46 protein-coding genes (1 of these 46 running past the window's edge) are annotated in these 57,671 nt (G+C 69.1%); 28 read left to right on the plus strand and 18 right to left on the minus strand.

Going from position 1 to position 57,671, the window contains the following annotated elements; genetic code table 11:
• Together ACX93N_RS08965 and ACX93N_RS08970 are read left to right on the plus strand one after the other, a co-directional pair.
• Positions 1 to 128 (plus strand): transposase (locus ACX93N_RS08965; RefSeq protein ID WP_459428133.1); only part of this gene is annotated, 128 nt, incomplete at its 5' end.
• Between the two features lie 36 nt (positions 129 to 164).
• Positions 165 to 1,838, plus strand: coding sequence for an alkaline phosphatase D family protein (locus ACX93N_RS08970; RefSeq protein WP_459428072.1), 1,674 nt, complete (start codon positions 165 to 167; stop codon positions 1,836 to 1,838).
• Here ACX93N_RS08970 and ACX93N_RS08975 read toward each other — a convergent pair.
• On the minus strand, positions 1,835 to 3,316 hold the full coding sequence (locus ACX93N_RS08975; protein WP_459428073.1) for a GumC family protein: 1,482 nt from the start codon (positions 3,314 to 3,316) through the stop codon (positions 1,835 to 1,837). The genes ACX93N_RS08970 and ACX93N_RS08975 overlap by 4 nt on opposite strands.
• An 87-nt stretch (positions 3,317 to 3,403) precedes the next feature.
• Here ACX93N_RS08975 and ACX93N_RS08980 point away from each other — a divergent pair, with 87 nt between their 5' ends.
• The 4 genes from ACX93N_RS08980 to ACX93N_RS08995 all read left to right on the plus strand — a co-directional run bounded on the left by ACX93N_RS08980 (position 3,404) and on the right by ACX93N_RS08995 (position 8,818).
• Positions 3,404 to 4,465, plus strand: coding sequence for a 3-deoxy-7-phosphoheptulonate synthase (locus ACX93N_RS08980; RefSeq protein ID WP_459428074.1), 1,062 nt, complete (start codon positions 3,404 to 3,406; stop codon positions 4,463 to 4,465).
• A 65-nt stretch (positions 4,466 to 4,530) separates the two neighbouring features.
• Positions 4,531 to 4,914, plus strand: coding sequence for a type VII toxin-antitoxin system MntA family adenylyltransferase antitoxin (mntA, locus tag ACX93N_RS08985; RefSeq protein ID WP_459428075.1), 384 nt, complete (start codon positions 4,531 to 4,533; stop codon positions 4,912 to 4,914).
• On the plus strand, positions 4,889 to 5,329 hold the full coding sequence (hepT, locus tag ACX93N_RS08990) for a type VII toxin-antitoxin system HepT family RNase toxin (RefSeq protein WP_459428076.1): 441 nt from the start codon (positions 4,889 to 4,891) through the stop codon (positions 5,327 to 5,329). The genes mntA and hepT overlap by 26 nt, the downstream gene beginning before the upstream one ends.
• Positions 5,330 to 5,332: 3 nt before the next feature.
• On the plus strand, positions 5,333 to 8,818 hold the full coding sequence (locus tag ACX93N_RS08995; RefSeq protein WP_459428077.1) for a hybrid sensor histidine kinase/response regulator: 3,486 nt from the start codon (positions 5,333 to 5,335) through the stop codon (positions 8,816 to 8,818).
• Here ACX93N_RS08995 and ACX93N_RS09000 read toward each other — a convergent pair.
• Complete coding sequence (locus tag ACX93N_RS09000) at positions 8,810 to 9,478, minus strand: response regulator transcription factor (protein WP_459428078.1); 669 nt, start codon at positions 9,476 to 9,478, stop codon at positions 8,810 to 8,812. The two genes, ACX93N_RS08995 and ACX93N_RS09000, sit on opposite strands and share 9 nt — an antisense overlap.
• A gap of 59 nt (positions 9,479 to 9,537) precedes the next feature.
• Here ACX93N_RS09000 and ACX93N_RS09005 point away from each other — a divergent pair, with 59 nt between their 5' ends.
• The 8 genes from ACX93N_RS09005 (at position 9,538) to ACX93N_RS09040 (ending at position 18,161) form a co-directional block, all read left to right on the plus strand.
• Complete coding sequence (locus ACX93N_RS09005) at positions 9,538 to 10,641, plus strand: cis-3-hydroxy-L-proline dehydratase (protein WP_459428079.1); 1,104 nt, start codon at positions 9,538 to 9,540, stop codon at positions 10,639 to 10,641.
• 112 nt (positions 10,642 to 10,753) lie between these two features.
• Entirely contained in the window at positions 10,754 to 12,133 is a 1,380-nt protein-coding gene (locus tag ACX93N_RS09010) for a DcaP family trimeric outer membrane transporter (protein WP_459428080.1), read from the plus strand.
• 87 nt (positions 12,134 to 12,220) lie between these two features.
• Positions 12,221 to 12,490 carry a DUF4212 domain-containing protein gene (locus ACX93N_RS09015; protein ID WP_459428081.1) on the plus strand — a complete coding sequence of 90 codons (270 nt, stop codon included), beginning with the start codon at positions 12,221 to 12,223 and terminating at the stop codon, positions 12,488 to 12,490.
• A gap of 3 nt (positions 12,491 to 12,493) precedes the next feature.
• Positions 12,494 to 14,224 carry a sodium:solute symporter family protein gene (locus ACX93N_RS09020; RefSeq protein WP_459428082.1) on the plus strand — a complete coding sequence of 577 codons (1,731 nt, stop codon included), beginning with the start codon at positions 12,494 to 12,496 and terminating at the stop codon, positions 14,222 to 14,224.
• On the plus strand, positions 14,225 to 14,683 hold the full coding sequence (locus ACX93N_RS09025) for a hypothetical protein (protein WP_459428083.1): 459 nt from the start codon (positions 14,225 to 14,227) through the stop codon (positions 14,681 to 14,683).
• 13 nt (positions 14,684 to 14,696) lie between these two features.
• Positions 14,697 to 16,553 (plus strand): putative nucleotidyltransferase substrate binding domain-containing protein, encoded by a 1,857-nt coding sequence (locus tag ACX93N_RS09030; protein ID WP_459428084.1) that lies wholly within the window; start codon positions 14,697 to 14,699, stop codon positions 16,551 to 16,553.
• Positions 16,553 to 17,218, plus strand: coding sequence for an exonuclease domain-containing protein (locus ACX93N_RS09035; protein WP_459428085.1), 666 nt, complete (start codon positions 16,553 to 16,555; stop codon positions 17,216 to 17,218). Before ACX93N_RS09030 ends, ACX93N_RS09035 begins: the two co-directional genes overlap by 1 nt.
• 55 nt (positions 17,219 to 17,273) lie before the next feature.
• On the plus strand, positions 17,274 to 18,161 hold the full coding sequence (locus ACX93N_RS09040) for an alpha/beta hydrolase family protein (RefSeq protein ID WP_459428086.1): 888 nt from the start codon (positions 17,274 to 17,276) through the stop codon (positions 18,159 to 18,161).
• A gap of 1 nt (position 18,162) precedes the next feature.
• On the opposite strand, the gene ACX93N_RS09045 is transcribed toward ACX93N_RS09040, so the two are convergent.
• Positions 18,163 to 20,037 (minus strand): S8 family serine peptidase, encoded by a 1,875-nt coding sequence (locus ACX93N_RS09045; RefSeq protein WP_459428087.1) that lies wholly within the window; start codon positions 20,035 to 20,037, stop codon positions 18,163 to 18,165.
• 203 nt (positions 20,038 to 20,240) lie between these two features.
• On the opposite strand from ACX93N_RS09045, the gene ACX93N_RS09050 reads away from it, so the two are divergent.
• Positions 20,241 to 22,025 carry a flavin monoamine oxidase family protein gene (locus ACX93N_RS09050; RefSeq protein ID WP_459428088.1) on the plus strand — a complete coding sequence of 595 codons (1,785 nt, stop codon included), beginning with the start codon at positions 20,241 to 20,243 and terminating at the stop codon, positions 22,023 to 22,025.
• A gap of 58 nt (positions 22,026 to 22,083) precedes the next feature.
• Positions 22,084 to 23,652 (plus strand): sodium:solute symporter family protein, encoded by a 1,569-nt coding sequence (locus tag ACX93N_RS09055; RefSeq protein ID WP_459428089.1) that lies wholly within the window; start codon positions 22,084 to 22,086, stop codon positions 23,650 to 23,652.
• A 36-nt stretch (positions 23,653 to 23,688) separates the two neighbouring features.
• On the opposite strand, the gene ACX93N_RS09060 is transcribed toward ACX93N_RS09055, so the two are convergent.
• The gene (locus ACX93N_RS09060; RefSeq protein ID WP_459428090.1) at positions 23,689 to 24,648 is read right to left on the minus strand and encodes an NAD(P)H-dependent flavin oxidoreductase; all 960 of its coding nucleotides are present in this window, start codon (positions 24,646 to 24,648) and stop codon (positions 23,689 to 23,691) included.
• A gap of 143 nt (positions 24,649 to 24,791) precedes the next feature.
• Between ACX93N_RS09060 and ACX93N_RS09065 the strand changes: the two genes are divergently transcribed.
• Entirely contained in the window at positions 24,792 to 25,349 is a 558-nt protein-coding gene (locus tag ACX93N_RS09065) for a PadR family transcriptional regulator (RefSeq protein WP_459428091.1), read from the plus strand.
• 3 nt (positions 25,350 to 25,352) lie between these two features.
• Here ACX93N_RS09065 and ACX93N_RS09070 read toward each other — a convergent pair whose 3' ends face one another.
• Positions 25,353 to 26,132 carry a hypothetical protein gene (locus ACX93N_RS09070; RefSeq protein ID WP_459428092.1) on the minus strand — a complete coding sequence of 260 codons (780 nt, stop codon included), beginning with the start codon at positions 26,130 to 26,132 and terminating at the stop codon, positions 25,353 to 25,355.
• Between the two features lie 51 nt (positions 26,133 to 26,183).
• Between ACX93N_RS09070 and ACX93N_RS09075 the strand changes: the two genes are divergently transcribed.
• From ACX93N_RS09075 to ACX93N_RS09085, 3 genes are read left to right on the plus strand one after another with little or no spacing between them, the layout of a single operon-like run.
• On the plus strand, positions 26,184 to 27,884 hold the full coding sequence (locus ACX93N_RS09075) for an ExeA family protein (RefSeq protein WP_459428093.1): 1,701 nt from the start codon (positions 26,184 to 26,186) through the stop codon (positions 27,882 to 27,884).
• Between the two features lie 16 nt (positions 27,885 to 27,900).
• Entirely contained in the window at positions 27,901 to 28,764 is an 864-nt protein-coding gene (locus tag ACX93N_RS09080; RefSeq protein WP_459428094.1) for a general secretion pathway protein GspB, read from the plus strand.
• Positions 28,765 to 28,796: 32 nt separating this feature from the next.
• On the plus strand, positions 28,797 to 30,095 hold the full coding sequence (locus ACX93N_RS09085) for a metal-dependent hydrolase family protein (RefSeq protein ID WP_459428095.1): 1,299 nt from the start codon (positions 28,797 to 28,799) through the stop codon (positions 30,093 to 30,095).
• Between the two features lie 11 nt (positions 30,096 to 30,106).
• Here ACX93N_RS09085 and ACX93N_RS09090 read toward each other — a convergent pair whose 3' ends face one another.
• The 8 genes from ACX93N_RS09090 to ACX93N_RS09125 form a co-directional block, all read right to left on the minus strand.
• On the minus strand, positions 30,107 to 31,615 hold the full coding sequence (locus tag ACX93N_RS09090) for a Ppx/GppA phosphatase family protein (protein ID WP_459428096.1): 1,509 nt from the start codon (positions 31,613 to 31,615) through the stop codon (positions 30,107 to 30,109).
• 63 nt (positions 31,616 to 31,678) lie between these two features.
• Entirely contained in the window at positions 31,679 to 32,755 is a 1,077-nt protein-coding gene (alr, locus tag ACX93N_RS09095) for an alanine racemase (RefSeq protein WP_459428097.1), read from the minus strand.
• Positions 32,755 to 33,612 (minus strand): aminotransferase class IV, encoded by an 858-nt coding sequence (locus ACX93N_RS09100; RefSeq protein ID WP_459428098.1) that lies wholly within the window; start codon positions 33,610 to 33,612, stop codon positions 32,755 to 32,757. Before ACX93N_RS09100 ends, alr begins: the two co-directional genes overlap by 1 nt.
• Complete coding sequence (locus tag ACX93N_RS09105; protein WP_459428099.1) at positions 33,609 to 34,463, minus strand: glutamate cyclase domain-containing protein; 855 nt, start codon at positions 34,461 to 34,463, stop codon at positions 33,609 to 33,611. The genes ACX93N_RS09100 and ACX93N_RS09105 overlap by 4 nt, the downstream gene beginning before the upstream one ends.
• Positions 34,460 to 35,401, minus strand: a complete 942-nt coding sequence (locus ACX93N_RS09110; protein WP_459428100.1) for a 5-oxoprolinase subunit C family protein — start codon at positions 35,399 to 35,401, stop codon at positions 34,460 to 34,462. Before ACX93N_RS09110 ends, ACX93N_RS09105 begins: the two co-directional genes overlap by 4 nt.
• On the minus strand, positions 35,398 to 36,075 hold the full coding sequence (gene pxpB, locus ACX93N_RS09115) for a 5-oxoprolinase subunit PxpB (RefSeq protein ID WP_459428101.1): 678 nt from the start codon (positions 36,073 to 36,075) through the stop codon (positions 35,398 to 35,400). The genes ACX93N_RS09110 and pxpB overlap by 4 nt, the downstream gene beginning before the upstream one ends.
• 1 nt (position 36,076) lies before the next feature.
• Positions 36,077 to 36,826, minus strand: a complete 750-nt coding sequence (locus ACX93N_RS09120) for a 5-oxoprolinase subunit PxpA (RefSeq protein WP_459428102.1) — start codon at positions 36,824 to 36,826, stop codon at positions 36,077 to 36,079.
• 11 nt (positions 36,827 to 36,837) lie between these two features.
• Entirely contained in the window at positions 36,838 to 37,623 is a 786-nt protein-coding gene (locus tag ACX93N_RS09125; RefSeq protein WP_459428103.1) for a putative hydro-lyase, read from the minus strand.
• 134 nt (positions 37,624 to 37,757) lie between these two features.
• Here ACX93N_RS09125 and ACX93N_RS09130 point away from each other — a divergent pair, with 134 nt between their 5' ends.
• Positions 37,758 to 39,338, plus strand: coding sequence for an acyl-CoA synthetase (locus ACX93N_RS09130; protein WP_459428104.1), 1,581 nt, complete (start codon positions 37,758 to 37,760; stop codon positions 39,336 to 39,338).
• A gap of 3 nt (positions 39,339 to 39,341) precedes the next feature.
• Here the strand turns inward: ACX93N_RS09130 and ACX93N_RS09135 are convergent, their stop codons facing one another.
• Together ACX93N_RS09135 and ACX93N_RS09140 are read right to left on the minus strand one after the other, a co-directional pair.
• Complete coding sequence (locus ACX93N_RS09135; RefSeq protein ID WP_459428105.1) at positions 39,342 to 42,395, minus strand: efflux RND transporter permease subunit; 3,054 nt, start codon at positions 42,393 to 42,395, stop codon at positions 39,342 to 39,344.
• A complete protein-coding gene (locus tag ACX93N_RS09140; protein WP_459428106.1) occupies positions 42,395 to 43,459 on the minus strand; it encodes an efflux RND transporter periplasmic adaptor subunit in 1,065 nt (354 codons plus the stop codon). The genes ACX93N_RS09135 and ACX93N_RS09140 overlap by 1 nt, the downstream gene beginning before the upstream one ends.
• 195 nt (positions 43,460 to 43,654) lie before the next feature.
• On the opposite strand from ACX93N_RS09140, the gene ACX93N_RS09145 reads away from it, so the two are divergent.
• Positions 43,655 to 45,295: a DUF3336 domain-containing protein gene (locus ACX93N_RS09145; protein ID WP_459428107.1), complete on the plus strand. Its 1,641-nt coding sequence runs from the start codon at positions 43,655 to 43,657 to the stop codon at positions 45,293 to 45,295.
• A 7-nt stretch (positions 45,296 to 45,302) separates the two neighbouring features.
• Here ACX93N_RS09145 and ACX93N_RS09150 read toward each other — a convergent pair whose 3' ends face one another.
• Complete coding sequence (locus ACX93N_RS09150) at positions 45,303 to 46,325, minus strand: phosphotransferase (protein WP_459428108.1); 1,023 nt, start codon at positions 46,323 to 46,325, stop codon at positions 45,303 to 45,305.
• A gap of 166 nt (positions 46,326 to 46,491) precedes the next feature.
• Between ACX93N_RS09150 and ACX93N_RS09155 the strand changes: the two genes are divergently transcribed.
• Complete coding sequence (locus ACX93N_RS09155; protein WP_459428109.1) at positions 46,492 to 48,189, plus strand: class I adenylate-forming enzyme family protein; 1,698 nt, start codon at positions 46,492 to 46,494, stop codon at positions 48,187 to 48,189.
• Positions 48,190 to 48,202: 13 nt separating this feature from the next.
• Here the strand turns inward: ACX93N_RS09155 and ACX93N_RS09160 are convergent, their stop codons facing one another.
• Complete coding sequence (locus ACX93N_RS09160) at positions 48,203 to 51,079, minus strand: DUF748 domain-containing protein (protein WP_459428110.1); 2,877 nt, start codon at positions 51,077 to 51,079, stop codon at positions 48,203 to 48,205.
• Positions 51,080 to 51,135: 56 nt separating this feature from the next.
• Positions 51,136 to 52,134: an AraC family transcriptional regulator gene (locus tag ACX93N_RS09165; RefSeq protein WP_459428111.1), complete on the minus strand. Its 999-nt coding sequence runs from the start codon at positions 52,132 to 52,134 to the stop codon at positions 51,136 to 51,138.
• 112 nt (positions 52,135 to 52,246) lie between these two features.
• Here ACX93N_RS09165 and ACX93N_RS09170 point away from each other — a divergent pair, with 112 nt between their 5' ends.
• The 5 genes in view from ACX93N_RS09170 to ACX93N_RS09190 are tightly spaced (at most 39 nt apart) and all read left to right on the plus strand, a layout consistent with a single transcriptional unit that may run on beyond the window.
• The gene (locus ACX93N_RS09170; RefSeq protein WP_459428112.1) at positions 52,247 to 53,422 is read left to right on the plus strand and encodes an acyl-CoA dehydrogenase family protein; all 1,176 of its coding nucleotides are present in this window, start codon (positions 52,247 to 52,249) and stop codon (positions 53,420 to 53,422) included.
• A gap of 29 nt (positions 53,423 to 53,451) precedes the next feature.
• Positions 53,452 to 54,225, plus strand: coding sequence for a 3-hydroxyacyl-CoA dehydrogenase (locus ACX93N_RS09175; RefSeq protein WP_459428113.1), 774 nt, complete (start codon positions 53,452 to 53,454; stop codon positions 54,223 to 54,225).
• Between the two features lie 39 nt (positions 54,226 to 54,264).
• Complete coding sequence (locus tag ACX93N_RS09180) at positions 54,265 to 55,398, plus strand: CaiB/BaiF CoA transferase family protein (protein ID WP_459428114.1); 1,134 nt, start codon at positions 54,265 to 54,267, stop codon at positions 55,396 to 55,398.
• 18 nt (positions 55,399 to 55,416) lie between these two features.
• Positions 55,417 to 56,211, plus strand: a complete 795-nt coding sequence (locus tag ACX93N_RS09185; RefSeq protein WP_459428115.1) for an enoyl-CoA hydratase/isomerase family protein — start codon at positions 55,417 to 55,419, stop codon at positions 56,209 to 56,211.
• Between the two features lie 13 nt (positions 56,212 to 56,224).
• Positions 56,225 to 57,671, plus strand: partial view of an acyl-CoA carboxylase subunit beta gene (locus tag ACX93N_RS09190; RefSeq protein WP_459428116.1) — the 5' portion only. Its footprint extends 113 nt past the window's final position; 1,447 of the gene's 1,560 nt are visible here — the first part of the coding sequence; the start codon lies at positions 56,225 to 56,227; its stop codon lies beyond the right edge, outside the window.

Here is a 57,671-nt window from a genome sequence, read left to right on the forward strand (position 1 = left end):
TACATACCAGCGTTTTGGAGGGGATCAACAACCGAATAAAGGTCATCAAGCGGATGGCCTATGGCTACCGGGACGAGGCGTATTTCTTCCTGAAGATCCGCGCGGCGTTCCCCGGTAATCTACGATGAACCTTTTTTTTGGGTGCCTGCCAGGGAGGTATCACCATGACCATCGATAAGGACCGCCGCCGCACGGTCGCTGGCCTGGCAGCCGGCACGGCCCTCGTTCTCACCGGCTGCGCCGGGAGCCGCGAAAGACCGGCGTCCCTCCGCTTCGCCCATGGCGTTGCGAGTGGTGACCCCACGGAGACCTCTGCCGTGTTGTGGACGCGTCTCTCCGGGGTGACGTCGGATACGCCCGTGAGCTGGGAGCTCGCCCATGACCGCACATTCCGGCGCCTGGCGGGCCGCGGTGTGGCAGCCGCGCTCGCGGACCGGGACTTCACGGTGAAGGTGGACGCGAGGGGGCTGGAGGCGGGCACCCGCTACTTCTACCGCTTTCGTGCCGCCGGCAAGACATCACCGGTAGGACGCACCCGCACCCTGCCGACCGGGACCGTGGCGGCGCTCGGCTTCGCGGTCGCCTCCTGTTCCAACTACCCCTTCGGCTATTTCAACGCCTACGAGGCCATGGCGCTTGACCCGGAGGTCGATTTTGTCCTGCACCTCGGAGACTATCTTTACGAGTACGCCGCCGATGGCTGGGGTGCGGAGCAGGGTGCGAGCCTCGGCCGCCTGCACCGGCCGGCCAACGAGACCGTGACCCTGGCGGACTACCGTCTGCGCCACGCGCAATACAAGGGCGATCCGCAGTCGCAGGCGCTGCACGCGGCACACCCGCTGATTCCCCTCTGGGACGACCACGAGTCCGCGAACAACCCGTGGACCGGCGGCGCGGAGAACCACCAGCCGGCAACGGAGGGTGCGTGGAACGCCCGGCGCGCTGCGGCCACCCGCGCCTGGTTCGAGTGGATGCCGGTGCGCGACCCGTCTCCGGGGCAGGCACCGTGGGACTACTGGCGCAGCTTCCGCTTCGGTGACCTCGCAACCCTGGTGACGCTGGAGACCCGCCACGGCGCCCGCGCGCAGCAGGTGGAATATGCTGACCATCCGGAAGCGCTGGCGGGGCCGGAAGCGGCAGGGCGGTTCCTGGCCGAAGTCGTCGGTGACCCGGCCCGGCGTCTGCTCTCGCCGGAACAGGAGCGCTTCGTGGCTGACGCGCTGGCCGGGTCGGTGCGCGAGGAGCAGCCCTGGCGCCTGGTGGGGAACCAGGTGCCGATGGCGCGCACGGCGGCTCCACGGCTCAGCGAGGCGGACCTGGCCAGCCTGGCGCCGGCAGCACCCGCTGACGAGCTCGAGCGAGTGCGCGGCCTGGCGGAACGGGCTGCCCTCGGCCTGCCGCTCTACCTCGATCCGTGGGATGGCTACCCGGCCGCCCGGGAACGGTTCTACGCGGCGGCCCGCGCTGTTGGCGCCGGTGACCTGCTGGTGCTCACCGGGGACAGCCACAGTTTCTGGGCCAATGCGCTGCACGATGCGGCGGGAAGTCCCATGGGCCTGGAACTCGGTACAGCGGGCATCACCTCACCCGGTGATTTCGCGCGCCTCGGCCGGGACGGTGCCCGGTTACTTGACCGGCGGCTCGTCGAGGCTAACCCGGAGGTTCTCTGGACCGACGGTCTGCACAACGGCTACCTGCGCCTGCGGCTGACCCCGGCGCGGGCCCACGCGGACTATATCGCCGTCAGTTCCGTGGTGGAGCGGGACTACCGGCTGTCGCGCCTGCGGCGCTTGCGCGTGGGCCGGGGGGAGAGCGGGCTGGCCTGGGACTGGGGCTAGTGACTGCCCGGGTCGACCTGCCCTTCGCCCCCTTCGCCCCCTTCGCCCCCTTCGTCGCGCCGTCCCAGGCGCCCTGCCTGCGGCCGCGCCAGGCGCGGGTCGGCCTCGCCGCGGTAGGGGAGCTCACCGTCTCGCTCCGGCGGGTAGAAGTGCACGCCGGACAGGGTCACCCAGGCCGCTTGCGACTGCCGGGGTGACAGGAAACTGCGCAGCCAGACCCCGCCGATTGCCGCCAGCAGCGCCGCTCCGAGGCTGAGCCCCGCGAGGAGCCAGTAGTCGGGGCCGATGCGTGTGCTCACCGGGGACGGCTCGGCGATGACCGCGACCTCCGGGTACTTGTCGACCCGGCGCACGTCCAGCTGCACCAGCCGTGCCCGCGTCTCGCGCTTCAGCTCCTCGAGGCGCTCGATATCGGCCTGCAGCGCGGCGTGGGTGGCGTAGGTTTCGTTGAACGATGCCACCGCCGCCCGGTGCTCGGCAAAGCGCGCCTCGAGCTCCCGCACCGTGGCGCGCGCCGTGTCGTAGGCGCGCTGAGCGCCAGCCAGCTCGAGCTGCCGGCCCCGGTCCATCAGTTCGGCGATCTCCCCCTGGACCTGCTCGAGGCGGCGCGGCACCTGGCGCAGGGTGGCGTCGCGCTCGATGTATTCCGGTGTGTAGCGCTTGCGCAGCACCAGCAGTTCCGTGCTCAGTTCGTCGCGCTCCTCCTCGAGGCTCTCGAGTTCGGCGCGCAGGGCCTCGGGCATGACCAGGCGGTCCGCCGCGATGGCTTCGCGCACCGTGGCGAGGTAGGCCTTGCTGCGCACCTCCTCGGCTTCGGCTTCGCGGAGCGCCTCATTGAGACCGTCGAGGCGGCTCATTACCGCGTTTTCCTCGCGCTCCACCGACACGATGTCATGCTTGGCGCGGAAAGCGGCGAGGGCGGTCCGGGCCTCGGCGATGCGCTGGTCCAGCGCATCGACTTCTTCCTCGACGCGCGCCATGCTGCTCGCCTTGCTGTTGTCGACGTCGCGGGCGCGGGCGGCGCTGTAGACGTCGATCCAGCTGTCGACGACCTGCGGCAGCAGCCCCGGCTCGGTGCCGGTGGCCGCGAGTTCGACCAGGTTGGTATCGGGCACCGCCTCGACGCTGAGCATCGCGCGCAGCGCCTCCGTGCTCACCGCGCTGCCCCGCGCCTCGAGCTCCATGGCCAGCGCCGCCATGATCTCGTCGCCGCTGAGCACCCGGCGCTGGATGGCGACGTTCTGCGCGTCTTCCACGGCCGCCGGCGCGTCGAGAGCGCGCGGCGCGCTCATGAGCACGCTGGCGCTGCTGCGGTAGCGTGATGGCTGCAGGAAGGTATAGGCGAGCGCGGCCAGAAGTACCACCAGGAAAATGATCATGAAGAGCCGCGGGCGTCCCCGGTCGACGCTCTCCATGCCGCCGGCGGAGAAACCGCCCGGCCGCTCCAGCCGCTCGACCTGCGCACGCGTTGCTGCCATCGCCTGCCCCATCCTGCAAGGGAAACGTGGCCGCAGCATAACATGCTATATTGCGCCGCCTGTTGTTTTATCCGATCGAGTCCAGCCATGAAAGCCGCCACCGACGACCTGCGCATCCAGGGCACGACCGAGCTGGTCGCGCCGGAGACCCTCGTCAATGAAATACCCCTCACCGATGCCGCCGCCGAGACGGTGGCTCGGGCCCGCCGCGAGATCCACGAGGTGCTCGCCGGCGAGGACGACCGGCTGGTCGTGGTGGTGGGCCCTTGCTCCATCCACGACCCGTCGGCGGCCCGGGAGTACGCCGCGGGGCTGAAAGCGCTCGCGGACGAGCTGCGCGAGGACCTGTGTATCGTCATGCGCGTGTACTTCGAGAAGCCGCGCACCACCGTCGGCTGGAAGGGCCTCATCAACGACCCGGATCTCAACAACACCTTCCAGATCAACAAGGGCCTGCGCCTGGCGCGGCAGCTGCTGGCAGACCTCGCCGGGATGGGCCTGCCCGCGGGGACGGAATACCTGGACCTCATCAGCCCGCAGTACGTCGCCGACCTGGTCGCCTGGGGGGCGATCGGCGCGCGTACGACGGAGAGCCAGACGCACCGGGAACTGGCTTCCGGCCTGTCCTGCCCCGTGGGCTTCAAGAACGCCACCGACGGCGATGTGCAGGTGGCGGTGGATGCGATCCGCTCGGCTTCCCAGCCGCACCACTTCCTCTCGGTGACCAAGCAGGGGCACTCGGCGATCTTCCAGACCGCCGGCAACGCCGACTGCCACGTGATCCTCCGCGGCGGCAAGCACCCCAACTACGACATGTTCTCCGTGGATGATGCGTCCGCGCTGCTGGCCAAGGCGGGCCTGCCCGCGCGGATCATGATCGACGCCAGCCACGCCAACAGCCGCAAGATCCCGTCGCGGCAGGTGGATGTGGCCTGCGACATCGCCACGCAGGTGGCCCGGGGCTCCACCGCCATCTGCGGTGTGATGCTTGAGAGCAATCTCGTCGAGGGCCGGCAGGACGTACAGCCCGGGCAGCCGCTCACCTACGGCCAGAGCATCACGGACCCGTGCATGGCCTGGGAAGACACCGGGAGCGTGCTGCGGGAGCTGGCGCAGGCGGTGCAGCTGCGCCGGGGCGGGCTGGCGTAGGGTGCTTGTCCGCACGATGACTCCAGCGTTGGCCGCACCGGCAGAAATCGGTGACAATCAAGGTCATGAATGCACTGAGGGAGCTTGCCCGCCTGGCGTCCGGCGTTGAGGCCATTGAGGTGCTCTGGCTCTACGGTTCGCGCGCCCGGGGCGACGCAGAACCTGCCAGCGACTATGATCTCGCTGCCGCACTGACCGGTCAGCCGCCCGACGCAGCGCGCTGGCTTGCCCTGGAGATGTTTGAGCGTGAGGCAGAGCAGGCACTTGGAGCCTCTGTCTCCTGCATCGACATCAACCGGGCACCGGTGCCGCTCGCAGCGAATGTCATCCACGAGGGCTGGGTGCTGTTCTGCCGCTCCGACCTGCGGCTGCGTGCGGAGGAGCAGCGTGTATGGTCGCTTTGGGAGGCGTACAAGGGCGAGCATGAGCGGAACCGACAGGCCCTATGAGGCTTATGTGTACGCGCTGCGCGAACAGGTAGCGCAGCACCTGGCGGGCCTCGATGAGCTGTCCGAAACGCTGGCCGCCCGGCCTCTTACCTTCAATGAGCGCAATGCCTCGGAGCGCGGCCTGCAGGTGATGGTCGAGAGGGCGGTCGGCTGCTCGAAGCATCTTCTCAAGGCGCGGCAGCTCCCGGTGCCCGCCGAGGCGCGAGCAGCCCTCGAGCGCGTTTATGAGCAGCTGGCCCTGAACGAGCCGCCGCTTGCCATCCTGCGGGGCGCCGTCGGGATGCGCAACGCGATCATCCACGATTACCTGAACCTCGACTGGCGGCGGCTCGAGGCTGTGCTCGCTGACAGGAAGTACTACGAGGTCGCCCGTTACGTCGAGGTGCTTTGTGCCAGGCTGCTGAACGACGCGTAAACCGTGACGGCACCGTCCAACCTTCTCAGCCTCGCGCTCCTCTACATCGTCCTCCTGTTTGGCGTCGCCTGGTGGTCCGACCGGCTGGGCGCACGGTCACCGGCGGCATCTTCGCCGCGGCTCAGGGCGCTGGTCTACGCGCTTACTCTCGGCGTGTTCTGCTCATCCTGGACCTTCTACGGCGCCGTGGGCAGCGCGGCGGAAACGCCCTGGAGCCATGCGCCGATCTACCTCGGGCCGATGCTGCTCTTCCTCCTCGGCTGGCCCGTGCTGCGCCGGCTGGTACAGGTGGGTGTCGAGCACCGGGTGACCTCCATCGCCGACTACCTCGGCGCGCGCTACGGCAAGCGCCAGGCCCTGTCCATGCTGGTGACGGCGGTGGCGGCCGCGGCGGTACTGCCCTACATCGCCCTGCAGTTCCGCGCCCTGGCGCAGGCCTGGGCCACGGTGGTCGGCGGGCAGACCGGTGCCATGGGCGATACGACGCTGTTCGTTGCGATCATCCTCGCGGTGTTCACGATTCTCTTCGGTACCCGGCGCATGGACGGGCGGGAGCGGCACCTGGGCGTGATGAACGCGGTCGCGGTGGAATCGGTGGTCAAGCTGCTGGCCTTCGTCGCGGTCGCGGCCGTGGCCCTGCTCTACCTGAGCGAAACCGGCGTGGACGACGCGCTGGCGGTCGCTGCGCTGTCGCCCGCCCGGGCCGTCGAGAGCGCGGATTTCTATGCGCGCACGCTGCTCAGCGCGCTGGCGATCCTCTGCCTGCCGCGGCAGTTCCATGTGTCCGTGGTAGAGGCGCAGAGCCTCGACGATGCCCGCTATGCGCGCTGGCTGCTGCCGGCCTATCTCGGCGCGTTCCTGCTCCTGGCCATGCCCATCAGCCTTGCCGGCCCCCGGCTCGCCGGTGCGCTGGGCACCGGCGTCGCACCGGATACCTACACGCAGTGGCTGCCGCTGGCGCTCGGCAACGACTGGGTCGCTATCGCCGCCTTCATCGGCGGCATCTCCGCCGCTACCGGCATGGTGATCGTCGCCACCGTGAGCCTCGCGATCATGGTCACCAACGAGGTGGCGGTGCCTGTCGCCATGCGCCTGCAGGCCGGCTCGCCGCGGCTGATCCTGGGTCTCGGCGACCGCCTGCGCCGGGTGCGCCAGGTGACCATTGTCGCGATTCTCCTCGCCGCCTGGGGGGTATCGCGTGCGCTCACCGGCATTCCGTGGCTGGCGGAGATCGGTTTCATGTCTTTCCTCGCCGCGGCGCAGCTTGCCCCGGCGCTGCTCGCCGGCCTCTACTGGCGCCGGGCCCACGGCCTGGCGGTGACCGTGGGCCTGCTCGCCGGGCTGAGCCTGTGGTTCTACTGTGCGGTCCTGCCGGCGCAGCTGCCGGCGGGTTCGGTGCTCCTCGCCGAGGGGCCTTTCGGCATCCCCTGGCTGTCACCGGTCAGCCTTTTCGGCAGTGCCGACGGCGCGCGCCTCGCCCACGCCACGGCCTGGAGCCTGGGTGTGAACGCGGCACTACTCGTGCTCTTCAGCCTGGTCCTGTCGCCCTCGGCGGCGGACCGGCGCCAGGCGCGGCTGTTCCTCTCCGGCGAGGGCGAGGCGACCGACGATGATTTCGAGCTCAGCCCGATCCGGGTCAGCCAGCTGCAGGCGCTGCTGCCACCGCTCCTCGGCGAGGAGGTCAGCAGCCGGCTCTGGCGCGCCATCGAGGCCACCTATGAGCAGCGCCTCCTCCCCGGAGACCGGGCGCCGGCCTTCGCGCTCAACCGGGTGGAGTCGGCGCTGGCCGGCGTCATCGGCGCTGCCTCCGCGAGCCGGGTGCTGGCGCAGCTGGAGGAGAGCCGGCAGCTGGACTTTGTCGATATCGCCGGCCTCGTCGGCGACCTCAACCGGCAGTACAGCGTGAATCGCAGCCTGCTCGAATCCACGCTGGAATCCATGCTCCAGGGCGTCTCCGTGGTCGACGAGGAGCTGCGCCTGGTGGCCTGGAATACGCGCTATGAGAAAATGTTCGCCTATCCGGAGCGTTTCCTCTACGTGGGCTGCCCCATCGAGCGCGTGTACCGCTTCAACTGGGAGCGGGGCATTCTCGGCCGTGGCCGGGAGGACATCGATGCCGAGGTGGAGAAGCGCCTCGCCTGGCTCCGCCGGGGCAGTGCCTACCGGCTGCAGCGGCGCATGCCTAACGGCCGGGTGATCGACATCCGCGGCAACCCCATGCCCCAGGGCGGCTTCGTGACCACCTACATCGACATCACGGACTACCGCGAGGTGGTCGAAGAGCTCGAGGACGCGAAGAAGGAACTCGAGGCGCGAGTGGCATCGGGCTCTGCGAGCCTGTCCGACACCAATGCACAGCTGCGCCGGGAAAACCGCCTGCGTGCTGCCGCGGAGGCCGGCCTGCGCGAGGCCAACCGGCGCCGCGGGCGCTTCATGTCCGCCACCAGCCACGACCTGCTGCAGCCGATCAACGCCGCCCGGCTGTTCCTGGCGGCGCTGCGCAACAGGGTGCCGGCGGAGGGCGACGTGGGCGAGACAGTCGGGCAGATCGATGACGCGCTCAAGCGCGCCGAGCAGCTTATCGCCGAGCTGCGCGAGATGGCACGCCTCGACTCGGGGCGGCAGAAGGTCACGGCGGCGCCTTTCCCGGCAGCCGAACTGCTGCGCCAGCTGCGGGAGGAGTTCGAGCCCCAGGCGCGTCGGGCCGCTGTGGAATTGTGCTGGGTGTCTTCGAGCCTCTGGCTGCACAGCGACCGGGCGCTGGTCTACCGTGTGCTGCAGAACCTCGTCGCCAATGCCATCAAGTACGCGGCGCCGGGACGGGTACTGATCGGCTTGCGTCGCCGGCCCGGACGGGGCGAGATCCAGGTACTGGACCAGGGCCCGGGGATCGCGCCCGAGGACCGGGCGCGGATCTTCGATGAGTTTGAACGGGCCCGCGGCGGCGCTGACGACGAGGGACTCGGGCTGGGGCTTGCGATCGTACGCCGTTACACGGACCTGCTCGGCCTGCCGCTGCGGCTGGAATCGGAGCAGGGCCGGGGTACGCTGTTTTCGGTGCAGCTGTCCCGCGGCAGCGCCCGGCTGGCCGCGGAGCCGGAAGCTGCGCCGCCGCCGGCGCTGGAGCTCGCGGGCTGCCGGGTGGTCTGCCTCGATAATGATGCGCGTGTGCGCGAGGGTATGCGCGCGCTGCTGGCGTCCATGGGCTGCGATGTACGCGTCTGCGCCGATCGCGAAGCCCTCAGCGCCGCGCTGGCCGCAGGTCGCCCCGACGCGATTATTGCCGACTACCACCTGGACGGCGACGACAACGGCGTCGCCGCCGTGACTGCCGTCACCGATGGCGGCGGCCCGCCACCACCCTGCATCGTGATCAGTGCCGACGACGGCGAGACGGTGCGTGCCGCGGCTCGGGAGGCGGGGTACCGGTTCCTGCCCAAGCCGGTGAACCCGGCGCGGCTGCGGGCGCTGCTGCTGGCCCTACGCTGAATCGGGGGGCTGGGCGATGGCGGCGGGCTCCGGCACGTTCAGGTTGCTCAGGGCGAGCACGGCCTGGGTGCGCGATTGCACACCGAGCTTGCGGAAGATCTCCGTCATGTGCGCCTTCACCGTGGCCTCTTTCACGCCGAGTTCCCAGGCGATCTGCTTGTTCAGCAGCCCTTCGGCGAGCATGGCGACCACGCGAAACTGCTGCGGCGTGAGGGTGCCGAGGGCCTCGGCGATGTCGAGGGTCCTGAGGCCGGTGCCCTCGCTGCCGATGGCCAGTTCCGGGTGCAGGCCGCGCTCGCCGGCGAGTACGCGGCGCAGGCAGTCGCCGATGGTCCCCGTTCCGGCCGACTTGGAGAGGAAGGCCGCGGCCCCGAGATCGATGGCGCGGCGCACCGTGTCCGGGTGCGTATTGGCGGAGATCATGACCACGGGGCTCCCAGGGAAGGCGCCCGTGTACCAGCCGAGGGCGGAGAAGCCGCTCGCCCCGGGCATGTGCAGGTCCAGGAGCAGCAGCTCCGGCGCGCCCTCGGTGTCGATCTGTGCCTGCAGCGCGGCCACGTCGGCGACGCCCTCGACGCGCTCCGCCAGACCGCTGTCAGAGAGTAGCGAGGCCAGGGCGTTACGGAAGAGGGGATGGTCGTCGGCGATCACGCAGCGCACAGGACGGGGCTCCGATGGGTTATTGTTTGTCTGCCACTATAACGGAGAGCCGGTCACCCATGAAGATTTCCGCGCTGCGTGCCTACCAGGTCGACCTGCCGCTGAAGGAGGGCCGCTACGCCTGGTCCGGCGGCAAGAGTGTGGACGTGTTCGACAGCACCGTGGTCGCTGTGGAGACGGACGCCGGAATCACCGGCTACGGCGAGGTGTGCCCCCTCGGCCCCTTCTATCTGCCCGCCTACGCCGCGGGTGTTCGCGCGGGGCTCGCCGAGCTGGGTCCGCAGCTCCTGGGTGAGGACCCACGGGAGCTCGGCCGCCTGAACCTCGCCATGGATCGCGCCCTGCGCGGGCACCCCTACGTGAAGTCGGGTGTCGACATGGCCTGCTGGGACATCCTTGGCAAGGTCTCGGGCCTGCCCGTCTGCCAGCTCCTGGGCGGCCGCTACGGGGAGGACTTTCATCTTTACCGGGCCATCTCGCAGCGCCCGCCCGCGGAGATGGCGGAGAACGTGCGCCAGTACCGGGAGGAGGGCTATCGCCGCTTTCAGCTCAAGGTGGGCGGAGATCCGGATGAGGACATCGAGCGCATCCGCTCCGTGGCCGCAGTGCTCGCGCCGGGCGACAAGCTGATAGCCGACGCGAATACGGGCTGGACGCAGCACGAGGCCCTGCGCGTGGTGCACGCGGTGCGCGATCTCGACGTGTATATCGAGCAGCCCTGCGAGACCTACGAGGAATGCCTGTCCGTGCGCCAGCGCACGCCCCATCCCTTCGTCCTCGACGAGAACATCGACGGGCTACAGTCGCTGCTGCGCGGGCACGCGGACCGGGCCATGGACGTGGTGAACATCAAGATCAGCAAGTTTGGCGGCCTCACCCGGGCGCGGCAGGCGCGCGACCTCTGTGCGTCGCTCGGCATCGCCATGACCATCGAGGACAGCTGGGGCGGCGATATCGTGACCGCCGCTATCGCACACCTGGCGCACAGCACGCCGACGCCGCTCCTGTTCACCTCCACCGACTTCAACAGTTACGTGACCGTGGCCAACGCCGAGGGCGCGCCGCAGCGCCGGGCAGGGCGCCTGGCGGCGTCGACGGCGCCCGGGCTCGGCATCACCTCCACGGGGGCGGTGCTCGGCAACGAGGTGCTTGCTGTGACCTAGACCTTGGTCGAGGAAAGTCCCGCTTCTTGACCAAGGTCTAATGGTGACCGGGAGGTCCGGCCTCTAAAACGATACCCCGTGGAACGCAAGGAAACTCCTCGGGGGACAGAACATGAACAGGAGGACTAGCAAGGGCCTGTCGGTCGCGGTGCTGCTGGCCGGCAGCTCGCTGGCCGGCGCGGCGGACCTGGAGACGCGGATCGCCGCCCTCGAGGCCCAGCTGGCGGAGCTCAAGGCGGCCGTGGCCGAAGAGCAGGGCACGACCGGCCCGCCGCCGCGGCAGGGCAGCGCTGCGCCTGCGGTCGAGCCGGCGCTCGAGACGCTCACCATCGGCCAGGACGCCATCGAGGAGACGCTGGCGCTCTCCCACATCATGAAGCGCGACGACACCTGGTTCCGTTACGGTGGCTACATGCAGCTCGATACGCTGGTCAGCAGCTACAGCGACGGCAAGCCGGCCGCGCTCATGGAGGACTTCCTGGTGCCCTCGCTCATACCGGTCGAGCCGGTATCCGGCGGGAGCGACAGCTACCAGAGCACGAACATGCACGCGAAGAGCTCGCGCTTCTGGTTCGGCACCGAGACGGACACCGACGCCGGCCGCATCCGCTCGCACATCGAGCTCGATTTCATCCTCAGTGCGCAGGGCGACGAGCGCGTCTCCAACAGCTTCAGCGCCCGGATCCGCCACGCCTACGTCGACTGGCAGTACGCCCCGGGCCAATCGCTCATGGCGGGGCAGAACTGGTCGACTTTCTTCGATGTGGGCGCGCTGCCGGATCTCCTCGACTTCGTCGGCCCGGTGGGCACGATCTTCGAGCGCCAGCCGCAACTGCGCTGGACCAGCGGCAACCTCCAGTTCGCCCTCGAGAATGCGACCACGCGCCTGAGCCTGCCCGGCGGTGGCAGCCGCATCGATGACGGCGAGACCCTGCCGGACATCGTCGCCCGCTACAACGGCAAGAGCGGTGACCTGCGCTGGTCCGTGGCCGGCATTGCCCGGCAGCTCGATTACGAGGCCCGCGACGGCGCTGTGGAACAGGGCTCCGACAGCACCCTCGGCTACGGCGCCAGCCTCTCCGGCAAGTGGCAGCTCGGCAGCGACGACCTGCGCTTCATGGCGAGCTACGGCAATGCCCTCGGGCGCTACCTGGGCCTGAATTCCTTCAACGACGGCTACATCGCCGCCGACGGCGACATCGAGACCATCGACCAGTACGGCCTGGTGCTGGCCTACCGGCACTTCTGGGCGCCCGAGTGGCGCAGTTCCTTCTCGCTGTCGATGTCCGGGGCGAGCAATCCTTCGGAGAGTGAGCTCGCCGGGGCCGGCCTGCTCGCCAGGGCGTACCGCTCGGCGCATGCCAACCTGTGGTACACACCGGCGCCGGGCCTGCAGCTCGGCGGCGAGCTCATCTACGGCACCAAGGAGCTCGAGGACGGCCGCGACGGCAGCCTCAGCCGGCTGCAGCTGGCGGTCAAGTACGCCTTCTGAATCCGGTAGACCAAAGTCCAACAGTGCCCTGCCGCAGCCTGGGCTACAGTGGCGGCAGGGTATAACGATAAGCAGGGGAGACCTGGCATGGCGAAGAAGATGACCGAGGAACAGGCCCGCGCCTACTGGCGCCGCAATCTGTCCCTCATGGTGAAACTGCTGGTGGTGTGGTTCATCGTCAGCTACGGCTGCGGCATCCTGCTCGTGGATGTCCTCAATCAGTTCCGTATCGGCGGCTACAAGCTCGGGTTCTGGTTTGCCCAGCAGGGCTCTATCTACACCTTCGTGGTGCTGATCTTCATCTACCGCTGGCGCATGGCGGCCCTCGACCGCGAATTCGACGTGGAGGAGGACTGACCCATGGATTTGCAGACCCTCACCTACATCGTCGTCGGCGCGACCTTCACGCTGTACATCGGCATCGCCATCTGGTCCCGCGCGGGCTCCACCAGGGACTTCTACGTCGCCGGCGGCGGCGTGCACCCGGTGGCGAACGGCATGGCCACGGCAGCGGACTGGATGTCAGCCGCCTCCTTCATCGGTATGGCCGGCCTCATCGCCTACATGGGCTACGGCGGTTCCGTGTTCCTCATGGGCTGGACCGGCGGTTTCGTGATCCTGGCCATGCTTCTCGCGCCGTACCTGCGCAAGTACGGAAAGTTCACCGTGCCCGAGTTCATCGGAGACCGTTTCTACTCACGCGCCGCGCGTGCCGTCGCGGTGGTGTGCCTGATCATCTGCTCCACCACCTACGTCATCGGCCAGATGAAGGGGATCGGTGTCGCCTTCTCGCGCTTCCTCGAGGTGGACTATAACGTCGGCCTGCTCGTGGGCATGTGCATCGTTTTCTTCTATGCCGTGCTCGGCGGCATGAAGGGCATTACCTATACCCAGATCGCGCAGTACTGCGTGCTGATCCTGGCCTACACGATCCCCGCGATCTTCATCAGCCTGCAGCTCACGGGCAACCCGCTGCCACAGCTCGGCCTCGGCAGCACCCTGGTGGGCACCGATACCTTCCTGCTCGACAAGCTCGACCAGATGGTCATGGAACTGGGCTTCAAGGAGTACACGACGGACGTGCGCCTCTCGGGGCTCAACATGTTTGCCTACACGGCCTCGCTGATGATCGGCACCGCGGGTCTGCCGCACGTGATCATCCGCTTCTTCACCGTACCGAAGGTGCGCGATGCCCGCTCCTCCGCCGGCTGGGCGCTGGTCTTCATCGCCATCCTCTATACCACCGCCCCGGCCGTTGCCGGCATGGCGCGGCTGAATCTCATGCAGACCATCGAGCCGGAGCCCGGCCAGTACCTCCAGTACGATGAGCGCCCGCAGTGGTTCAGGAACTGGGAGACCACGGGCCTGCTCGAGTTCGAGGACAAGAACGGCGATGGCGCCATGCTGTACACGGCGAACCCGGAGACCAACGAACTGGTCAAGGTCGACCGCGATATCATCGTGCTCGCCAACCCGGAGATCGCGCAGCTGCCGAACTGGGTCATTGCCCTGGTGGCGGCCGGCGGCCTTGCCGCGGCCCTGTCCACGGCGGCGGGCCTGCTGCTCGCGATCGCTTCGGCCATCTCTCACGACCTGCTCAAGGGCATGATCACCCCGAATATCAGCGAGAAGCAGGAACTCCTGGCCAGCCGCGTCGCCATGGCAGCGGCGATTGCCGGCGCCGGCTACCTGGGCTTCAATCCGCCGGACTTTGCGGCGGGCACCGTCGCGCTGGCCTTCGGCCTCGCGGCATCGTCGATCTTCCCGGTGCTGATGATGGGGATCTTCTCCAGCCGGGTGAACAAGGAGGGCGCCATCGCCGGCATGATTGCGGGGATCGGGGTCACCCTGTTCTACGTGTTCCAGCACAAGGGCATCATGTTCGTGGCTTCTACCGCCTTCCTCGGCGACATGCCGGAGAACTGGTTCCTCGGCATCGAACCCAATGCCTTCGGCGCCATCGGCGCGATCGTGAACTTCGCGGTTGCCCTCGGTGTATCGGCAGTTACCCAGGCGCCGCCGGCAGACGTGCGGGAGCTCGTCGAGCACATCCGCGTGCCGGCGGGCGCCGAGGCGGCGGTGGAGCACTAGGTGCTGCGCAACCGGCACGTCCTCATCGCGCTGCTGGTCACCCCGGTCCTCGCTTTGCTGGCATGGTTCGGGGTCGGCCAGCTCGCCGGCGAGAAGCCCGCCCCGGCCGAGCCGGGGCGGGCTTACCCGCTGGTGGAGCAGCCCAACTGCCGCTATGCCAGCGGGGCCTGCGACCTGCGTAACGCCGATCTCGAGCTGCACATTAGGCTCGGCGACGGCCGCGAGCCGAAGGTCACGGTCACCAGCTCCCATCCGCTCGAGCGGGTGCAGCTGGCCCACGCAAGGGAAGCGGGCAATGACCTGCCCGGCGACCTGGCCCGGGTGGCGGAAGGCCGCTGGGAGGGGCAGCTTCGCGCCCGCCCCGTGGAGGGCGACCGGCTGCGGCTGGTAGCACAGGGCGCCGGTGCCTTCTACTATGGCGAAGTGGCCACGGCGTTCGCCCGGCCCGGGGATTTCTGAAGCGGAGGGCGCCATGACCCCCCTGTCACCACCGGTGGAGCTGGCTAGCGTCGGCGAGTTCCTGGCGCAGTCGCTGCCCTTCGACCTGCTCGAGCCGGCGGAGCTTGACCGGGCGGTGAGCGCACTGCTTGTGTCCTATCATCCTCACGGGGACCGCTTCGACGCCGCCAGCGAACCTGCCGGTCTGCGCATCGTCCGCAGCGGCGCGGTGGATTTGCGTGACAGCAGCAACAAGCTCCTCGACCGGCTTGGCGAGGGTGAGAACTTCCACATCGGCAACCTGAATGCCGGCGACGATACGGTCATCGCCACGGTGATCGAGGATTCGCTGCTCTACCTGCTGCCGGACGAAGCCTACCGGGAGCTGCGTGCCGGTAACCGCGCGTTCGACCGTTACTTCAGTCGCCAGCGCAGCCGGCGCCTGCGCCGCGCCGCCCGCTACATGCCCGAGGCCAACCCGCTGCTGTCGCCGCTGCGCGAAAGCATGAGCACAGACCTGCTCTGCATGCCGCCGGATGCGCCGGTGCAGGCGGTGGCCGCCGCGATGGCGGAGCGGCGGGTGTCCTCCGCGTTCATCAGCGAGGGGGATCAACTGCTCGGTATCGTCACGGACCGGGACCTGCGCACCCGCTGCCTGGCGGCCGGGCTGCCGGCGTCGACCGCGGTGCGCGGGATCATGACCCCGGACCCGGAAGGTATCGGGCCGGAGGACACGATCTTCAACGCGACGCTGCTCATGACGCAGCGCGGCTTCCATCATCTGCCGGTGCTGGACGCCGGGCGCCTCGTCGGTGTCATCACGACCTCGGACCTTATCCTGGCCCGGCGCAATGACCCGGTGTACCTCGTGCAGCACCTGTCCCGCCAGGACAGCGTCGAGGGCATGGTGGAACTGCTCAGCGCCCTGTCGGACCAGCTGCAGCAGTGGGTAAGCGCGGGGATGCGGGCCGAGCAGGTGTCCCGGCTGCTCACCGCGATTTCCGACGCGGTCACAGTCCGTCTTATCCAGCTGGCGGAGCGGGCGCACGGTCCGGCGCCGGGCCCCTGGGCCTGGCTGGGCTTCGGCTCGCAGGCGCGGGGGGAGCAGCTCCTCGGTGCCGATCAGGACAACGGTATCGTCATCGACGACAGGGTGCCGGCGGCAGAGCGCGGCTGGTACGCCGCCGTGGCAAGGTCCGTCTGCGATGGGCTGGCCGCCTGCGGCTACAAGTACTGCCCCGGCGGCATCATGGCGACCACCGACGAATGGCGGCAGCCGCTGGCCACCTGGCAGGACACGGTCGCCGGCTGGACGCGCACGCCGACGCCGGCGGCGGTGATGCGGGTGAGCATTTTCTTCGATCTGCGCACCGTCTACGGCGAAGAGAGCCTGTGCGCGCGGCTGCAGCAGGTGATGCTCGAGCGCGCTTCGAGCAACACGATTTTCCTCGCGGCGCTGGCCGCCAATGCGCTGGCGAATGCGCCGCCGCTGGGCATCTTCCGCCGCTTCGTCGTCGACCGCGATGGCGAGCATCGTGACAGCCTGGACCTGAAGAAGCGCGGTGTGCTGCCGATCACCGAGATCGTCCGCCTGCATGCGCTGGCGCACAAGCTCACCGCCGTGAATACGAACGAGCGCCTCGAGGCCCTCGCCGCGCAGCGTCATCTCACCATCGGCGACAGCCGCAACCTCGCCGATGCGCTGCACTGTATCCAGCAGCAGCGCATCCGCCACCAGTGCCAAGAGATGGCTGCGGGCGAGCCCGTGGACAATTTCCTGAATCCGCGCAAGCTGCCGCGGCTCGCCCGGGAGCAGCTGCGCGACGCCTTTACAATCATCGACGAGGCCCAGGGCGCGGTACGCCAGACCTACCGCGCCGGCATGGGCTGATGGGCCCCGGCCTGCGCCTCAAGCGTCTGCGCTACCGGGGCCAGGTCGTCCGCGGCGCCCTGGCGGCTTGCTGGGAGGCCCCGCTGCCGAAGCCGGGTACGGACTGGCGCCGGGTACCGTTCCTTGCCTGTGATGGCGAGATGTCGTCGCTGGAGGCGACCGAGGGCGAGCTGCTGAGCCTGGGTTGGCTGCCGATTGTGGATGGCGCGGCGCAGCTGGCAGGCGCCCGGCACCGGGTGGTCCGTCCGAGCGGTGGCGTCGGGCAGAGTGCCGTGGTGCACCAGCTTCGGGACGTGGACCTCGCCGGCGGGGAGGAGGCCGACGCGGTGCTGGACGCGTTCCTCACCGCCGCCCGCGGCCGCGTGCTCGTCTTCCACAATGCCCGTCTCGACCTCGCCTTCCTCGATCGTCTTTGCGAGGCGCGCTACGGCGCGCCGCTGCTGCTGCCGGTGATCGATACGCTCCGCCTGGAGCAGCGCCTGCTTGCCCGGCGCGAGCAGGCGGTTAAGGCGGGCGAGCTCACCCTAGGCAGCTGCCGCGCCCGCTACGGTCTGCCGGAACACGCCGCGCACAATGCACTCACCGACGCGCTGGCGACGGCGGAGCTGCTGCTCGCCCACGCGGCGGTCCGCGGGAAGGGATTGCGGCTCAAGGACCTGCTGTAGCGCGCCGCGGTGCCGGCTGCGTTATGCTGGTGCACGGCTTCACAGGAGATTGTCTATGCGTGTTTTCTGCGCTACCGCGCTGCTGCTGTTACTCCCGGCCGCTCACGCCATGGCCGCGGAAGACCCCGTCGCTACGGACCCGGCGCCCGCGCTGAGGCCGCCGCCGGCGATCGTGGAGCTCACTATCGACAGCCAAGGTGAGCGCCTGCCGGGCCACGCCTACCTGGCCGCCGGGCCCGGGCCGCATCCCACGGTCCTGCTCCTGCACGGCTTTCCCGGGAACGAGCGCAACTTCGATCTCGCGCAGCGCTTCCGCCGGGCGGGTTTCAACAGTGTGTTCTTCCATTACCGCGGTGCCTGGGGAGCCGAGGGCAATTACTCGATCGGCGGCCAGCAGGAGGACGTGGCTGCCGTATTGCGGCACTTGCGGACCAGGGCTGCGGAGCTGCGGGTGGATCCGGAACGGCTCACCCTGCTCGGCCACTCCCTTGGCGGCTTTACCGCGCTGGCGGCCGGGCGCCGGGAGGCTGTCGTCTGTGTCGGCGCCATGGCGCCCGCCAACCCGGCGCTCTACCGGTCACTCGACGCGGACGGGCGCATGGCCCTCGAACCGCGTGTCGCCGCCTACGCCGACAGCCTGTTCATGCTCGCGGGTTTCGATGCCGGCGTGATGCGGGCGGAGCTGGCCGCCGCGCCCGCCGCGGCGGTCGACCCGCGGGTCTTCGGCCCCGCGCTGGTCGGCAGGTCGATCATGCTCGTGGGCGCTGAACGCGACCAGGCGACGCCCCTGGACAGCGTCTTCCGGCCCATCGCCGAGCGCTATGCCGCCGTGCCGGGGCTGGCCCTGCGCTCGGTGGTCCTCGACGACGACCACAGTTTTTCCGGCAGCCGGGGCCGGCTGGGACGGTTGCTGCTTGCTTGGCTCAGGGAAGACTGTTCCTAGGTCAGCTGCCGAAACGCTCCTCGGCCAATGCCAGGCTTGCCTTCGGGTTGAGCAGGCGGATCGTGCGGCTCTCCAGTGCCTTCTCATCGGCAGCGTCGAGGATCAATGCCTTGAGCTCCGCCATGGTCAGCTGCGGGTAGAGCGCGAGCAGCTTGCCCGCGAGGTTCATGACCTGCGGTGAGGACATGGAGGTACCGTTGTAGGCGATGCGGTTCCCGCCTGGCACGTAGCTCTCGACCTCGAAGCCGTTGCCGTAGATGTCCACCTTGCCCAGGCTGGTAAAACTGGTTTCGTCGCCGGCCTTGTCCACGGCGCCTACGGTAAGCAGGTTCGGGTAGTCATAGCTGCTCGGGTAGAACTCGTCGAAGCGCACGTCGTTGTCCGAGTTGCCGGCGCTGGTGACGAAGAGGATCTGTGGTGCCTCGGCGATGGCGCGGCGCAGCGCGTCATTGGTGATGTCGTAGAGCTCGCGGGCGAAGGCCTTGCGCGCCTCGGGGCTGTCGCCGGCACCGTTCGCCTCGAGCGCATCCTCGATGGCGCGCAGGGAGCCGCCCCAGCTCATGTTGACCACGCGCACGCCGTTGTCGCGGAAATAGTCTACCGTCTCGAGCATCATGGCGGCTTCCCGGTGTGCCTGGGGCAGCGTGGGTTCTTCGGGGATCAGCTCATGGCCGTAGGTCATGCGGGCGGCGAGGAGGCGGGCGAAGGGGTTGCCCGCGGCAGCGATGCCGCCCACGTGCGTGCCGTGGGAGTAGTTGCCGTAGGCGCCGAGAGACTCGAGGAAGTCCTTGACCTCGGCCTGGTCGAGGGCCGCCATGCGCCGGCGCACAATGCTGGCTTCCTCGCTGTCGACGTTGAACTGGATGTCGCCGATGCCCTTCACCAGCCGTTGTAGGGCCGCCTCGTCCTCGGCGATCTCGCCGATGGGGTAGAGCAGCTCGGTCACCCGGTTGGCATCCAGGTCGTAGGCAATGCCGTGGCGGTCGTCGATGTGGCCGTTACCGTCGTCGTCCCGGCCGTTCCCGGGGACCTCGTCCGCGTTCTCCCAGAGCTGGCCGGTCTCCGCGAAGATGGCCGTGTCCAGGCCGCTGTCCCAGATGGCGAGGGTCACCGGCTCGCCGTCCGCATCCTCGCCCAGGGCGGCCTGGCGCTCGGCCCAGATGTCCGCCTTCTCGATGCGGTTGGCGGCGATGGTGGCGGCGAGGACGCCGTTCATGGCCTCGGCGCTCGGAATGAAATAGTCGAGGGAGAACACCGCGCCGACCAGGCTGGTGGCGATGTCCAGGCTGATTTCGCCGCCGGTGCGGTCGAGGACCGGCTGGTAGTTCGACTCGAGGCTGCCGAGGACGAGGGCGCGGCTGAGGATCTCCGTGCGGCCCTTCAGGCTCTCGAGGTTGGCCTCGACGGTGGCGTAGGGCAGGGGCTCCAACAGGGTGGCGAGCTCTGCGGCCACGGCCTCCGGCGTCACTTCGCCGGCGAGGGCCGCGCGGGCGACGGCCCGGCCGGCGAGGCCCAGGGTCAGCCGGTTGGCGGCCTTGCTCTCCAGCGCCTGGCGCTTCTCCACGGTCTTCAGGTAGCGCTGCCAGTCCCCCTCGGCGATGGCCACCGAGCCGAGCATGCCGTAGTAGTCCTGCACCGTGCTGTCGTCACGGATGTCGAAGCGCTCGAGGTCGCCGGTCACGTCTTCGCGGATGGCGGCGGCGAGGGCCAGGAGCGCATCCCGGTGCTCCGGCGCGTAGAGATCGGTGACCGGCAGGTCGACCCGGTAGCTGTGCCGGGGCAGGTCGTCCTTCTTCTCGATCACGATGCGCTCGGCGGCGGCGCTCAGGGGGAGGAGGGCGGCGAGGGCACCCAGGGCGAGGCGGCGCAGGGACATGAGGGATCTCCGATTGCTCAAAAACGGCATTATAGTCAGAGCCCGCTCGGGTTTCCGGGCCGTTCGTCGCTGGAACCCTTCGGCTCGTCGCGCGGCGCAGCGGTCCGGGGTATCGGCGGGGTATCGTCCCCTTGCCGGATTGCCCAGGGGAACTACCTTTGGGATAAGACCGCTGGTATTACCGTTGGAGGCGTACGTTGCTCATGGTTCTGTCCAGGCTCTCCGCCGCCGTCCTTGCGCTGCTGCTGTCGGCCTGTCGCATCGAGGTTATCGTGCCCGAGGGCGCGAGGGTCCTCACCGAGTCGGGGGCCTTCCGCTGTGCCGGCCCCGGCACCTGCGAGCTGGAAGTCAGTGACCTGTTCTTTGACGAGACCTTCTTCGTCGAGACCGACCCGGATAGCGTTTTCCGCGGCTGGAAGAAACGGCATCGCGGTCTGTGCGGCGGTCGCAGCGACCGTTGCCGCCTGTTCACATCCGGCTTCGAGGGAAACGAGGCCCTTATGGCCATCCTCGATTCTGATGAGGTCTTCTTCCTCGAGGCAGAGGTCGCCCCGCCCGCTACTGCGCATGACGTGATTGTCGTGGGCGCGGGCAGCGCGGGCCTCTACGCGACGAAGTTCCTGCAGGAACACGGCTATGACGTTCTGCTCATCGAGGCCACTGACCGTATCGGCGGCCGGGTGAAGAGTGCATCCCTCGGCGATACGCGCGTCGACCTCGGCGCGGAAGAGCACTACCTCGGCACCGGCGGCAACCCGGTATGGCCGGCTGTCCGTGCCCGCTACGGTGAGGCGATCTACGTCAGACCCTATCGGGGAATCGACGCAAATTCGATGGACGGCGGCAGCAATACCTGCTGGACCACGCCCTCCGCCGCCCGGCCCTGTTCCGTCGACGCGGATGTGACCGCGGTCCGCGCGTTCTGGGACTGGTACTGGCGGCCGAACCTGCACCAGGACCCCTCGGCAACCCTCGCGGACGCCGTGCTGGCCGAGTTCGGCGTCGGACCCGGGCACCGCGCCTATCACCTCTACGATGCGGGCATCGCGGGCGGCGTCTTCGCCACCAGCCTGCACCGGCTGGGCGCCCGGAGCCTCGCGCTGCAGAGCGTTGGCTGGGACCTGTCCAGCAGCGTCCGGGTGCTGCGTGACAAGGACCTCGGTTACGCGGATGCACTGGAAACGCTCTGGTGGGACGAGGTCGTCGCCAACAGCGACCTGTTGCTGGAACATCCCGTCGTGCGCATTGACACCAGCGGTGAGGATGTCCTGGTCACGGACGAGCGGGGTGGCCGCCACTGGGCGCGGCAGGTCATCGTGACCGTCTCTGTCGGCGTGCTGCAGGCCGAAACAATAGACTTCGTCCCCGACCTGCCGTCGGCAACGGTGGCAGCCTACAACGGCATCGGTATGGGACCCGGCCTGAAAGTCGCCCTGCGTTTCCGTTCCGCCTGGTGGGAGACCGAAGGAGAGGCCCTGGGCTGGCTGGTGACCGAGGGGCTGGCCGGCGCCTGCTGGGCGCCCGGTGACTACAAGGTCGGCAGCGAAGCGCCCATCCTCATGTGCTATCCCATGGGGGACAACGGCGCGGCTCTCAGCGAACTCGCCGAGGACGCCGGCGGAGGCGCCGCCGGGGACCGGGCCATCGTCGACGCGATACTGGCAGACCTCGACAGAACCTTTCCCGGGGCCCCGGGCCGTGCCTCGGCAACCTACCGGGACGCACTGGTGCAGAACTGGGGCGCCGACCCCTACATCCGCGGCGTTTACTCGTTCCCGCTGGTTGGCACTTATGCATCGGCGGACGACAACCGGCGCCTGGACCTGCAGCAACCCGCCGCCGCCAACCGGTTGTTTTTTGCGGGCGAGGCTTCTCACCCAACCCACCCCGGCACGGTGGTGGGCGCGCTCCACGAGGGGGAGCGCGCGGCGCGCGCGGTGCACGCTGTGAACGGCAACCCGGGCAGGCCGCCGGCGCTCCCCGACTGACGTCGAACGGGCGCGCCCAGCTGTACCGGTGGGGCCCCCGCATGCGTAAACTGGCGCCATGGTCGATCTTGATCCCCTCGCCGCCTGGAGCTGGTTCTTTCTCTGCCTGTACGTGGGCTTGATGGTGCTGTTCGGCTTCGTCGGCCTGTCGCGGGTGCGCGGCAGCGACGATTTCGCCACCGCCCGCGGCAGCTACGGCCCGGTGTTCCTCGCCTTCGCCATGACCGCCACGGCGGCCAGCGGTGCCACCTTTCTCGGCCTGCCGGGGCTCGCCTACCGGGCCGGCCTGTCGGCGCTCTGGTACGCGGTCATCTATCCGCTCGGTGTCTACACCGGGGTTCTCCTCTGTCTGCACGCGGTGCGCCAGGCCGGTGAGCGCTTCGGCAGCCGCTCCATCCCCGAGTACCTCGGCGACCGTTACGATTCGGAGGCGCTGCGCATCCTCGCGGCGCTGTTCTCCCTTGCGCTGCTGTTCTACCTGGCCGGGCAGCTGCTTTCCGGGGCCGTGATGTTCACGCAGCTCCTGGGCCTCGATACCTTTACCGCGCTCTGCGTCACGGCCGTCGTCCTCATGGTCTACGTGGCCCTCGGCGGCGCGCATGCCGACATCCTCACGGACGGCGTGCAGGGTGCGCTGATGCTGCTGCTGGCGCTTCTGCTCCTGTGGATGTTTCTCACCGGCTTTGGTGTGGAAGGCGGGTTCGGCGGCATGCTCGAGGCCCTCGAGGCGCGGGACCCGGCGCTGGTCGCGCCGCTGAACCCGGGCTTCACGCTGTTCAACTCGCGCTGGGATCTGTTCGCGGTGTTCATCGCCCACCTGCCCCTGGGCCTGCTGCCGCACGTCGGTAACAAGCTGTGGGCGCTGAAGAGCAACCGGGACCAGCGGCGCTTCATCGTGCTGTCATTCCTCTTCGGGCTCATCCTCCCCGCGATCACCTGCGGCGGGATCCTCGCCCGGGTATTGCTCGGGGATGCGCTGCTGGAGCCGGGGAATCACCCGAACAACGCGATCCCCGCCCTGTTCATCGCCACGCTGCCGACCTGGGTGGCGGCGCTCATCGGCGCCGGGGTGCTGGCAGCGGTCATGTCGACCGCGGACGGCCTGGTGGTCTCCACGGGGCAGATCTTCGCCAACGACATCTTCCGCCTGAGTATCGCGCCGCGCTTCCCGGGGCGCTTCAGCGAGGCCGCCGTGGACCGCATCGGGCTCGCCATCGGGCGGGTGGCGACGGTGCTCGTGCTGCTCGCGGCCATCGCCCTGGCCTGGACCACCCGGGACATGAACATCGCCCTGCTGGTCTGGGTGGGCATCGGCGGCATGATGGCGGCGACGGCGGCGCCGATGTTCCTCGGCGTCCTCTGGCGGCGGGCTACCCGGGCCGGCGCTATCAGCGGCTTTGCTGCCGGCGGAGTGACCTTTGCGGTGCTCCACCTGGCGCTGATCGACGCGGCCTGGTTCGCGGGCACGGCGCTGGCGCCGGTGGCAGACTGGCTTGCGGTGCAGGCGGTGAATCCCTACGCCTGCGCCACCCTGGGGACGGGCGTTTCACTCATCGCGATGGTGGGCGTGTCGCTGGTGACGCGGCCCCCGCAGGCCGCGTATCTCGAGAAAGTCTTCGGGGAGTGAGCGCCGGGCCCCCCGCGGGCCCGGGCACCCTGCGGCTCAGGCCACGCGGGCCTTTGCGGCCTCGTACTCGCGCGCCAGGCGCGCGATGAGGTCGCCGGCGGGGCCTACGGACTTCACGGCGCCAATGCCCTGGCCGCAGCCCCAGATGTCTTTCCAGGCTTTGGCGTCGGTGTTGCCGCCGGAGCCGAAGTCCATCTTGCTGGGATCGCCTTCGGGGAGGTTGTCCGGGTCCAGGCCCGCATCGCGGATCGAGGGCTTCAGGTAGTTGCCGTTGACGCCCGTGAACAGGCTCGAGTAGACAATCTCCGAGGAGTCGTAATCGACGATGGCCTGCTTGTAGGCCTCGTTGGCGTTGGCTTCGTCCGTGGCGATGAACGCGGAGCCCACGTAGGCGAGGTCCGCGCCCATGGCCCGGGCCGCGAGCACGGCGTCACCGGTAGCGATGGAGCCGGAGAGAAGCAGTGGACCGTCGAACCACTCGCGGATCTCCTGGACGAGAGCGAAGGGCGAGGTGGTGCCAGCGTGCCCGCCGGCGCCGGCAGCGACGGCGATCAGCCCGTCCGCGCCTTTTTCGACGGCCTTCCTGGCGAAGCGGTTGTTGATCACGTCATGCAGCACGATGCCGCCGTAGCTGTGGATGGCCTCGTTGACGAACTCCTTGGCGCCGAGGGAGGTGATCACGACCGGTGCCTTGTACTTCACGCACAGCTCGAGGTCTTCCTGGAGGCGGTTGTTGGAGCCGTGGACGATGAGGTTCACCGCGAACGGTGCCGACGGCTGGTCCGGGTGCGCCTCGTCCCAGGCGGCGAGCTCGCTGGTGATGCGCTCGAGCCAGCGCTCCAGTTCCTCTACCGGACGGGCATTCAGGGACGGGAAGGAGCCGACCACCCCGGCCTTGCACTGGGCGATGACCAGGTCCGGGTTGGAGATAATGAACAGGGGCGCGCCGACCACGGGCAGGCGCAGCCGGTCGGCAAGGATCGGGGGCAGTGCCATGGAGAGTCCTCGTGCTGGTTGCTGGTAGCTGGTTGCTGGTAGCTGCGGCGGGAGCATAGTGCCTCCCGGAGCGATATGCAATATTTTGCATAAAAAGGGCTTTCGGTGCATCATGGCCTATCGAGCGTTCACGGAGAGGTCCCATGGCCCTGTCCCACGCCATCATGACGGCGCTGATCGAGGACGACATGTCCGGCTACGAGCTGGCCAAGGCCTTCGACGCGTCTCTCGGCCTGTTCTGGAACGCCTCCCATCAGCAGATCTACCAGGAATTGCGCAAGCTGGCCGGGAAGGGCTGGCTCAACCGGCGCGAGGTGGCCCAGCGCGGCAAGCCCGACAAGATTCTCTACGGTCTCACCCAGGCCGGGCGCGAGGCCCTCGGTGAGTGGGTCTACCGGGAAAGCCGTGTGCAGGAAAGCAAGGACGACCTCCTGGTCAAGCTGTACAACCTGTCAGCGGAGAACATCGGCCACCTGAGGGTGGAGATCGATGAACGGCGGGAGGCGATGATGCAGCGTCTCTACCTCTACGAGCGCATCCGCCGGGGCCACTACGCCAACCCCGGGGCGCTGCCGCTGCGCCGCCAGGGCGTGTTTCTCGCCCTGCGCCTCGGCATCCTTGCCGGGGAGCAGTACCTCGCCTGGTGCGACGAGGCCCTGGACCTGCTCGCCCGGGAGCAGGAGAAGCTCGGTATTTCCTGACTTTCAATCTCCCTTGAACAGCGACTTGAGGGCCCCCTCGGCGCTGTCCATGTCCTCGTCCGAGAGGTTGAGCTTGTCCTTCAGCTTTGCCTTCGCCGCATCCTTCGCGGCCTCCTTCGCCCGCTCCGCCAGCGCGTCGCCCACGGCATCCTGCGCCTCCTTCAGTACGGCCTCCAGCAGCTGGCGGGCCAGCTCCGCGGGTGTCAGCCCGCTAGCGGGGTCGCCGATGCCGGTCCGCACCACGTCGGGCACGCGCAGGGAGGCCTCGCCGTACTGCTCGGTGGTGAGGGTGGCCTGCGTGTCCGTGAACGAGAAGTGCTGCAAGGCCAGGCGAACGTCCGTGGGGTCCTCCGGGTCGGCCGGCGGGGCTGCCTCGCCCGAGGCGGCGCGGACGTTCCTGAGGATCGTCGACAGGTTCGTCGCCGTGCCTTTCTGCTCGGCGTTGAGGCGGCCGCCGGCGATGGTGACGTCCTCAAGGCGCAGGACGCTGCCGGTGACGCTGGCCGGGTCCAGGTCGACCCGCACCGTGTCGAGCGCAAAGGCGTAATCCGTGCCGTAGCCGGGCGGATTGTCGATGACCAGGCCCTTGAGGGTGGCGCTGCCGGCGGCGAGGTCGAGATCGACGCTGTCCAGCGTTACCGCGGTGCCGGTAAGCCGGCTGCCCGTGTCCTCGATGGTGCCGAGCACGAGGTCGTCGAGGTTCCTGAGCACCCAGACGACGCCCAGCCCGAGGACGACCAGGAGCAGAACGAGGATAAGGAGCGTGGTCTTCAGGGCTTTCACGGTTGACCTCCAGGGGATTCTATCGATCTCGCTAGCGTATACTCGGCAACCATGTACTACCAGTATTTCGGCCTGCGCGAGGCGCCGTTCTCCATAGCGGTCAACCCGCGCTACCTGTTCATGAGCCACCGGCACCGGGACGCGCTGGCGCACCTGCTCTACGGGGTCGGCGCGGGCGGCGCCTTCATCGTGCTCACCGGCGAGGTCGGTACCGGCAAGACCACCATCAACCGCGCCCTGCTCGAGCAGCTGCCGGAGGACGCGGATATCGCCATCGTCCTCAACCCGGCCCTCGATGCCGCCGAGCTCCTCGCCACGGTCTGTGACGAGCTGGGCATCGCCTATGACCGCGATGACGCGGCCAGCCTCAAGGCGCTGACTGACCGGTTGCACCGCTTCCTCCTCGACAATCACGCCCGCGGCCGCAGGACCGTCCTGCTCATCGACGAGGCACAGCACCTGTCGTTCCCGGTGCTGGAGCAGATACGGCTGCTCACCAACCTGGAGACGGACAGCGAGAAGCTTCTGCACATCATTCTCATCGGTCAGCCGGAGCTGGCCGCGATGCTGCAGCGGCCGGAGCTGCGGCAGCTGAACCAGCGGGTGACGGCGCGCTACAACCTCGAGCCGCTGTCCCTCGCCGAGACCGGCGCCTACATCCGCCACCGGCTGCAGGTGGCGGGGCTCGGCCCGGGCACGGAACTGTTCCCGCCCCGGGTCGTGCGCGCGATCCACCGGCACAGCCGCGGTATCCCGCGGCTGATCAACCTGCTCTGTGACCGCACGCTCCTCGGTGCCTACGGGCAGGAGGCGCCGCGGGTCGACCGGCGCATGCTGCGCAAGGCCGTGCGCGAGGTAACCGGCGAGATGCCGTCGCCCTATGACCGGCGCACGTTGCGCTACGCAGCTATCGCGCTGGCCGGGCTCGCACTCGTCGGCCTCGCGTGGTGGGCGCTGCTCCGGGGCCCGGCCGAGGAGACCGCGGTCGCGGCCCAGGCGGCTGCCGACGCCGCGGCGGGGCCCGCAGTGCCGCAGGCGCCGGGACAGGCTGATGCTGCGCCGACGATGGAGGCGGGGCGGGCTACGGAGACGGCAGAGGGTCCGGCTACGGCGCCGATGGCAACGCTCGCGCCCGAGCCACCCGGCTGGCTCCTGCCGCCCGAAAGCGCGCTGCGCGGTCTCTACGCGCTCCAGGGCGGAACACCGGTACCGGCCGCCCCCTGCGGGGGCGCCCTGCGCTGTGAGGATGGCCGCGCCGAGACCTGGCAGGACCTCGCCCCTCTCGCGCGGCCGCTGCTGCTGGAACTGGTCACGCCGGATCGTTTCGCGGCGGCTGCACTGCTGCTCGAAGTGGGCGAACGCACGGCGACCGTGGCCACCCGCGACGGCGTCGCCGCTGTGCCCCTGGCCGATCTCGCCGACTACTGGCGGGGCGGCTATCGCTACCTTTGGGATGCGCCCGCCGGTTTTGGCGCCGGCCTCGCCGAGGGCGACGAGGGGCCCGCCGTCGCCGCTGTCGCCGCGCGTTTCGCGCGCCTCGACGGGCAAACGCAGCCCCTTGCCGGTGAACGTTTCACGCCGCGCCTCGCTGAGCGCGTGCGGCTGTTCCAGCGCGCCGAGGGTCTCGCCGAGGACGGCATCGTCGGCACGCAGACGCTGCGCCGGCTGAATGTCGCCGCCGGGCTGGTCCCGCCGTCCGCCGGGCGAGCCCCGGCCTGGGAAGGGCTGCTCGCCGGAGGCTTCCGGCCATGAGCGGGGAGGGTGCGGCGTGTCGCTGATTCTCGATGCCCTCAACCGGGCGCGAAAGGAGCGCGGCGAGACCGGAGCCACGGCGCTGCCGGCCACGATCGAGGCAGCGCCGGCCCCGGGACCGCTGGCGGCCGTACTGGCGGTAGCCCTGGGCCTGGCCGTGCTGGTCATTGGCTGGCTGGCGTGGGAGCGATGGGGTACCGGGGACGGCCAGCCGGTGGCCACGGCGGGGGGGCACGCCGGTTCACCGCCCGCAGCGACGGTCGCATCGGCGCGGCAAGGGTCCACCGCCCCGGCCGGCGCCGCATCCGCACCGCGCCCGGCCATCGCCCCGGGCAAGGTCAGCCGGGATCGGGTCGTCACTTCCGCAAGGGAGCGCTCCGGCACGGACGCGATCGCACCGGACCCCGCTGTTGCGGCCCTCTACGCCACGCCGCCGGGGGGGAAGGCAGGGGCGATGCCCGACGCCGGACCGACGGATGCCGGGCGGCTGGCAGCCGTGCGGGAGGCCTCGCCGCCGGAGGCTGCGCCGCCAAAAGCCGCGCCGCCAAAAGCCGCGCCGCGGGACGAGACCATTGACATCGAGGCCGTGGTGGCCCGCGCCCGGGAGGAACTGGGCGAGCCGGCGCTGGCGCCGCACCCGGCGCCGCTGCTCGCCGACCTGTCGCAGCAGCAAAAGGATGCGATCCCGACGCTCATGTACCTGCGCCACGACTACGTGGAGAACGGCGCGAGCAGCGTCCTGATCAATGGCGAAACCCGCCGTGTCGGCGACCGCATCGGAACGGTGCAGGTCGAGGAGATCCTGCGCGACTCCGTGGTGCTCCGGCACCGTGATACCCTGTTCCGCCTCCGGGCCCTGAACAGCTGGGTCAATCTCTGACAACAACCGGAAAACCATCGAGGGGGGAAGTTGTGCTTCGACACTGTTTAGCGACCGTCTACCTGTTCATCCTTGCCGCCGCCGGGGTCCACGCCGCGCCGGACACGGTGATCCACGCCGGCCGGCTCGTCGACGTGGACGCGGAGCGGGTCCGCCCCGAGGTCTCCGTGCTGATCGAGGGCGACCGCATCGCCGCGGTCGAGGAGGGCTTCGTCACGCCCGAGGGCGTCGACGTCATCGATCTCTCCGGGCACACGGTGCTACCCGGCTTCATGGACATGCATGTGCACCTGGATCACGAGCTGGACCCGCCGCAGAGCTACTCGGAAGGGTTCTACATGAACTCCGCGGACTACGCCCTGCGCGCCACGCTCTACGCCCGCCGCACGCTGGAAGCGGGTTTCACGACGGTCCGTGACCTCGGCGCGCGCGACAAGGCGGCGTTACTGGGCCTGCGCGATGCCATCGACAGGGGCTATGTCGCCGGTCCGCGCATCTACGCGGCGGGCAAGTCGATTGCCACCACCGGCGGCCATGCGGATCCCACCAACGGCATCCGCTTCGACCTGCGCGGGGACCCGGGTCCGAAAGAGGGCGTGGTGAACAGCGCCGAGGACGCGCGCAAGGCCGTGCGCCAGCGCTACAAGGACGGCTCCGATGTTATCAAGCTCACGGTCACCGGCGGCGTGCTGTCGCTGGCCAGGAGCGGCGACAACCCGCAGTTCATGGAAGACGAGGTCGAGGCCATCGTCGCCACGGCGAAGGACTACGACTTCGTGGTTGCGGTTCATGCCCACGGCGCCGAGGGCATGAAGCGCGCCATCCGCGCGGGTGTCGACTCCGTTGAGCATGGTACCTACATGGATGACGAGGCGCGCAAGCTCATGAAGCGCAATGGCACCTGGTACGTGCCGACGATCTCCGCTGGCAAGTGGGTCGCCGGGCTGGCCGAGCAGGACGGCAAGCTGCCGGCGGTGGTCCGGCCCAAGGCCGCGGCCATCGGGCCGCAGATCCAGGACACCTTTGCCAGGGCCTGGGATGCCGGCGTGAAGATCGCTTTCGGCACCGACGCCGGTGTGTCACCGCACGGCACCAACGCCCGTGAGTTCCGCTACATGGTGGAGGCGGGCATGCCGCCCATGGAGGCGATCAAGGCCGCCACGGTCAATGCCGCCGAGCTGTTGCGGGTGAGCGATGAACTGGGCAGCATTGCCCCGGGGCGCTACGCGGACATCGTGGCCGTGGCGGGCGACCCGCTCACCGACATCACCGTCCTGGAAAACATGGCCTTTGTGATGAAGGGCGGCGAGGTATTCCGCGCCGCCGACTAGGGGGCGACAGCCTAGCTGAAGCTGAGCGCCAGCCCGAGGCGCTCGAAGGCCCGCTGTTCCTGGTGCAGTTCCTGCCAGGTCAGCGGGTGCTGTGCCAGCCAGCCAGCCGGGAACTCCAGCGCCAGGGCCTCGCGCCGCGCGCCGAGGCGGAAGTCCGGCAGGTCCTCCAGCAGTTCCACGTACTTGAACAGGGCCGCCAGGCGCAGGATGCCGATCATCCGCGCCAGGCGCTCGCCCTCGTCCCCGTCCAGCTCGCCGAGGAGCTCGCGCTTGAGCTTGCCGCGGTGGCCCGCCACCAGCAGCGCGAGGTCTTCCTGCTCCCCCTGGGAGAAACCCGGCATGTCGGAATTGCGCAGCAGGTAGGCGCCGTGGCGGTGGAAGTGCTTGTGGGAGATGGCCATGCCGATCTCGTGGGTGAGGGCGGCACGCTCGAGCAGCTCGCCGTCCTCGGTCCCGAGGCGCCAGGCCTCCCGGGTGGCCTCGAAGAGCATGCGTGCCCGTCGCGCAACCAGGGCCGCGGTTTCCGTGTCGGCGCTGTAGCGCTGCTGCATGGCGTTGATGGAGCGCTCGCGCACGTCCTCGTGCCGGAGGCGGCCGAGGAGGTCGTAGAGCACCCCCTCGCGCAGCGCCCCCTTCGAGGTGCGCATGTGCTCGATCTCCAGCACCTCGAAGAGCGCCTCGGTGATGGCGAGACCGGCAGTGATGACCGGTCGCCGGGCCTCGGACAGGCCGCTGAAGGACAGCTCGTCGACGCGCTTGTGGCTGAGCACCTGCTTGCGCAGCCGCGTGAGGCTCCTGCGGGTGATGCCGCCGTCGCTCCAGCCTTCGCCGGTGACCATGGCCTCGATGGCCTGCAGCGTGCCGGAGGAGCCGACGCACTCCTGCCAGTGCTTGCTGCGGAAGGCCTTGCGGATGTGCGAGACCTCGACGCAGGCGCGCTCGTAGGCCTTCTCGTACCCTCGCCGGTCGAGTCGTCCGTCGGCGAAGTGGCGCGCAGTATAGGAGACACAGCCCATCTGCAGGCTCTCCAGGCGTCGCGGCTCGAAGCGCTCGCCCACGATGAACTCGGTGCTGCCTCCTCCGATGTCCACGACCAGGCGGGCGGCGGTATCGTCAGCCAGCGTGTGCGCCACGCCCAGGTAGACCAGCCGCGCCTCTTCCCGGCCGTAGATCACCTCCACGGGGGCGCCGAGGATCGCCCGCGCCGGTTCGGTGAAGTCGCGCCGGTTCTTGGCCTGGCGCAGGGCATTGGTGCCAACGACGCGCAGGCGCCGCGGCTCCACGCTCTGCAGCATCTGCGAGAAACGCGACAGGCAGTCGAGGCCGCGCTCGATGGCGTCCGGCTCGAGATGTCCGTTCTTCAGGCCGGCGCCGAGCTGGACCTTCTCGCCGAGCACCTGGCTGGGGCGCAGTTCCCCATGCTCGTAACGGGCGACGATGAGGTGGAAGGAGTTGGAGCCGATGTCCAGGGCGGCGAGCTGGCTGCCCTCGGGGAGTTCGTCTGCGTCGGTGGCGGGCACGGCGGCGTCGTTCAGCAAAGCTTGAGGGCGCCATGGTAACGGATGGCGCCGGGGCTGTCGCCGTTACGGGGCGTACTCCCTCGGCGTTCTTGCCGGCATGCCGGCGAGGAGCTCGTAGCCGGTGGTCCCGGAGCCCTCGGCAACCTCGCCGACGGGGAGGCCGTCACCCCAGAGCCGGACCGGGTCGCCGACGCGGACCGGTGGCAGGTCGGTGACGTCCACGGTGAGCATGTCCATGGAGACCCGCCCGGCGAGCGGCGCCCGCCGACCGTTGACCAGCACGGCGGTGCCGCTCGCTGTCGTGCGCGGGTAGCCGTCCGCGTAGCCCGCGGCCACGGTGGCGATGCGCGAGGGCCGTCCGGCAACCCAGCTGCCGCCATAGCCCACCGCGTCCCCGGCGGGAATCTCGCGCACGGCGATCACCGCGGACTCGAACTGCATGGCGGGCAGGAGGCCGTCGCCGGCCGGGTGGGCCCGCGGCAGCGGGGTGTCGCCGTAGAGGAGATAGCCGGGGCGGATCCAGTCCAGGTGCGTGTCCGGTCGGGCCAGCACGGCCGGTGAGTTCGCCGCGGAGAGGGCCAGGGGCAGGCCGCGGGTGGCGTCGAGAAAGCGCTCGAGCTGTGCGCCGGTCTCCGGCCGGTCGAGCTCCTCGGCGCAGGCGAAGTGGGTGCAGGCGACCTCCGGCCGGGCGTGCGCGCAGGCGGCGAGGCGTTCGTAGGCGTCCCGCGCAGCCGACGGTGCCAGGCCCAGGCGGTGCATCCCCGTGTCGAGCTTCAGCCAGCAGCGCAGCGGGCCGGGCAGGCGTGCCGCCTCCAGCCAGGCGAGCTGCTCCGGCCCGGTGATGTTTACCGTGAGGTTCCGGGCCTGGGCTTCGACGAGGTCCGCCGGCTCGAAGGGGCCCTCGAGCAGGAGCAGCGGGGCATCGACCCCGGCGTCCCGCAGCGTCACCGCTTCGTCCAGGGTCGCCACAGCGAAGGCGTTGGCGCTCGCCCTGAGGGCCCGGGCCGCAGCGATGGCGCCGTGACCGTAGCCGTTCGCCTTGATCACCGCCATCAGGCGCGCTCCGGGGGCGCGGGCCGCCGCGAGCGCAGCGTTCTCGCGCAGCCGCGCCAGGTCGATGCGGGCCCGTGTGGGACGCATCAGTAGTCGAACTTGTGCGCCGCGAACAGCGCCTGGGCCTCGGCCCAGACGGGCCCGACAGCGCCGCTGCCCACGGGACGCCCGTCGATGGCGGTGACCGGCGCGATCTCCTTGCTCGAGCTCGTCAGCCAGACCTCCTCGGCGCCCGCGAGCTCGTCCCGGTGTACCACGCGTTCTTCGACGGCGATGTCGCTGTGTTGGCAAAGGATGTCGAGCACCAGCTCCCGGGTGATGCCCGGCAGCTTCTGGTGGTCCAGCGGCGGCGTGGCCACGGCGCCGCCGGCGACCAGGAAGACATTGCAGGCGGCCGCCTCCGTGAGCTCGCCGGCATCGTTGTAGAGGATGGTCTCGTCGTTCCCCGCGGCCTGGCCCTGGCGCATGTGCATGACGTTGCCGAGCAGGGCTGTGGACTTGATGTGGCAGCGCTTCCAGCGCAGGTCTTCGGCGGTGCTGACGCGGTAGCTTTTCACCGTTGCGGGGTCACCGCTCGGTGCCGGGGGAATCTCGAAGGTGTAGGCGAACACCGTCGCCTGCGTTTCCTCCGGGAAGGCGTGGTTGCGTTTCTCGTAGGCGCCGCGGCTGACGTGGAGGTAGATGCCGAGGTTGCCGGCGCCGTTGCGCCCGATGAGCTCCTCGACGAGCGCGCGCCAGTCGGACTCGGACAGCCCCGGGTCGATCTCGAGGGCTGCCAGGCCGTCCCGCATGCGCCGCAGGTGCGGTCCGAAGCCCACCAGCCGGCCGCCGTAGGAGGGTACGACCTCGTAGATGCCGTCACCGAAGAGAAAGCCCCGGTCCATCGGTGAGATGCGCGCCTCGGCCATGGATGTCCAGGCGCCGTTCAGGTACACGGTTGTCATGCGCTTGCCTCGCGGGTGGCCGCGGCCGCCAGGGCGCGCAGCTCGCTGATGATTGTTTCGCCGGCGGACGGGTCCATGCCGTCCTCGGTGAGGGTGTTTTCCCGGGTCACGCCATCGACGCTGCCGCGGGAGGAAAGGAATGCCAGCAACTCCCGGGGCCGCAGACTGCCGAGGTGGTCGCTGGCCTCGAGGAGATCGAAGTAGGCCAGCAGCCCGTAGGCCCCCCAGTTGGAGACATCGGCCACCAGCAGCTCGTCGCAGCCGGTGGCGGCCGGGGTTATCGCGAGCTTCGCCACCGCCGCCGCGATCTTGCCCATACCGATCTCGTTGCCGCCGTCGCCGATGGCGATGGTGGGGCAGTCGGCGAGCTCCAGGTAGCTGTCGAAGATGCCGCAGTCGACGGAGATGTCCTCGCCGCGCATGTTGTAGTAGCGCCCGTCGGCGGCCAGGCCCGGGCGCTCGATGGAAACGATCGCGTCCGGGGTGACCTGCGCGAGGCGGAGGATCGCCTCCTCTCTCGCCGCGTCGCGGTCCGTCGCCTGCAGCGGGAGGACACGGAATTCGTGCTCGAGCTCGGCGGCCAGCGGCGTGGCGCAGGCGATCCAGCACTGGGCGCCGCGCTGCTCGAGGGCACGGTAGAGGGCCATGGCACCGACCGGGCCGTCGGTCTCGAAGGTGCCTGCCACGGGGAAGCCCGTGCCGATGAGTACCCGGCGCGCGCCCGCGAGGAGCGCGCTGGCGCGGCGGTAGTAACCCGGCTCCAGCGCCGTGCGCAGGGACTGCATGCCGCGCGGGTTGCGCGCCACGAGCAGCGCCTCGAGGGCATCGTCAAAGTCCCGGTCGGCGGTCACGGCCTGCGTTCCCGGATGGTCCGCGAGGCCTCGAAGGCCCGGGCCAGGTGCAGCGCGTTGTGCGCGGCATGCTGGCTGACAGGGGTGAAAACGACTTCGCCGCCGGGCACCTGCTGCGCGAGCGGGGCCAGGTCCAGGGACAGGGCGGCGCCGATCTTCGGGTAGCCGCCGATGGTCTGGCGGTCGTTGAGGAGTACGATCGGCTGGCCATCCGCGGGCAGCTGGATGGCGCCGAGGCAGATACCCTCGGAGAGGATGCCGTCGATGTCGGCGCGCACCGCGGGACCCTCGAGGCGGTAGCCCATGCGATCGGCGCGGTCGGTGACCGTGTAGCGGCTGCCGAAGAAGCGGCGCTGGGCGAGGCGCGGGAAGTGGTGCTGCTGGTAGCCGGGAATGACGCGCAGGGTCACCTGCCGCGTGTAGCGTGGCCGGGCCGTCTCCGGCAGGTAGAGACGCCGCCGCTCGCGCACGGGTGTGCAGGGGAGCAGGTCCCCCGGTGCCAGCCTGCCGCTGCCCAGGCCGCCGAGCCCCTCGCGGAGTACCGTCGCGACGCTGCCGAAGGCGGGCTCGGCATGAAAGCCGCCCGCGATGCCGAGATAGGCGCGGCAGCCCACGGGCGGATGACCGAGCTCGATGCGGTCGCCGGCACGCACCGGGTGCACCTCCCAGCCCGGTCGTTCGTCGCCGTTGATGGCGAGCGGCATGGGCGCGCCGGTCACGCAGAGAAAGGTATCCGTCTCCGCCGTCAGGCGGGCACCGCCGAAGCTGAGCTCCACCGCGGCGGTGCCCGCGGGGTTCTCGAGGAGGCGGTTGCACAGGTCGAAGGCCTGCCGGTCCAGGGGGCCGCCGTCGGTAAGCCCGAGACGGTAGTGGCCACGGCGCCCGCCGTCCTGCAGCAGGGCGAGGAGTCCCGGATCATCGATGCGAAGCCCGCTCACGGCTCGCCCCCGAGAGCGAGGTACTCCTCGCGGTCGATGGGCCGGAAGCGCACCCGGTCCCCCACGGCCACCGGCATGCAGGGCTCCGCGGCGGGGTCGAAGAGGCGCTTCGGGCAGCGCCCGACGAGGTTCCAGCCGCCGGGAGATGCGGCGGGGTAGACCGCCGTCTGCCGGTCCGCGATGGCGATGGCGCCGCGGGGCACGCGCTGCCGCGGCGTCGCCAGCCGGGGCGCCGCGATGCGCGCGTCGACCTGACCGAGGTAGGCAAAACCGGGGGCGAAGCCGATGGCGTAGACGCGGTATTCCGCGTCGCTGTGCAGGGCGATCACTTCCTCCGTCGCGAGCCCCGCGCGGCGGGCGAGCGCCTCGAGGTCGGCGCCGCTCTCGCTGCTGTACCAGGCCGGCAGCTCCACCAGCCGACCCTCGCCGGGGTCGTCCCGCTCCAGATCATAGCCGAGCCGGTGCAGTTCGCGGATCACGGCCATGTGGTCGGTGGCGTAGGCGTCGAACACGACCAGCAGGGACGCGTAGGAGGGCACGAGGTCGAGGAGCTGCGCGCCGAGGGCGCCGGGCAGGGCGTCGGCGAGGGCCTGCACCCGCGCCGAGACGGCCGGGTCCATGGTCTCGCCGAGGTAGACCATGAGGGCGTTCTCCCCCGCCGGATGAATGACCATGTCAGGCGCCTGCCGTCGGCGCCCGCTCGCCGACGCGTTCACGGATCTCGCGGATGGCGCGCACGCCTTCCTCGTTGTCCCCGTGGACGCAGAGCGTCTCGGCTTCGAGGGGCAGCCGCCGGCCGCTCGCCGTGGTCACGGCCCGGTCGCCGACCAGCGACTCCACCTGTTCGAGCATGCGTTCGCGGCCGTGTACGGCCCCCGGCTCACGGCGGGAGAGGAGGTGGCCCTCATCGTCGTAGCAGCGGTCCGCGAAGGCCTCGAAGAGGAGCTCCACGCCGTGCCGCGCCGCTTCCTCGCGGTGCGTGTCGGCGGCCGCGGTGGCAAGCAGCATGAGCCGCAGCGGGCGGTGAAAGCCGGCCAGGGCGGTGAGCACCGCGTCGCGGATCACGGCGTCGCGCATCATGTCGTTGTACAGCGCGCCGTGGGGTTTGACGTAGTCGAGGGCCAGGCCGGCGCAGGCGGCCATGCCATCCAGGGCCGCCACCTGGTAGCGCAGCGTGGCGATGAGTTCCTCCCGGGAGAGGTTCATGGAGCGGCGGCCGAAGCCGACGAGGTCCGGGTAGGCGGGGTGCGCACCGACCGAGACGCCGTGCTCCCGGGCCAGGGCGAGGGTCTCGGCCAGGGTCAGGGGGTCCCCGCCGTGGAAGCCGCAGGCGATGTTGGCGAGGTCGATGTGCGGCATGACGTGGGCGTCCATGCCCATGCGCCAGGGCCCGTAGCTCTCGCCGAGGTCACAGTTGAGCAGCATGGTTAATCCTCCTAGAGCACCGCGAGCCGGCTGTTGCGGAGGTCCGTGACCAGCATGCAGCCCGGGCTGTGGGTGATGGCAACCGGGGGCCGGGCGTGCGCGAGTGCGACCTGCGGCGTCACCCCGCAGGCCCAGAATACCGGCAGCTCCTCCGCTGCGACGGGGACCGGGTCGCCGTAGTCCGGCGCGCCGAGGTCGTCGATGCCGATGAGTGCCGGGTCACCCAGGTGCACCGGCGCCCCGTGCACGGCCGGGAAGCGGGTACAGACCTGGATGGCCCGGATCGCGTCGGCGGCGCGGAAGGGCCGCATGCTCACCACCATGTCACCGCGGAACGGGCCGGCGGCGCTGCAGGGAATGTTCGTCCGGTACATGGGCACATTGCAACCGAGGCTGACGTTGCGCACTTCCAGCCCGTCGGCGAGCAGTGCCTCCTCGAAGGAGAAGGAGCAGCCGAGGGCGAAGGCGACGAAGTTTTCCCGCCAGCGGTGCGCAATGCTCACCGGTTCGGCGGTCACTTCGCCGCCCTCGAAGACGCGGTAGCGCGGCAGGTCATCGCGCACGTCGATGTCGCCGAGGGCGGGGAGCGTCGGGTCCCCGGGGGCCGGGCTGACGGCCAGCAGGGGACAGGGCTTCGGGTTGGCCTGGCAGAAGCGGAGGAAGTCGGCCGCGTAGGCCTCCGGCAGCACGACGAGGTTGCACTGCACATGCCCCGGGGCAAAACCCGAGGTGTTGTCGGTGAAGGCCCCGCTGCGCATGGCGGTGCGCAGCGCCGCGGGGCTTGCATGACGATCCATGGTCGACTCCGGTCGGTGCCAGCGCCTATAGTATGACCGCACTATAACGCGACCGGGTATACCGCTACCGGGATAGGCTTCTCGCCGGTCACGGTCCCGAAGTGCCAATAATACGCAGACAACGAGGAACCAGCATGCCCCACCCCAGCGTCACCGCCGAGACCCTGCCGCACAAGCCCGCCATCATCATGGGCGGCAGCGGCGAGATCGTCACCTACCGCGAACTCGACGATCGCTCGAACCAGGGTGCGCAGCTGCTGCGCAGCCTCGGCCTCGAGCAGGGGGACCATATCGCGCTCATGCTCGAGAACTGCCGCCAGTTCCTCGAGATCTGCTTCGCCTGCCAGCGCTCCGGTATTGTCTACACGCCCGTCAGTACGCATCTCAAGGCCGAGGAGACGCGCTACATCCTCGAGAACTGCGGCGCGAAGCTGTTCATCACTTCCCCGAAGATGCACGACGTTGCCGGGAAGATGCTCGAGGGCGCCGGTGCCGTTCGCCATTTCTACATGGTCGGGGGCATTGCCGACGGCTTCGAGAGCTGGGAAGAGGCCGTGGACCGCCAGCCGGCAGAACGCATCGCCGACGAGGCCTACGGTGTCGACATGCTCTATTCCTCCGGCACCACCGGCAAGCCCAAGGGGGTGTTCCTCCCGCCGCCCACGGAGGATCCCTATGCCGAGCACCCGATGGCGCCGAGCCTCGGGGCGGCCTTCGGCTTCAGCGACGAGACCGTCTACCTGTCGCCGGCACCGCTCTACCATGCCGCCCCGCTGCGCTACAACATGATGGTGCTGTCCCTGGGCGGCACCACGGTGGTCATGGAGAAGTTCGACCCGGAGGCGGCGCTGGCCCTTATCCAGGAGCACCGCTGCACGCACAGCCAGTGGGTGCCGATCATGTTCATCCGCATGCTCAAGCTGCCGAAGGAAACCCGCGAACAGTACGACGTCTCCAGCATGCAGTTTGCCATCCATGCGGCCGCGCCCTGTCCCGTCGAGGTCAAGGAAAAGATGATCGAGTGGTGGGGCCCCGTGATCGTCGAGTACTACGCCGCCAGCGAGGCCATCGGCATCACCATCATCGATTCCGCCGCCTGGCTCACCCACAAGGGTTCCGTGGGGCCGGCCGTGCTGGGCCAGATCCACATCGTCGACGATGACGGCAACGAGCTGCCCCCGGGAGAGATCGGCACCGTGTATTTCTCGGGCGAGCAGGCGAGCTTCCAGTACCACGGCGAGCCGGAGAAGACCGCCGAGGCCTTCGACCATCGCGGCTGGGCCACCACCGGCGACGTGGGCTACGTGGACGAGGACGGCTTCCTCTACCTCACGGACCGCAAGCATTTCACGATTATCTCCGGCGGCGTAAACATCTACCCGCAGGAGATCGAGAATATCCTCATCACCCACGACAAGGTGGCGGACGTGGCGGTGTTCGGTGTGCCGGACGACGAGTTCGGTGAAACCGTCACCGCCGTGGTGCAGCCGCTCAACTGGGCCGACGCCACCGACGAGGTGGCCATCGAGATCATGGAGTGGCTGCGCGACCGGGTCGCGCACCTCAAGGTGCCCAAGGCGCTGCACTGGCACCCGAAGCTGCCGCGGATGGATAACGGCAAGCTCTACAAGCGCCACCTCGCGGAGGAGTTCCGCGGCGGCGCCAGGGCCGATGATGGTCCCCGGGTCGAGCCCGAGGAGGAAAAGAAAGGCTGAGCGCTAGTTCGCGGGGAGCGGCTCGGAGGCCGCTGCCCCGTCGCTGCCTGCACGCGCGCCCCGGAACGGCAGGTAGAACACCGGCAGCACGAACAGGGTGAACAGCGTGCCCACGAGCATGCCCGCGGCGATCATGAGGCCGATGCCGAAGCGCGCGTTGGCGCCGGCGCCGGAGGCGATGAGCAGCGGCACCACACCGAGTACCGTGGCGAAGGTGGTCATGAGAATCGGCCGCAGGCGCAGGGCCGCGGCTTCAAGCACCGCGGCACGCCGGTCGGTGCCGCGCGCCGTGAGCTGGTTGGCGAACTCCACGATCAGGATACCGTGCTTGCTGATGAGGCCGATGAGCGTCAGCAGGCCGATCTGCGTGTAGATATTGAGGGTGACCACGCCGAGGGCGATGGGCACAACGGCGCCGAAGATCGAAAGGGGCACGGCGACGAGCACCACCAGCGGGTCGCGGAAGCTGTTGAACTGCGCCGCGAGCACCAGGAAGATCAGGATCAGCGACAGGCCGAACAGCACGGGGAAACTGCCGCTCTCCTGCATGAAGCGCCGTGACTCACCGCTGTAGCCGGCGCGGAAGGAGGGCGGCGCGATCCCGGCGAGGGCCTCTTCGAGGAAGGTAAGGCCGGTGCCCAGCGTGTTCGGCGGCATGACCAGGCCCTGGATCGTCGTGCTGTTGAGTTGCTGGTACTGGCTCAACTGGTTCGGCTGCACCCGGTGCTCGAGACGGATGACGCTGGACAGCGGCACCAGCTCGTTGCTGGCGGTGCGCAGGTAGTACTTCTCGAGTTCCTCTTCCGTGAGCCGGAAATCCCTTCCCGCCTGGGGGATCACCTTGTAGCTCCGATCCGCGACCGAGAACCGATTGACTTCCGCCTCCCCCAGCATCACGGCGAGGGTCTGGCCGATGTCGCGCATGGCGATGCCCAGGCGTGCGGCCCGCTCGCGGTCGATGCGCACCTCCACTTCCGGGCGGTTGAAGTCGAGGGTCTGGTTCACGAAGATGAACAGGCCAGACTCCCGGGCGCGCTGCAGCAACTCCTCGCCGACCCGGTAGACCTCCTCCTGCGGTGCCGTCGAGGCGACCACGAAGGCCAGCGGCAGGCCGCCGCCGGCGCCGGGGAGGGACGGCGAGCCGAAGGAGAACAGTTCCATCCCCGCGATGCCGGCGAGGCGCTGCTGGAACCGGGCCTGCACCTGCTGCTGGGTGCGCTCCCGCTCGTCCCAGTGGGTCAGCGTCAGCCCGCCGAAGTTCCCGGAGGGCTCGATCACCTGCCAGGACGAGGCCACCTCCGGCATGTCCTGCCACAGGTCGACCACCTGGTCGAGGTAGCGGTTGATGTAATCGAGACTGGCATAGCTCGGTGCAACGCCGACGTAGAAGATCCCGCCGGTGTCCTCCTCGGGGGCGAGCTCGTTCTGTGCCAGCAGAAACAGCACGGGCAGGGCGGCGAGGATGGCCGCGGCGAACAGCAGCACCGCGCCGCGGTTGGCGAGGCAGCCGGCCAGGAGGCGCTGGTAGCGCCCGGTGAGCGCGCCGAAGCGTTCGTCGAGCCAGTCGGCGAAGCGGCCCTGTTCGCCGTGGCTTTTCAATACGCGGGACGACATGACCGGGCTCAGGGTGAGGGCGATGAGGCCCGAGACGAGCACGGCGCCGGCCAGGGTCAGGGCAAACTCGCTGAACAGGGCGCCGGTCAGGCCGCCGATGAAGGCGATGGGCGCGTAGACGGCGGCCAGGGTCAGGGTCATGGCGACCACCGGCATGGCCACCTCCCGGGCGCCGGTGATCGCCGCCTGCAGCGGCGTGGCGCCTTCCTCCACATGCCGGTGGACGTTCTCCACCACCACGATGGCGTCGTCCACCACAAGGCCGATGGCGATGACCATGGCCAGGAGCGTGAGCAGGTTCAGGGAGAAGCCCATGGCGAGCACCAGCGCGACCACGCCGATGAGCGACAGGGGAATGGTCACCAGCGGCACCAGCACCACGCGGAAAGAGCCGAGGAACAGGTAGATCACGGCGATGACGATGAGCGCGGCCTCGACCAGGGTGCTGGCGACTTCGCGCAGCGCCGCATCGATGGCGATACTGCCGTCCCAGTCGAGGCGCAGCTCCAGGTCCGCCGGCAGCGAGGCGCGGATCTTTGGCAGCTGCGCGTGCAGCGCCGCGGACACCTCCAGCGGGTTGGCGTCCGGCGTCGGCTCGATGGCCATGAACACCGCCGGCTCGCCACTCGAGAAAGCGCGCGACTGGTTGTTTTCCGCGGCCAGTTCCACCTCCGCGACATCGAGCAGCCGCACCTGCCGCTCGCCCTCCTGGCGGACCACCAGGCGCTCGAAGTCCTCCACGGTCTGCATGTCGGTGCGGGCATCGACGTTGATGCGCACGAGGTTGCCCTCGGTGGCGCCGGCGGTGCTGATGAAATTGTCCCGGCGCACGGCTTCCGAGACATCCGCGGCGGTGACGCCCAGGGCCGCCATGCGTACCGGGTCGAGCCAGATGCGCATGGCAAGGGGCCGGCCGAAGATGGCCGCTTTGCCGACGCCGTCGAGGGTCGCGATTTCCGGCTGCACGCTGCGCAGCAGGTAATCGTTGATCTGGAAGGGCGTCATCTGCTGGCTGGTGAAGGAGAGATACATGAGCGCGTCGTCGCCCGAACCGGTGGCGATTACCGGGTCTTCAACCTCCCGGGGGATCTCGTCGCGGGCCTGGGCCACCTTGGCGACCACCTCCGTGAGGACCTCGTCCGTGTCCTCGCCGAGGCGCACGTGCACTTCGATGGTGGAGACCCCGGCGTCGCTGGTCGCCGAGAGATAGTCGATGCCGGCGGCACCGGCGATGTTCACCTGCAGCGGTGTGGTCACGAAGCCCTGTACGGTGCGTGCGCTGGCGCCGGGATAGACGGTGGTCACGGTGATGACCGAGCGCTCCAGGCTGGGGAACTCGCGGATGCCGACGCGGGACAGGGAGGCGAGGCCGAAAAGCAGGACCAGGGCGCTGACCACGATGGCCAGCACCGGCCGCTCGATGAAGCGGTCCGTGAAGCGCATCAGGCGCCGGTGCCGTCGGTGAGGACGACGCGGGCGCCGCGGTAGAGCTTGTTCTGGCCAACACTGACTACGCGGTCACCGGCGGAGAGCCCCGAGAGGATGGCCACGCGGCCGTCGCGCACCGCGCCGGTGGTGACCACCCGCGGTTCGACACTGAGGCCCCCGGCGTCCTCCTGCAACAGATAGACGAGGTTGCCCTGGAGCGAGAAGGTCACGGCCGTCTCCGGTAGGGTGACGTGCGTGGCGGTCTCGCCGAGGTCTATCTTCAGGCTCGCGAACATCCCGGGCAGCAGCCCGTCTGTCTCTTCGAGGCGCGCGCGCAGGAGCAGGTTGCGCGTGCCCGGATCGGCGGCGGCGTCCAGCGCCTCGAGGCGGGCGGCAAAGCGCCGGCCCGGGAAGGCCGCGGTACTGACGCTGACCGCCAGGCCGGGGCGCAGGCGCGGTGCATAGCGGGCGGGGACGGTGAAATCGACCTCGAGGGCGGAGCGGTCCTGCAGCGTGGCGATCGCCGTGCCGGACTCGAGGTAGTCGCCCACCCGCACGCGGATGATGCCGAGGGTCCCGGCGAAAGGCGCCCGGATCCGCTTGTTGTCGATACGCGCCTCGAGTTCCGCGAGCTGCGCTGTGGCGGCCTGCAGGTCCGCCCGGGAGCGGTCGTACTGGCTCTGGGGGATGGATTTCTGTTTCACCAGGCTCTCGTCGCGCTCGAACAGGAGCCGGGCGAGCTCGAGGTTGGCCTGCTGGCGCGTCCGCGCCGCCTGCTCGACACTGTCGTTGAGGACCAGGAGCAGGTCGCCCGTGGCCACGGCCTGGCCGGAACGGACGGCAATCCCGGTGATTTCGCCGCTGGTTTCGGCGGCGAGCTCGACCCCGCGCACGGCCCGGATGGTGCCGACCGCATCGAGCATGCTGGGCCATGGCGCCAGTTCGGCGGTGGTGGCGCTGACGGTGATCGGCGGCTGGGGCGGCGGGTTGCTCAGGGCGGCGAAACGCTGGGCCAGGTACAGGCCGATAGCGCCGAAGATGGCCAGCAGGAGGGCGAGGGCGATGACGTAGGCGCGCAAGGCTTTTCCTTCTTCTGTGCTCCGGGTTTGCTTTCCTTGTGCAGGGCCCTGCTGGTGGCGAGCCACCGGCCGAGTCTACGGTCCCCGCGGGTCCTTGACAAAGATCAAGAGACACCAGTATACGCCGCCGGGTGCGCTGGGCGGGACTCCGGTGAGACGGTATGCTCGGGGGGATGGTATGAAGGGGAGCCCTGCATGAGCAAGGCACGCAAGCTGAAGGCGCTGGAACGCGAGATGGACCGCGCCGAAACCTACGCCGCCTGGCGCGAGGCCGCCCTGGCCCACGACGAGCTGAGCGGTGCCCGCCGCTGGCGCGAGATGGACCAGACCCGCCAGTACGACTACGCCCAGATCCGCCTGCGCCTCGACCGGCTGCGCAGTCTCCGTGCACGGCACGACAATCACGGTCTGCTCTATACGCTCAACGAGGGCATCCACGGCAACATGGGCGGCATGGGCCGCGCCACCCTCTACCAGCGCGCCAGGTTCGGCACCAAACACCTGATCGAGCAGTACATCGAGGAGATCGACGACGCCCTGCGCTACCTCGCGGACCTGCCGGAGAAGGAGATCGGCATCCAGGAGAAGATGGACTTCTTCTACCGCGCCAACATCTGCTTCGGCCGCTCGGCGCTCATGCTCTCCGGGGGGGGCGTGCTCGGTTTCTACCACATGGGGGTGGTCAAGACGCTCCTCGAGGAAGGTCTGCTGCCGCGGGTGATCTCGGGCTCCAGCGCCGGCTCGCTCGTGGCCGGGGTGCTCGGCACCCACACCGACGCCGAGATGCGCCGCTTCTATGACCCGGCGAACGTGCACTTCGAGGCCGAGCGCGAGGCGAGCGTGTTCTCGCGCATGTTTTTCGGGACCAATCCTTCCATCGACGTGGGCGACCTGGAAAAGATCATCGACCGGCTCGTACCGGACATGACTTTCCAGGAGGCCTACGAGAAGACCGGCCGGCAGATCAGCATCACCGTCGCGCCGGCGGAGACGCACCAGCGTTCCCGGTTGCTGAATGCCATCACCTCGCCGAACGTCTACATCCGCTCGGCGGTGATGGCCTCCTGCGCCGTGCCCGGGGTGTTCCCGCCGGTGATGCTCATGGCCAAGAATGTGCACGACGAGCCGCAGCCCTATCTGCCCACGCGCAAGTGGGTGGATGGTTCCATTGCCGACGATCTGCCGGCGAAGCGCCTGTCGCGGCTCTACAGCACCAACCACTACATCGTCAGCATGGTGAACCCCATCGCCACGCCGTTCCTGAACGGTGGCAAGCCGCGGGGCAAGATGGCCGCGGCGCTCGGTGCCCTGGGCATCGGCGTCGGCCGGGAAGTGCTGAACTTCTACCGCGGCATTGCCCAGCGCCAGGGCGACCGCTGGCCGCGCCTCAACCTGCTCCTGAACGGCGTCCATGCGCTTATGGACCAGGAGTACAGCGGTGACATCAACATCATCCCGAGCTTCCGCTGGTACAACCCGGCGAAGATCCTCTCGCACCTGTCCGAGAAGGAGCTGGTCGCCCTCATGCAGGGGGGGGAGCATTCGGCGTTCCCGCAGGTGGAGGCCATCCGCATCTGCACGCGTATTTCCCGGACCATGGAAGAGATTCTCTATCGCTTCGAGTACGGGGACCTGCGGCCCGAGGGCGACAAGTACCACCGGCCCCGGGCCTCCCGGCGGCGGCCGGCGCCGACCCGGGCGGACCGCGAAGCCATGCGCGAGACCGGCTCCCAGCGGCTTGCCAAGGCGGCGCCGAAGGCCAAGGCCCGGGCGAAGAAGCGCCCGGCCGGGCGCAGCAAGGGCGGCGGCAAGAAGGCCGGCAGCGCCGCCGCCTGAGCAGTGGCTAGCGGTCGATGAGCGCCACGCCGTGCTGCGCCAGCGGCTCCACCAGCGCGCCCTTGGCCTCGGCCTCCGCGCTGGAGGCGTTGCCCTGGAGGGCGCGCTTCTTCACGCCCTGCAGGATCGCCGCGAGGCGGAAGAAGCAGAACACCAGGTAGAAGTTCCAGTGGTCGATGCCGTCTCGGCCCGTGCGCCGGCAGTAGTCGGCGACATAGGCCTCGTCTGTGGGCAGGCCAACGGTTGCCCGGTCCACCCCCGCCAGGCCCCGGAGGCCGGCGTCTCCCGGCAGCTGCCAGGCCATGACCTGGTAGGCGAGGTCCGCCAGCGGGTGGCCCAGCGTCGACAGCTCCCAGTCCAGTACGGCGATGATGCGTGGCTCCGTCGGGTGAAACATGAGGTTGTCGAGGCGGTAGTCGCCGTGGACCAGGCTCACGGCGCCGTCATCCGGTGGCATATTGGCGGGCAGCCAGGCAATGAGCGTCTCCATCGCCTCGCTGTGCTCCGTCTCTGACGCCCGGTACTGCTTGGTCCAGCGGCTCACCTGGCGTTCGAAGTAGCTGCCGGGGCGGCCGAAGTCGGCGAGGCCCGCGGCGTGCACGTCGACGTTGTGCAGGGCCGCGAGCACCCGGTTCATCTCGTCGTAGATGGCCGTCCGCTCGCTGTTGTCGGCGACCTCGGGCAGCGTCGGGTCCCAGAATACCCGGCCCTCCAGGTACTCCATCACGTAGAACATGGAGCCGATGATGCTCTCGTCCTCGCACAGCAGGTATGCCTTCGGTACGGGCACCTCGCTATCCGCCAGGGCGCTGAGCACGCGAAACTCCCGGTCCACGGCATGGGCGGAGGCCAGCAGTTCGCCCGGCGGCTTGCGCCGGAGAACGTACTGGCGGCCGCCGGCGCTGAGGCGGAAGGTCGGGTTCGACTGGCCGCCGGCGAATTTCTCGGCGGTCAGTTCGCCGGAGAAGCCAGGCAAATGCTCGGCGAGGTAGGGGGCCAAACGGTCCGTGTCGAGGTTCTGGGTGTTCATGGCGCTCTCCGTGTGCTGCCCGCGGGGTCGCAACAATGACACCACCGGCAAAAAAAATAAACTCGGTGGGACCACGCGGCCCGTGCCGTTGAGCCGACCGCGCGGTAACGCTATGCTCCTGCGCCATCAGTACCGGAATTAGCCATAACAAACGCGGGAGACGCGCATGTATGCAGAGCTGAAGCAGGCCTGGCAGGAACTCACCAGCCCCGGGCAGCTGTTCGAGGTGACCACGGCCGAGGTGGGCGGCGTTCCCATCCGCACCTACGCCCACGCGCCGCCGTCCCTGCGCGAGATCTGGCTGGGCGCCGCGGGGCACGGCGACAAGGAGTACCTCGTCTACAACGACGAGCGCATGAGCTATGCCGAGGCGCAGGCGATCACGGGCGCCATCGCCCACTGGCTCGCCGAGGCCGGGGTCCGCCCCGGGGACCGTGTCGCCATCGCCATGCGCAACTATCCCGAGTGGATGCTTGCCTACTGGGCCGTGACGGCCATGGGCGCCGTGGTCGTCGGCATGAACGCCTGGTGGGTACCGCAGGAGATGCACTACGGTCTCGAGGACTCCAGGCCGAAGGTGCTGATCGCCGACCAGGAGCGGCTGCAGCGCTTCGCCGGGCTGCGCGGCGATTTCCCGGAACTCACTGTGGTCGGAGTGCGGGTACCGCACGACCTGCCCGACTGGGCCACGGACTGGGCGGAGCTGGTCAACAGTGAGTCGGCCATGCCCGAGGTCACGGTGGCACCGGACGACGACGCCTGCATCTTCTATACCTCGGGAACCACCGGGCGCCCGAAGGGCGCGCAGCTGACCCACCGCGGCTGTGTCAACAACATCTTCAACGTGGCCTTCGCCAACGCCGTGCAGCCGCGGGCCCTCGCGCTGGCCCGCGGTGACGAGCCCGGTGAGCCGGGCAGCTCGGAGATCCGCGCCCTGGTCGCGACACCGCTGTTCCACGTCACCGCCAACAACTGCGTTGCGCAGGTCGTGACGCTGGTCGGCGGCCGCCTGGTGCACATGTACAAGTGGGATCCGGCGGAGGCCCTGCGCCTCATCGAGCGGGAGAAAGTCACGACTTTCAACGCCGTGCCCATGATGGCCCGGGAAATCATGATGCACCCGGACTTCAGGACCCGCGATACCTCCTCGCTGAAGACCGTGGGCGGGGGCGGGGCAGCCATGCAGCCGGACCTCGTCGGCAAGGTGAGCGAGACCATGAAGACCGCGCGCCCGAACACGGGCTATGGCATGACCGAGACCTGCGGGATCATCACCGCCGTTTCCATGGAGTTCTTCATGGACCGGCCGACCAGTGTCGGCCCGGCCATGCCGACCTTCGAGGCCCGCATCGTCGATCCCGTGGGCAGGGAACTGCCCCTCGGGGATATCGGCGAGCTGGTGGTGCGCGGCGCCCCGGTAATCAAGGGCTACCTCAACCGCCCGGAGGCCACGGCCGAGACCATCGTCGACGGCTGGCTGCACACCGGCGACGTCGCCTACATGGACGAGGACGGCTTCATCTACCTCGTTGACCGGGCCAAGGACATGGTGCTGCGGGGCGGGGAGAACGTGTACTGCGCCGAAGTGGAGAACGCGCTGTTCCACCACGATGCGGTGGCCGAGTGCGTGGTTTTCGCGGTGCCGGATGACCGCCTGGGCGAAGAGGTCGGCGCGGCGGTGCACCTGAAGCCCGGCGCGAGCGTCGATGCCGAGGCGCTGCGCAGCCACTGCCGGGAGCACATTGCCGCGTTCAAGGTGCCGCGCTATCTCTGGTTTCTCGACGAACCGCTGCCGCGCAACGCCAACGGCAAGTTCCTGAAGCGCGAACTGCGCGAAACCCTGAAGGTCGAGAACGCCGCCTGAGGCGGGTGACGCCTCAGGCGTCGACGTCGAGGGTGACGCCGCGGGCGATGGTACCGTCCGCCTCGCCGCTGCTGATGGCGATCCGGTCCGGCGCAATGCCCTTGCTGGTGACCAGGTAGCGCTTGACGGTGGCGGCGCGCTCGGTCGCCAGCGTCTCCAGCGCGCGGGGCGGCAGCGCCATGGTTTCCGCCACGGCGTCGTATTGCGCCGCGAGCGGCGGTTCCGCCTCCTCCCCGTTACCGCTGGCCGGTGGCGCCAGCGGCGCATAACGGGCGGCTATCGCCTCCGCCCAGGCCTCGTCGCGGGCGGCCAGGCTCTCCGGCGCGAGGCCGTCCGCGAGGAGGGCGTCGTCCAGCGCTTCTGCCTTGAGGACTTTCGCATCCTCGTCGTCCGTCACGCCGCGGGCGAGGAGCCGGAGTTGCGGTCGCTGCGTCAGCGCATCGGCAAGCGCATCCAGCTTGCCCGCCGCCGGGGCATCGAGCGTGTCGCGGGCGGGCTCGAAGGCCAGCGCCTGCAGGTCCTCGTCACTGCCGGCGAGGCCCGCGAGGAGCTTGAAGGGCGCGGTGACGATGTTGGTGATGACGTTGGCGATGGCGCGGCCGATGACCTTGCCGAGGCGGAACGAGGGATCATCGATATCGCCCGCGACGGGGACGTCAAGATCGATGACGCCGCGCGAATCCTCGAGCAGTGCGATGGCCAGCTTCAGCGGCAGGTCCATGGCCTGTTCACTCTCGAAGGGCGCGCCCAGTTCCATCTGCGAGATAATGGCACGGTTTTCTCCCGCCAGCCGGTCACCGGCGAGCCGGTAGCGCAGGTCGAGGTTCAGCGTGCCGGCATCGATGGTGTAGCCGGCGTAGGTCCCGGCGTAGGGTGTGAGCCGGGCGATATCGATGCCCTGGAAGCTGACACCGATATCGACATCGGGCGCGGGGGCGAAAGGCGCGACGCTGCCCTCGATGCGTACCGGCGCATAGCCGTCCACGGAGCCGGCCAGCTCTACCGGTACGGGGGCGTCCGATGCCGTGCCCACGGCGCCGAGCTCGCCGTCGAGCCCCTCGACGAGGGTGCGAAACTCCAGAGGCAGGGAGCGGTCCTCGAAATCCACGCTGCCGTTGCTCACGGCGAGGCCGCCGATGGCCAGCTCCCAGGGATCGCCCGCGGCCCCGGCCGTCGCGCCGTCGTCACCGTCTCCGGCGCCTTCCGTTTCGACCAGCGCCGTCTGGATGTTGAGGCGCCGGTCTTCGCCGATCCGCAGCCGGCTGCGGTAGCCATCCAGGGCAATGACGCCGGTCTCCAGCCGCCGGGCGGGCAGGTCCACGGTAAGCCCCGGCACGGCCAGCCGGTCCCACCCCAGGGCACTCTGCTCTGCGCCCTCGATCTGCAGGTCGAGGGCGGTGAGCGCCGCATCGGCACGCACGGTCGCCGGCGCGAAAGCGGCGAGCGCGATGTCGCCGTCGACGGCCAGGCGCCCGCTTTCCAGCTCTGCGTTGAGGACCGAGTCGAGTAGCGGGTTGGCCAGGGTCACGGGCAGGGCGTGCAGCTCGAGCTCGAGCGCGCCGCTGCCCACGCCGGCATCGACGACACCGGCGACGGTCAGGGTCGCTTCCCCGTTGAGGGTGAGGGCGAGCGACACGCTGCTGTCGCCCTCGGGCGGCCAGGCCAGGTTGCCCAGCTCGATCGTCAGCGGGTCGACCGTGAGCAGGGCCGGGTCCGTGTAGGCCGAGCGCCAGCGCAGCCGGGCATCGGGCAGGGAGAAGCGCTTGAGCAGCACCTGCCAGGGCCCGGCATCGTCCCCGGCGGGGCGGGCGCCCCCGGTACCCGTTGAGGCGCTCTCGTTCCCGGCTGCCTCGCCCTGGGGTGGCAGGAGCATGTCGAGCAGACTGATCTGTCCGCCCTCGAGCCCGCCCTCGAGTCCGCCCTCGAGAAAGCCACTGACGTCGAGCCCCTCGAGTCTCGCCGCCTCGGCGCTGGCGTGGCGGGCACCACTGTCTACGGTGATGCCGTCGAGCTCGAAACGATCAAAGGCCAGCGCCGTGTCCGGAAGCGCCGTGGCGTCACCGGGGGCGAGGACGAACTCGCGCAGCTGCAGCGCGCCGCCGTTCACGCTGACGCGCGGCTCGCCCTGCCAGTCGGCCTCGTAGCGGCCGGTGACCTCCATGAGCGCGCTGTCCATGGTGAAGGGCAGGTCCTGGGCGAGGTAGCGGTGCAGGGGGCGCAGGTCGAGGTCCGCGATCTGCAGTTCGCCGCTGCTGCGGGCGCGCGGCAGGGAGAACTCGCCGCGCCAGCGCAGAATGCCGTTGTGCTCTGTGACCACCAGCAGCTCGTAAGGGCTGCCCTCCTCGACGACCGTGGACAGGCCCGTGACCGTGAAGCCGAGGTCCCGGAGGAAGGTCTCGTAGTGCGGTGTGCGGGTGCGGTCCTCGAAGCGCAGCTCCCGGGCATCGAAGTTCAGCGAGCGCACCGTGATGCCCGGGGCGGCAGCGCCACTGTCGTCTGTCTCCTCTGCCGCCCCATCGCCGGCGAGGAGGTCACTGATATTGAACCGGCCGTTCTCGAAGCGCCGCAGGGCGAGCTCTAGCCCCTCGACCGCGACGGCGTCGAGCACGACGCCGGGTTGCGTGAGGCTGCGCCAGGCGCCGAAGTCGACGTTGAGGCGGTGCAGAGCCGCAAAGGGACCGCCACCGGGCTCCGCGAGGCGCGCCTTGCGGACCTCCAGGGCCAGGGTGAAGGGGTTGAAGAGGATAAGCTCGCTGTCCAGGCGTCGCCCCAAATATTGCTCCGCGAGGCGCGGCGCCGCGATGTTCAGGGCGGGCAGCAGCACGAGGAGGGCGGCAGCAAGGTAGGCCACGTAGGCCATGAGAAGGGTGCGCAGAAGGCGTCCGGGCATGGCGGTATGGAGCTGGCGAAGGCTGAGGTTTTTCAGCTTGCAGGCCCCCGCCGTCTTTACAAGCCCTTGCGGTAGGCATAGGGAGTGACGCCGGTCCAGCCCTTGAACGCGCGGATGAACGCGCTCGATTCGGAGAAGCCAGCGCGGTGGGCGATTTCCTCGATGGACAGGCCCTGCCGCCCGAGGTAGTGAAGGGCCACGTCGCGGCGGAGCTGGTTCTTGATGTCCTTGAAGGTCGTGCCCTCCCGGGCGAGACGCCGGCGGAGGGTCTGGGGGTGCACGTCGAGGGCGGCAGCCACCTCGCCGAGCTCCGGCATGGCCAGCAGGTTCTGGCGCACAAGGTCGCGGACCTGGGCGGTCCAGCTGGCCCGCGGGTACTGCTGGGTAAGCATGATCAGCACCGGGTGGCGCAGGAAGCGCTTGAGGGTCGCCTCGTTCTGCACGACGGGACGTTCCATGAGGCCCGCGGGAAATTCCAGGGCACAGCGCTCGCACTCGAAATCCACGGGGTTGGCGAGGAACATGCGGCGGTAGTCGTCAGGCTGTGCGGCTGGTGCGTAGTCGAGCGTGGCGCGGGTGAGCGGCAGGTGCTCCTGCACCAGCCAGCTGCCGAAGCGGTGCGTGTTGAAGAGGAAGAGTTCCTTCAGGTAGGGATCGGCCGCCGCTGAGCCCTGCCGGTGGAGGTGGACGGTGGCACGGTCACCGCTCACCTCGAAATCGGCGACGAGGCTGTGCCCGAAGAGCGCGTAGAAGCGGCACAGGCGCGACAGGGCCTGGCCCAGGGTGGCGCTGCCGATGACCGCGTAGCACATCATGGTCCAGGTCCCTAGCGGCATGGGCCGCTCGCCGTAGCCCAGGGACTCGTCCCTGAGTGCCTGCATGGTGGCCACCTGCAGGTCGGCGAAGCGCTCGATGGCGATGCGGGCGTGGGGTTCCCGCAGCAGCCGCGGTGTGATGCGGTGGCGGCGGAGGAGGGGGAGCGGGTCCACGCCGAGGCGTACCGTGTGGCGCAATACGGCGCGGGCGAAGTGCACCGAGATGGATTGCTTGCGCAAGGGCGCGTCCTGTCAGTTTGGGTCAATAATTTTGTCCGTGGCGGTCATTGCCGCCCCCGGCGGCGCTGCACATACTGGCGCGCGTCCCCATCGCCCACCACGGAGATTCGCGATGTTGCCACGCAACTTCACCGAAGAACAAACCATGTTCCGCGATGCTTACCGCAAGTTCCTCGCCAGCGAGATTGTGCCACACATGGAGCGCTGGCGTGAGGCGGGCATCGTCGACCGGGAGGCCTTCCTGCGCGCCGGTCAGCAGGGCTTTCTCATGGTCTGGCCGGACGAAAAATACGGCGGCATGGGCGATGACGACTTCCGCTTCGAGCAGGTCATCATCGAGGAAACCGCCTATGCCCGCGTCGGCGACTGGTACGCCACGCTGCACAGCCGTCTCGTCGGCCCCTACTTCACCCGCTTCGGCAGCGAGGAACAGTGCGAGCGCTTCCTGCCGAAGTGCGTGAGCGGCGAGTGCATCCTCGCCGTCGCCATGACCGAGCCGGATGCCGGCTCCGACCTCGCCGGTATGCGCAGCACGGCCCGGGAAGAGGACGACCACTGGGTGCTCAATGGCTCAAAGACCTACATCTCCAACGGCATCAACGCCGATGCGGTGATTGTCGCCGCGAAGACGGATCCGGAGAGCAACCCGCACCACATGACCCTGTTTATCGTCGAGCGGGGCATGGAAGGCTTCGAGCGCGGCCGAAACCTGAAGAAGATGGGCATGAAGGCCCAGGATACCGCCGAGCTGTTCTTCAACGACGTGCGGGTACCGAAGGCCAACGTTCTCGGTGAGCCCGGCAAGGGGTTCATCTACCTGATGGAGGGGCTGGCCGAAGAGCGCCTCATCGGCGCCTGCGGCTACCTCGCGGCGGCCCAGCTGTCCTGGGACCTTACCTACGACTACGTGCGCGAACGCAAGGCCTTCGGCAAGCCGCTGGCCGCGTTCCAGAACACCCAGTTCAAGCTGGCGGAGCTGCGCACCGAGCTCGATATCGCCCAGAGCTATGTCGACCAGTGCGTCGCCGCCTTCAATGCCGGTCAGCTCACGGCGGTTGATGCCGCCAAGGCGAAGCTGGTCACCAGCGAGCTGCAGGTAAAAGCCGCCGACGTGGGCGTGCAGCTCCACGGCGGTGCCGGCTATATGGACGAATACGCCATCAGCCGTCAGTATACCGACGCGAGGATCGCCACGATCTACGCCGGCAGCTCCGAGGTGATGAAGATCATCATCAGCCGCGACTGCCTGGCGGACGACTACAAGCCGTTCAATACCCGCAATTTCTGAAGCTTATAGCGGATCAAGGAGGAATCACCATGGATCTGTCAGGGAAAGTCGCCATCGTTACCGGCGGGGCCTCCGGCCTGGGCCGGGCCACCGTCGAGGCCTACGTTGCCAAGGGGGTCAAGGTCGCCATTTTCGACCTCAACGAGAAGGCCGGCGACGAGATGATCCAGGCGCTCGGCGACGACAAGGTCGGCTTCTGGAAGGTCAATGTCGCGGACGAGGATTCCGTGAGCACGGCGGTCACCGGCGTGGTCGAGAAGTTCGGTGCGCTGCACATCTGCAACAATTTCGCGGGCATCGGCAGCGCCTGCAAGACCCTGAGCAAGAAGGGCGTCTTCCCCCTGGACATGTTCATGGGCGTGATCAACGTCAACCTGGTGGGTACCTTCAACGTGTCCCGCTATGCCGCCGAGCAGATGGCGAAGAACGACCCGGTTTTCGGCGACGAAGGCCGCGGCGTCATCATCAATACCGCCTCCATCGCCGCCTACGAGGGGCAGATCGGCCAGCTTGCCTACAGCGCATCCAAGGGCGGCGTGGTCGGCATGACCCTGCCCATGGCCCGGGACCTGGCCAGCTATGGCATCCGCGTGAACACCATCGTGCCCGGGCTGATCCACACGCCGCTCTTCGAGTCCCTGCCGGAGCCGGCGTACAAATCCCTGGAAGCCAGCGTGCTCTACCCGCACCGCCTCGGCAAGCCGGAGGAGATTGCCCACCTGTCGGTGTTCATCGCCGAGAACGACTACGTCAATGGCGAGTGCATCCGCCTTGATGGCGGTATCCGGATGCAGCCGAAGTAAGCCCGGCGCGAGTCAATAACGCTAGACAGGGAGACGGCTATGGGGCCCCTCAACGGCTACACGGTCATCGAGCTCGCCGGCATCGGGCCGGCGCCCATGGGAGGGATGCTGCTCGCGGACATGGGTGCGGAGGTGATCCGCGTGGACCGCGCCGGCGGCGCGGACCCGAAGCTCACGGAGCGCGTCAGCGGCCGCGGCAAGAAGTCCATCGTTATCAATCTCAAGGACCCGGCAGGGGTCGAGACGCTGCTGCGCATGGTCGAGAACGCCGATGTGCTCATCGATCCATTCCGCCCCGGGGTGTGCGAGAAGCTGGGTATCGGCCCCGACGAGTGCCTGGCGCGCAACCCGAAGCTGGTGTTTGCCCGGATGACCGGCTGGGGCCAGACCGGGCCGCTGGCCCGGGCCGCAGGCCACGATATCAACTATATCTCCCTGACCGGCGCCCTTTACGCCATCGGCCCCGGCGACGGGCGTCCGGTGCCGCCGCTCAATCTCATCGGCGATATGGGCGGTGGTGGCATGCTCCTCGTGCAGGGGGTTCTCGCCGCACTGCTGGAGGCCGGCAACTCCGGCCAGGGCCAGGTCATCGACGTGGCCATGGTCGACGGCGCGGCACAGCTCATGTGGATGTTCCATAACTTCCACGCCATGGGTGCCTGGAACGCCGACGAGCGCGAGGCCAACCTCCTGGACGGCGGTGCCCATTTCTACGGCACCTACGAGTGCGCGGATGGCGAGTACGTGGCCATCGGCTCCATCGAGCCGCAGTTCTACGCGCTGCTGCTGGCTAAGGCCGGCCTGTCCGCCGAGGAGTTCGGCGACCAGAACAACCAGGCGCACTGGCCCGAGTTGAAGGAAAAGCTGGCGGCGGTGTTCCGGCAGAAGACCCGCGACGAGTGGTGTGACCTCATGGAGGGGACGGACGTATGCTTCGCCCCGGTACTGCGTTTCACCGAAGCGCCGTCGCACCCGGCCAATGCCGCGCGGGAGACCTATATCGACGTTGAGGGTGTCGTGCAGCCCGCGCCGGCGCCGCGCTTTGCCCGCACACCGTCGACGGTGCGTCACGGCGCCCACGGCGCCGGCGAGGACACAGACAGTATCCTCACGGCCATGGGGTTTGCCGAGCAGGAAATCCAGCAACTGAAGGCCGGCGGCAGCGTGGCCTGACCGGCCGGGGGAAAAGCCATGAACGACTTCAATACCGTGCGCATCGATCGCGACGGCCCCGTGGCCGTGGTGACCATCAATCGCCCGGACAGCCTGAACAGCTTCAACGGCGAACTGCGGCGGGAATTTCTCGCCGCCGTGCAGGCAGTGAACGCACACCCGGAGATCCGCGTTGCCGTACTTACCGGCGAAGGCCGCGCCTTCTGCGCCGGTGCGGACCTCTCCGAAGGCCTGTCGCCGGATGACGGCGGAGGCCACGCTACCGAGGCCATGCTCAACGACGAGTACAAGCCCGCTGTGCTGGCGATCACCCAGTCCCGCAAGCCCTGGATCGCTGCGGTGAACGGCGCGGCCGCCGGCATCGGCAGCGCCTTTGCCATGGCCTGCGACCTGTCGGTCATGGGGGAGGGCGCCTACCTCTACCAGGCCTTTGTGGCGATCGGCCTCGTGCCCGACGGCGGCGCCACCTGGCATCTTGCCAGGACGCTTGGTCCGCTCCGTGCCTTCGACATGATGACTTCCGGTGAAAAGATTCCTGCGGCGCGCTGCGTCGAGCTCGGCCTTGCCAACCGGGTGGTGGCCGACGACGACCTCGTCGACAGCGCCGTTGCCTGGGCCAGGGAACTGGCCGGCAAGGCGCCGCTCGCGCTCGAATACATCAAGAAGTCGCTCGCCTTTGCCATGGAGAACGACCTGCCTTGCGTCATCGCCCAGGAGGCATCCCTGCAGCACAGCTGCGTGGACAGCGCAGATGCGAAGGAAGGCGTGATGGCCTTCCTCGAGAAGCGCCAGGCCAACTGGACCGGCCGCTAGCCGGGAACCCCGGGTGGCTGACGAGGCTGACGATACCGGCGCACTGCGCCCGGAGCTGCTTGCGCTTCGCGAGCGCCTCGCGCGAAGTGGTGACGAGGCCCGGGCCGTAGAGCGGGACAAGCGCCACCGCAAGGACTATCGCACTGCGCGGGAAAACCTGTCCGACCTGGTCGACGCCGGCAGCTTCCAGGAGTATGGGCAGCTGGCGGTTGCCGCCCAGCGCAGCCGCCGGGACTACGACGAGCTGCAGGTGCGTACAGCCGGCGACGGCATCATCACCGGTACGGCCCGGATCAACGGCGCCCTGTTCGGGGAGGCGGCTACGCGGGCCGCGGTGATCGTCAACGATTACTCGGTGCTCGCGGGCACCCAGGGTTTTTTCCACCACCGCAAGCTGGACCGGCTCTGTGAACTCGCCGAGCGCCTGCGGTTGCCGGTGGTCATGTATACGGAGGGCGGTGGCGGGCGCCCGGGCGACACGGATGTGCTCACGCAGATCGCCGGCCTCAATGTGCCGTCCTTCGCCGCCTGGGCTCGCCTCGCGGGGCGCGTGCCGCGCATCGCCGTCAACAACGGCTATTGCTTCGCCGGCAACGCGGCGCTGTTCGGCTGCGCGGATTTCCGCATTGCCACGCGGCGTTCCTGGATCGGCATGGCCGGCCCGGCGATGATCGAGGGGGGTGGCCTCGGCCGTTTCGAGCCGACGGAGATCGGCCCCATCGACGTGCAGGAGCGCAACGGGGTCGTCGACCTGGTGGTCGAGGACGAGGCGGCGGCCACGGCGGCCGCCCGGCAGCTCCTCGGTTATTTCCAGGGCGACCTCCCCGAGTGGGACTGTGCCGACCAGGCCATACTGAGGGACCTCGTCCCGGAAGACCGACGCTGGGGCTACCCGGTGCGCCGGGTGATCGAGACGCTGGCCGATACCGGGTCGTTCCTCGAGCTCGGCCGCATTCATGGGCGCAGCGTGATCACCGGTTTCCTGCGCATCGATGGGCGGCCGATGGCGCTCCTGGCCAACGATTGCCAGCAGCTCGGCGGCGCCGTGGATGCGGAGGCCGCGGACAAGGCGGCCCGCTTCCTCACGACCTGCAATGCGCTCGGCCTGCCGCTGCTGTCGCTCACCGACACGCCCGGCTTCATGGTCGGCCCGGACAGCGAAGCCCAGGCGGCCGTGCGGCGCATGGCCAGCCTGTTCACCGCCGGCGCGGCGCTCACGGTGCCGGTGATCGCCATTTTCCTGCGCAAGGGCTACGGCCTTGGCGCGATGGCCATGGTCGGCGGCTCTTTCGCCGAGCCGGTCTACGCGGCTGCCTGGCCCACGGGCGAGTTCGGCGGCATGGGCCTGGAAGGCGCCGTGCGCCTCGGCTACAGCAAGGAGCTGGCCGCCGAGCCCGACGAGGCGAGCCGGGCAGCGCTGTTCGAAAGGCTGGTGGCGAAGCTCTACGAGGTGGGCAAGG

It is taken from the genome of Pseudohaliea sp. (assembly GCF_054552115.1).

Bases quoted from the DNA above. Each gene is read 5' to 3' on its own strand.
- ACX93N_RS09180 (WP_459428114.1), top strand. From the start codon at position 54,265: ATGGGGCCCCTCAACGGCTACACGGTCATCGAGCTCGCCGGCATCGGG.
- ACX93N_RS09015 (WP_459428081.1), top strand. From the start codon at position 12,221: ATGGCGAAGAAGATGACCGAGGAACAGGCCCGCGCCTACTGGCGCCGC.
- ACX93N_RS09130 (WP_459428104.1), top strand. From the start codon at position 37,758: ATGCCCCACCCCAGCGTCACCGCCGAGACCCTGCCGCACAAGCCCGCC.
- ACX93N_RS08970 (WP_459428072.1), top strand. From the start codon at position 165: ATGACCATCGATAAGGACCGCCGCCGCACGGTCGCTGGCCTGGCAGCC.
- ACX93N_RS09125 (WP_459428103.1), bottom strand. From the start codon at position 37,623: ATGGATCGTCATGCAAGCCCCGCGGCGCTGCGCACCGCCATGCGCAGC.
- ACX93N_RS09020 (WP_459428082.1), top strand. From the start codon at position 12,494: ATGGATTTGCAGACCCTCACCTACATCGTCGTCGGCGCGACCTTCACG.
- ACX93N_RS09150 (WP_459428108.1), bottom strand. From the start codon at position 46,325: ATGAACACCCAGAACCTCGACACGGACCGTTTGGCCCCCTACCTCGCC.
- pxpB (WP_459428101.1), bottom strand. From the start codon at position 36,075: ATGGTCATTCATCCGGCGGGGGAGAACGCCCTCATGGTCTACCTCGGC.
- ACX93N_RS09045 (WP_459428087.1), bottom strand. From the start codon at position 20,037: ATGTCCCTGCGCCGCCTCGCCCTGGGTGCCCTCGCCGCCCTCCTCCCC.
- ACX93N_RS09055 (WP_459428089.1), top strand. From the start codon at position 22,084: ATGGTCGATCTTGATCCCCTCGCCGCCTGGAGCTGGTTCTTTCTCTGC.
- ACX93N_RS08980 (WP_459428074.1), top strand. From the start codon at position 3,404: ATGAAAGCCGCCACCGACGACCTGCGCATCCAGGGCACGACCGAGCTG.
- ACX93N_RS09170 (WP_459428112.1), top strand. From the start codon at position 52,247: ATGTTGCCACGCAACTTCACCGAAGAACAAACCATGTTCCGCGATGCT.
- ACX93N_RS09100 (WP_459428098.1), bottom strand. From the start codon at position 33,612: ATGACAACCGTGTACCTGAACGGCGCCTGGACATCCATGGCCGAGGCG.
- ACX93N_RS09040 (WP_459428086.1), top strand. From the start codon at position 17,274: ATGCGTGTTTTCTGCGCTACCGCGCTGCTGCTGTTACTCCCGGCCGCT.
- ACX93N_RS09075 (WP_459428093.1), top strand. From the start codon at position 26,184: ATGTACTACCAGTATTTCGGCCTGCGCGAGGCGCCGTTCTCCATAGCG.
- ACX93N_RS09010 (WP_459428080.1), top strand. From the start codon at position 10,754: ATGAACAGGAGGACTAGCAAGGGCCTGTCGGTCGCGGTGCTGCTGGCC.
- ACX93N_RS09060 (WP_459428090.1), bottom strand. From the start codon at position 24,648: ATGGCACTGCCCCCGATCCTTGCCGACCGGCTGCGCCTGCCCGTGGTC.
- ACX93N_RS08975 (WP_459428073.1), bottom strand. From the start codon at position 3,316: ATGGCAGCAACGCGTGCGCAGGTCGAGCGGCTGGAGCGGCCGGGCGGT.
- ACX93N_RS09035 (WP_459428085.1), top strand. From the start codon at position 16,553: ATGGGCCCCGGCCTGCGCCTCAAGCGTCTGCGCTACCGGGGCCAGGTC.
- ACX93N_RS09185 (WP_459428115.1), top strand. From the start codon at position 55,417: ATGAACGACTTCAATACCGTGCGCATCGATCGCGACGGCCCCGTGGCC.
- ACX93N_RS09120 (WP_459428102.1), bottom strand. From the start codon at position 36,826: ATGCTGCTCAACTGTGACCTCGGCGAGAGCTACGGGCCCTGGCGCATG.
- ACX93N_RS09030 (WP_459428084.1), top strand. From the start codon at position 14,697: ATGACCCCCCTGTCACCACCGGTGGAGCTGGCTAGCGTCGGCGAGTTC.
- ACX93N_RS09155 (WP_459428109.1), top strand. From the start codon at position 46,492: ATGTATGCAGAGCTGAAGCAGGCCTGGCAGGAACTCACCAGCCCCGGG.
- ACX93N_RS09145 (WP_459428107.1), top strand. From the start codon at position 43,655: ATGAGCAAGGCACGCAAGCTGAAGGCGCTGGAACGCGAGATGGACCGC.
- mntA (WP_459428075.1), top strand. From the start codon at position 4,531: ATGAATGCACTGAGGGAGCTTGCCCGCCTGGCGTCCGGCGTTGAGGCC.
- ACX93N_RS09050 (WP_459428088.1), top strand. From the start codon at position 20,241: ATGGTTCTGTCCAGGCTCTCCGCCGCCGTCCTTGCGCTGCTGCTGTCG.
- ACX93N_RS09065 (WP_459428091.1), top strand. From the start codon at position 24,792: ATGGCCCTGTCCCACGCCATCATGACGGCGCTGATCGAGGACGACATG.
- ACX93N_RS09005 (WP_459428079.1), top strand. From the start codon at position 9,538: ATGAAGATTTCCGCGCTGCGTGCCTACCAGGTCGACCTGCCGCTGAAG.
- hepT (WP_459428076.1), top strand. From the start codon at position 4,889: ATGAGCGGAACCGACAGGCCCTATGAGGCTTATGTGTACGCGCTGCGC.
- ACX93N_RS09135 (WP_459428105.1), bottom strand. From the start codon at position 42,395: ATGCGCTTCACGGACCGCTTCATCGAGCGGCCGGTGCTGGCCATCGTG.
- alr (WP_459428097.1), bottom strand. From the start codon at position 32,755: ATGCGTCCCACACGGGCCCGCATCGACCTGGCGCGGCTGCGCGAGAAC.
- ACX93N_RS09160 (WP_459428110.1), bottom strand. From the start codon at position 51,079: ATGCCCGGACGCCTTCTGCGCACCCTTCTCATGGCCTACGTGGCCTAC.
- ACX93N_RS09175 (WP_459428113.1), top strand. From the start codon at position 53,452: ATGGATCTGTCAGGGAAAGTCGCCATCGTTACCGGCGGGGCCTCCGGC.